The organism is Flavobacterium sp. FlaQc-47 (assembly GCF_044006475.1).
Lineage (GTDB): Bacteria > Bacteroidota > Bacteroidia > Flavobacteriales > Flavobacteriaceae > Flavobacterium.
Genome location: NZ_JBIPCQ010000002.1, coordinates 115,343 through 173,013 on the forward strand (window position 1 = coordinate 115,343; position 57,671 = coordinate 173,013).

The following is a 57,671-nucleotide window of genomic DNA, read 5'->3' on the forward strand; positions in this document are numbered from 1 at the left end:
CTCTTCTTTTTCATTGAATAAAAAAACCGGATGAATTGTACAATGTTCACTATAGTAAGAAGGCAAACCACGAAGTGCTCCGCTGGCAAAACTCGAATGAACGTGTTTTTTATCACCAATCATTACGGTATGTGCCGCTTGCTGTCCTCCTGAAAACCGAATAACTATAGATTCAGGATTTTGCTTCGCCAGAAAATCTGTTGTAATTCCTTTTCCTTCATCACCAAATCCTAAACCTATAACTATTTGAGCTGTTTTCATTTTAATATTATTTTAAACACATAGAAACATAGCTTTGCACAACCTAAAAAGTCGGTTCACTTGTAATAAATCTCATAGTACTATGTGAAATGCGGTTTCAAAAATTTTTTAATTTTTAATTAAATCTACATTTCTATGAGTTAAACATTTAAAGCATTTCAATATTATCTAATCCGTCAAGCGAAATTGTTCCTAAACCTGATCCAGAACTTTTATGTTTATCACAAATGATTTTCTTGATTACATTCGGGATTTCTTTGTGATCTTCAATAGACAAACAATTTTGTCCCAGTAATTCTTTCCACGCTACATTTGCTCTTACCGCCTGATCTGAATGTAATACGCTGATATGATACACTTCGTAACGCTTTTGTGCTTCTTTTAATAATTCAAGAGACGTATACGTTTGCTGTCCTGAACCCATAATTTCTTTTATGGCAGATGCCGGAAGTGTATCTAAGTTAGGTTCATCGCCCACGGTAAACAATAATCCTTTTTGACCTCTTTTTTCAAAAGCATCAGTTTTGGTATGAAAAGCAGCAAAGTACCACGCCAGAAGATAACTTTCACCTGCATTTCCTCCACCTCCGCCTTCAATATAAGTTCTGGTCAGCCACATGTCTAATTCTGCATCACCAGATTCAAATTGTCCGACCTGCAACGGATATCTGTCGCATTCATGATCTCCAATTCCTAAAAACAATAGTGCAGGATCAGGAACTCCACCCTGAATAATTCCGCCCATTAATTTAGGAAGTCCGTCTTTTATCAATTCATGCGGAATGTGTCCCATACTTCCTGTAACGTCAAGTGCCAAAATAATTGGAACTGAGTTGGGATGAACCTCTGAATCTCTTGCTTCACGAAATGTAATTCCGTTTGGGTTCATAGATTCATGCGCCATATGTAAAGAATTTTGCGTAAAAATCTCACTTGCTGATTTTTTTCCGTAACCAGCTGCTTCTGCTCTGCTCAAACGAGCGCCTAAGTCATATCTTGTACCTCCCATAATTAAAATGTTTTACCAAATAAATATTCAAATCTCTTTTTTGATACTTCAAACTGAATGTTTAAATTTCTAATTATCAGTGACAATTCCATATCTCTCTGCACAAAGGCTTCGGGCTGAAAATCAGCAAAAGTCAAACTGTTTTTATCCAGCGGACTAATATCTATCAATCCCTCCTGCTCTCTTTCTAATCTTTTTATTTTAAGTTCAATATCTTCAACTCGTCGTCTGTAAATCAACTCCGAATCCTCGCCAATTGTTTTGGCTCTGTCTTCTCTAATCTGATCATTGTTTCTTTTTAAAGATTCAATAAATCTTGGTTTTAAATCGTCGCTCATAATTTCTAGTTGTTTGGTTATAGTTTTTTGTTTCAGGTTTCAAGTTTCAGGTTACCGTATAGAACGTGAAACCTGAAACTTGAAACTTTAAACTAATTTATCTAAGCTGATAACTTCTACGCTTTCACCTTCAAAATCTTTAAAAGAGTTCGTTGTGAATATTTTGTCGAAACAATTTAAAACTTCAAAACCTTTATTGAAAATTCCGTGGCTTACGGCTAAGTATAATTTTCCGGCATTTTTCTTTTTTAATTCTTCGGCTAAGCCAACAAAAGTTCCGCCACCGTCACAAATATCATCAACGATTAAACAATCTATTCCGTTTAAATCGTCTTCGTACACTTTAAATCCAGACAATCTTCCGGTTTTTACGTCACGGCTTTTGCTGCATTCTACAACATCAATTCCGCCTAAAAATTCAGAAACTTTGTAGATTTTTTTTAAAGCGCCACCGTCTGGAGAAATTAATTTTACGTTTTCGCCAATAACTTTTAGGACTGCTGCGATAAAAGTATGATTAGGAATCACCTCGCAATTGTTTACCAATGCCGGAGTAACCTCAGAATGTGCATCAAAAACAAAAACTTTATTCAGTTGAAGTCCGTTGATAATATCAGCATATACTTTTACAGAAAGGGATTCTCCTTTTATCATAACACGATCTTGTCTTGCAGCCGGAAAATACGGAATAAACAAATCGATTACTTTAACATCCATTCTGCGCAAAGCATCAACTGTAATACACAATAAACCTAAATCATTGAATGAATTCAAACGGTGTGTGATGGTTATTTTTTGAGTGTTATCAAAATTAGAATCGATTTTAATGTGTGGTTCTCCGCCAGAAAATGTAAAACTTTGAAATTTGATTTCTTCCTGATTAAGAAACGGAGCGAATTTTGGGTCTAAATTAAGTATCATAGTTTTTAAGTTTGCGTTAGTTATACGCAAATATAGATTTAATTATTTAATAAACAATTTATTTTGTGTAAAATTTACGCAAACTTTATTTCGAAGTGAAAGCCATTTTCAATTAATTCATTATATTTCAATTGATTAAACTTAAAAAGTTTTGCCGGTCTTCCGCTTTTTATGGGTGAAAAATGTTCTGTTTGTTCTAAAAAGCCATAACTCAGAATTTTTTTTCTGAAATTACGTCGGTCAATTTCTTTTTCTAAAATGGTACAATACAAGTTTTCCAGATCTGAAAACAAGAATTCTTCCGGAAGTAAATCAAAACCTATTGGCTCATAAGTGAGTTTAGATTTTAATCTGTTAATCGCTGTCTTTAGTATTAAATTGTGGTCAAATGCCAAAGCAGGAATTTCATCTATGCTAAACCATTGTACTTTTTCAGCATCTGTATCTGCTTTTATTTCTAAATTAGAAGCATCGACCAAAGCATAATAAGCAACCGAAATTACACGGTTTCGGGAATCTCTGTGAATATCATCGCCAAAAGTGTACAACTGTTCCATAAAATTCAACTGGACATTTGTTTCTTCATGCAATTCACGAATTACAGCATCGTTTAAGGATTCGTCCTGTTTTACCAAACCACCGGGCAAAGCCCAATATTTATCGGCAGAACCAAATTGCTGCTCTATTAAAAGTACATAAAGACTATTATTTTTATATCCAAAGACAATTGCATCAACGGCAATTCTAATATTTTGAAAACTTTCCATAATTAAAAAAGGTTTGCCACGAATTTATAAAAGATGTAATTCGTGGCGAAAAAAATAAATTTCCAGCGAAAAACTACATTCTGTTTCCCAAAAATAATTTTAGCTCTTTTGCAATGCTTTCAAAAAAAGAGCTTGATGTATTATTTTTAGCAGTTAATAAATATACATATTCCTCAGGAACGTGAAAACTATTCCAGAGTAATTGCAATTTGTTTTCTTTAATATATTTTCTCGCATTGCAATTCCAGGTTATGGCAACTCCGGAATTTTTTGAGAGCATTTCCAGCATTTCAGATTCTGATGGAATAATATAATTAGGAACCATTGATGGTCGCTTTTTATTGAAAGCATGTAGCCAAAATATTTTTATATGTGAAATTCTCGCATCATTACAATACCATTTTTGATTGTTGAGCCATTGTTCTGTTTCAATATAATTGTCTGCTTTTAATTTGAGTCGAAAATCTGCCGCATCTAAACTTATTGGAGCGACCATTATCAATTTTATTTTCCCAACGATTTCATAAATCGTATCAAACGTATCAAATCTTTTTGTGGTAATCGCAAAATCAAGTTTTTTAGCATCGACAAGTGCAAAAAGTGCATCATCTTCTGCAAAAGTAAAATCGATAAAATCAAATTTGGAAATTAATACACTTCCGCAGCTATTGAAAAGGTCTTTCGAGATTCCAACAGAAATTAATCGAATAGAATCCTCGGCTTTAGCCCTAAATCCGCTCTCTACATTTTCGAGTCGGTCAAGCGCGTCAATAATTAAATTATTGAGTAACTTAGCGTATTCCGTTGGTTCAACACCTTTAGATTTTCGATTGAATAATTTATAACCAACATGCGCCTCTAACATAGATATTTATTGACTCACAGCAGGTTGACTCATAAACAACTCTTTTGCAGCTACTGAAAAATTACCGTTTTTGTAAACTGACTTAAATGTTCTGTACCATTCCAGATTTACCATGATATAAATATTTTAATAACAAACATAGTTTATTTTATTTTTACTAATATCACAATAAGCGTAAATTTGATGAAAATTTAAACTTATGAAAAGAATAGCATTATTCGCGATTATAGCATTCACAGCTTCTAACATTTCTGTTATGGCGCAAAAATCAAATAAAAAAAATATGAAAAAAGTATTATTTGTTGTAACCAGTAATGATAAACTGGGCAATACAGGAGAAAAAACAGGATTTTGGTCAGAAGAATTAGCTGCACCTTATTATGAATTATTAGATCAGGGTGTTGAAATTACGATTGCAACTCCGCTTGGAGGTCAGCCGCCAATTGATCCAAAAAGTGCTGATCCATCAGCGGCAACAGAAGACACAAAACGTTTTGATTCAGACAAAGTATTACAGGAAAAATTAAAACACACGCATAAACTTTCGACTATTGATCAAAAAGATTATGATGCTGTTTTTTATCCTGGAGGTCACGGACCACTTTGGGATTTAGTCGAGGATAAAAACTCAATTGCCTTAATTGAATCTTTTTACAATCATAAAAAACCAGTTGCTTTTGTTTGTCATGCTCCGGCAGTTTTGAAAAACGTAAAAGTAAATGGTGAGTTTTTAGTGAAAGATAAAAAAGTAACCGGTTTTACAAATGAAGAGGAAGAAGCTGTAGGTTTAACTAAAGTTGTTCCTTTTTTATTAGAAGATGCCTTAACTCAAAACGGAGGTAAATTTTCTAAAGGACCAAACTGGGCTCCATATGCAGTTGAAGACGGACTTTTAATTACAGGACAAAATCCGGCATCATCAAAATTAGTAGCTGGGAAATTATTACAAAAATTGAATAAATAAGATGCTAAGTCACTAAGATTCTAAGTTGCTAACTTTTTATACTAATTAGCAGCTTAGGATTTTAGTGTATCAAAAATATTAACAAAAAAGATCTACGTTCCTAAGATTAAAAAAAACTTAGAATCTTAGCAACTTAGCATCTCAGAAACTTAAAAAAAATGCTAAACTTTGAATTATATAATCCTACGAATTTAATATTCGGAAAAGGACAAATTGAAAAACTTTCGACTTTAGTACCAAAAGATGCTAAAATCTTATTGGCTTACGGCGGCGGAAGTATTTTTAAAAACGGAATTCACGAACAAGTAATCCATAACTTAAAAGGATTTGATATCGTTGAATTTGGCGGAATTGAGCCAAATCCACATTTTGAAACTTTGATGAAAGCAGTTGAAGTTATTAAAGCGGAGAACATAGATTTTATTCTGGCTGTTGGTGGCGGATCTGTAATTGATGGCGTGAAATTTATTTCGGCAGCCGTTCATTTTGACGGAAACCCAATTGATATTTTACAAAAACGTTTGTTGATTAAGGAAAATGCTGTGCCTTTTGGAACTGTTTTGACTTTACCTGCAACAGGAAGCGAAATGAATTCCGGCTCAGTGGTTACGATTAAGGCTACCCAGGAAAAACTGGCGTTTGGCGGAAGCGCATTGTTTCCTAAATTCTCTATTTGTGACCCAACGGTAATTACTTCTTTACCAAAAAGACAATTACAAAATGGTGTTGTAGATGCTTACACACACGTAATGGAACAATATTTAACGTATCCGCACGAAGGTTATTTACAAGACAGAATTGCTGAGGGAATTTTACAAACTTTAATCGAAGTTGGTCCAAAAGTAGTAGAAGATCCAGCTGATTATGCGTTAGCTTCTAACTTTATGTGGAGCTGTACTATGGCGTTAAACGGATTGATTCAAAAAGGTGTTCCGTCAGACTGGGCAACTCACATGATTGGTCACGAATTGACAGCACTTTACGGAATCGATCATGCACGTACTTTGGCGATTATAGGGCCAAGTCTGTACAACGTAATGTTTGATACTAAAAAAGAAAAATTAGCACAATACGGAAGAAGAATTTTCGGTTTATCCGGTTCTGATGAAGAAGTGGCAAAAGAAGCGATCAACAAAACAGTTGAATTTTTTCACACTATGGGAATGGATACTAAACTTTCACAATACGTGGAAGATTACAGCAAAACAGCCGATTTTATTGTGAATCGTTTTGACGAAAGAGGCTGGAAAGGTTTAGGAGAAAAACAATTGATTACTTTAGATAAAGTGAAGTCAATTGTTGAGATGAGTTACTAGTCACAGTCACAGTATTCAGTCACACTTTAAAATAAAAAAAAGTCTCAGTCGCAGTATTCAGAGACTAAACTGAAAACTGTGACGGTAAACTGGAAACTAAAAAAGGCGTTCTTGAATTTTTCAGGAACGCCTTTTTACAATACTAAAACAAAACTAACTAACTCAATTTTTGCTAAACTCATTAAATTCTAATTTACAAGTAGTTACAACGTAAAGTTTTTATTTTTATTGTATAAGGCTTTAAAATATTTTTATTTTTTTGAAAATTGCTCAAAACCATTGAATTTACAGATACTGTTTAAATTTCTTAAATCAGATTTTGTGTTAGTACTACATAATTAAGTACTTTTGTTTTAAATTATTAAAATAATGAGCGAAAATTTAAAATTTGCAGTAATTGGAGGAGGAAGCTGGGCTACGGCAATTGCAAAGATGTTATGTGTGAATCTTTCAGAAATTGCCTGGTACATGCGTAATGATGCTGCGATTGAGCACATTCAGAAATACAAACACAATCCAAACTATTTAAGTTCAGTTGAATTCGACACAAACAAACTTAGATTAACCAATAATATAAACGAAGCAATTGAATATGCAGATTATGTAATCTTTGCTATTCCATCAGCTTTTCTTGATTCCGAATTAAAAAACATGACGGTTTCATTGGCTGATAAAATTATTTTCTCCGCCATTAAAGGTATCGTTCCTGAAACAAGTTTAATTGTTGGAGAACATTTTCACATTCAATATGATATTCCATATTATAATATTGGTGTTATCACAGGTCCATGTCATGCTGAAGAAGTTGCTTTAGAAAGACTTTCGTACTTAACAATTGCGTGTGGTGATCCTGACAAAGCGCGTATTGTTGCTAAAACCCTATCAGGGAATTACATCAAAGCAAAAATTTCTGATGATATTATTGGTACAGAATATGCCGCAATGCTTAAAAACATTTATGCAATTGCAGCCGGAATTGCACACGGTTTAGGTTACGGAGATAACTTTCAATCGGTTATGATGAGTAATGGAATTCGTGAAATGAAAAAATTCATCAAAAAAGTTCACAAAATGAAACGTAACATTAATGATTCGGCTTATTTAGGCGATTTATTGGTTACAGGATATTCTGTATTCTCCAGAAACAGAATGTTTGGGAACATGATTGGAAAAGGATACACCGTAAAAAGTGCTATGATGGAAATGAGCATGGTTGCCGAAGGGTATTACGCTACCAAAAGTGCCTATAAACTAAATCAGGGTTACGGTGCAAAAACACCAATTATAGACGCTGTTTATGCTGTTTTATATGAAGGAAAAGATGCTAAATCTGTATTTAAGAAACTGACTGAGTCGCTTGATTAAAGTTTTTTTTTAGAAAATAGAACCAAGAGTAAAGAAAATAGACTTCTATACTGTGATAATATAAAAAGAGCCAAGACTAATTATTTAGATCTTGGCTCTTTCTTCTTTATTCCTTTATTCTATAATCTATTTTCTTTATTCTATTCTCTTTCTTCTTTCTTCTTTCTTCTTTCTTCTTTCTTCTTTCTTCTTTCTTCTTTCTTCTTTCTTCTTTCTTCTTTCTTCTTTCTTCTAAAAAAAACTACTTCACCATAACTCCTTCAACAAATAAAATAGGCACTTCTTCCGTATTATTTTCGCTGATCAGGTTTGATTTGAAGATGAATTTCTTGTCGTAGAGTTTATTGTCAATGAAGAAAGTCACCATGAATTCGTTGTTTAGAACCAAAAGGCTTTTTTCGACCATTTCAATTTTTACTACAGAAACAGCAGGAACTTCAACAAAAGCATGACGAAGAACTGATGTTTTTTTCATTTCGCCGTCTATAGTTCCAAACGCTTTTGAAACTACCATTACGCCATCTAAATTAAAGTCGCTGTCGTTTACCAGATAAGCGTACCACACTTTCTCCATAAAATCATCGCTCCATTCCTGAACAGCGGCCAGAAATACGTTTTCTACTTCGGGGATTGTTATGTCTTTTTTCATTTTTTTATGAACTGTAAAATGTAAAAAGTGATTAGGAAGCAGAACTTCTAACTAATCACTTTTCACGTATAACTTTTTTTTTTAAATATTCGCTTTGAATTGCTCTAGGAAACGAACGTCGTTTTCGTAGAACATACGAATATCACCAATTTGATACAACAACATTGCAATACGCTCTACTCCCATTCCGAAAGCAAAACCATTGAATTCTTCAGGATTAATGTCGCAATTTTTAAGAACGTTTGGATCAACCATTCCGCAACCTCCAATTTCCAGCCAGCCAGTTCCTTTTGTGATACGGTAATCGGTTTCGGTTTTTAAACCCCAATAAATATCAATTTCAGCGCTTGGTTCTGTAAACGGAAAGTATGACGGACGCAAACGAATTTTTGATTTCCCGAACATTTCTTTTGTAAAATAAAGTAATGTTTGTTTCAAATCTGCAAACGAAACGTCTTTATCAATGTACAATCCTTCTACCTGATGAAAAATACAGTGCGAACGTGACGAAACTGCCTCGTTACGAAATACACGTCCCGGCGAAATAGTACGAATAGGCGGTTTGTTATTTTCCATATAACGCACCTGAACAGATGATGTATGCGTACGCAACAATACGTCAGGATTTGTCTGAATAAAAAAGGTATCCTGCATATCACGCGCCGGATGGTATTCCGGTAAGTTCAATGCGGTAAAGTTATGCCAATCGTCTTCGATTTCCGGACCTTCGGAAACATTGAAACCAATATTGGCAAAAATATCTATAATTTGATTTTTAACAATCGAAATCGGGTGACGGGAACCAATAATTACCGGTTCTGCAGCACGAGTTAGATCGCCAAACATTCCTTTTACTTCTTCTTTACTTTCAAGTTCTTCCTGAATAGCTTTTACCTTTTCTTCTGCGGCAGTTTTTAAAGTATTCATTACTAATCCAAAATCTTTTTTCTGGTCGTTTGGAATATTTCTAAACTCGTTAAAGAGTTCTTTTACTAACCCTTTACTGCCTAAATATTTAATACGGAATTGCTCTAAGGATTCTTTATTTTTATCATTAAAGGCTTTAGCTTCCTCTATATGTTGTTTTATCTTGTCTATCATTTTCCTTCAATAATTGAAGGAACAAATTTAAGGAAAAAAGTGAGACGTTAGATGTGAGATATAAGAAGTATTTCTAAACTTCTTATATATTTTTGTTTCAATCTAAAATCACCACTCTAAAATCTAAAATTTATTCAATAAGTTCTCTTTCTAAAAAATAATTCACAATGGCTTCTTTCATCAAAACCGATTGTTCACCTGCTCTCAGTGCGGGTAATTCTTCTTTTACTTTGTAATGCGGCCATCCGTCAGCATCAAAAAAATCGAATTCATAATACCCGTAGGGCTCTAATAATCGGCAAATCGCGATGTGCATCAGGTTTAATTTTTCGTCTTTTTTGAATTCACGGTGTACTTTTCCGAGTTCCTGAACTCCAATTAGGTAAATTATGGCATCTAAATCTAAGTCTTCTCCTTGCGAAAATTGATTAGATAGTATATCGACGAGCTTTTCCCATCGCTCTTTTAGTTGTGTATCTCTGGACATTAATGTGATTTTAGATTGTTGATTTTAGATTTTAGATTGCTGATTTGTGATACATTAAATCTAAAATCTGCAATCTGAACTCTAAAATTGTATTTGCAAAGATAGGAAGTTCAAATCCAAAGACCTAAAATTAACGGTTTGCCTTGTTGTATTGAGTAAATCGCCTACGGATTTAACAGGTTTTACTGGCTTACACAGGTTCGTTTTTTTTATACTGCAATTAATAATTTATGTAAAACCTTTAGCCTTTAATGAGCCAACTTATTTAATCTGTGTCAATCCGTTTAATCCGTATAATCTGTGGGCTATAAGAAAACCCCATAACCTTTGCATCTCTGAACCTTTGAACCTAAAAAAAGATATATATTTGCGCCTCAATACAACCACAGAAAATATGAGTTTTTTTGACATGATTTTTGGAGCGCTTTTGGCTTTCAGTTTATATAAAGGAATTAAAAACGGACTTTTTGTAGAAATTGCCTCTTTTATTTCTTTGCTTTTGGGAATTTATATTGCGATTAAATTCTCGTATTTCATGAAAGAACTGATTATGAAGCACGTTTCATGGAATCCAAACACAATCCAGATTACGGCTTTTATCCTGACTTTTATTGGGGTTGTTATTGGCGTTTATTTCTTAGCCAAAATCCTTACGGGAATTGCTGATTTTGCTTTTTTAGGATGGCTGAATAAATTAGGCGGAGGTTTTTTCAGGGTTTTAAAAACAATCCTGATTATAAGTGTTTTTATTGCGCTGTTTGAGAAAATAAACTTCAATGAAATGTTTGCCAAAAAAGAAACTCTGGATAAGTCTATCTTTTATAATCCGGTCAAAAAAGTAGCCGCTTTTGTTTATCCTTCTATCGAAAAATGGTATGAGGAATTTAAAGAAAGCCAAGCAGATAAACCTAAAGAGGAAACTAAAATTTAATCTCGCAAAACCGCAAAGCTTAAACACAATATTGTCATTTCGACGAAGGAGAAATCCTCGCGAGAAGCTCGACAAAGATTGGATTTTCGTTGCGGAGTTACTTACGAGGATTTCTCCTTCGTCGAAATGACAAAATCTTTGCTCCCGAAGCGTCGGGAGCTCAGGGTGACATTAGTTTTCAAAAATTACCAGTTTATTTCTAAACTTTCTCCTTTTTTCAAGGTTACATTTTGCTTTTTATCTCCATTTATCAAAGTTGTTTTTCCTCCAATTTTAGAGAAAACAACAACTTTCTTTAAAGTTTTATTTTCCCAGTTCATTTCGATTTCAAATCCACCGCGGGCGCAAATTCCTTTTATGGAACCTGTTTCCCAAGCGTCCGGTAAAGCGGGTAATAATCTGATCTCATTTTCGTCTGATTGAACCAGCATTTCAGCAACTGCTGCGGCTCCGCCAAAATTTCCGTCGATTTGAAATGGTGGATGTGCGTCGAATAAATTCGGATATGTTCCTCCGCCTCTTCTTGGTTTTTCGGTTTTCTTTCCGTCCGGATCTACATATTTTAATAATTCGCGGAACATTTTATAAGCGCGATTTCCATCCCAAAGTCTTGCCCAGAGGTTGATTCTCCAACCTTTTGACCAACCTGTGGTTTCATCACCTTTAATTTCTAATGTCTTTTTTGAAGCTTCAGCTAAATCAGGTGTTTTCTCGGGCGTGATATGATTACCGGGAAAAAGTCCGAATAATTGCGATTGATGACGGTGTTTTGGATCTTCGTCATTCCAATCGAAATACCATTCCTGAAGATTTCCCTTTTTTCCTATTTGATACGGATAAAATTTTGCAAGTGCCGCTTCCACTTTTGCCCTGAAATCAGCATCGGTATTTAAAACTTTTGAGGCTTTGATCGTTTTTTCAAAACATTCTCTAATCATTGCCAAATCTGCTGTTCCGCCATACATGGTTGCTCCAATAAAACCGTCTGGTGCGATATATTTATTTTCCGGAGAAGTAGATGGCGACGTAATTAAATTTCCATTTTTATCGGTAATCATCCAGCCTAAAAAGAATTGTGCTGCGCCTTTCATAATTGGATAACCTTCTTTTTTGAGATATTCTTTATCTTGTGTAAAAACATAATGTTCCCAAATATGTGTACTTAACCAAGCGCCCGAAATTGGCCAGCAAGCCCAACTTGGATCTTCTTTTCCAAATTGACCCACCGGATTTGTCATTGCCCAAATATCAGAATTATGTGCAGCGGCCCAGCCTTCGTTCACGCCATAAAAAGTTTTAGCCGTAACTTTTCCGGTTACCGAAAGATTTTTGATAAAACTTAAAAGCGGTAAATGCATTTCTGAAAGATTGGTGTTTTCGGCAAGCCAGTAGTTTTCTTCCAGATTGATATTCATCGTATAATTACTGCTCCAGGGCGCATTTAAATGCGGATTCCAAATTCCTTGTAAATTCGCCGGAACGCCCAAAGTTCTGGAACTGCTAATTAATAAATAACGTCCAAAATTAAAATAGAGGATTTCAAGGTTTTTATCTTCTTTTCCGTCGGCATAACGCAGCAAACGTTCGTCTGTTGGTACATCCGGAGCGGTTGTTTTGCCTAAATCTAAAGTAACACGATTATAGAATTTCTGATAATCTTTTAAGTGAGCTTCTTTTAATTGATCGAATGGTTTTGCAAATGCTTTGTTCAGGTTTTGTACTGCAATTGATACATCGTCTAAACCTTCTGACGCAGGATTTTTATCGAAACCATTAAAGCTCGTCGCAACAGAAACATAAATAATGGCTTCTGTAGCATCTTTTAAGGTTAAAGTTTCTCTGGAACTTGTGACTTTCCCGTCTGTTTTTTTGATTTGGATTAAAGTAGTAAATTTTGTTCCTCTTTCTTTTATGTCAAGATATTTTGGTAAAACTGTATATCCGGCATTTTCATGAATTGGTGCAGAACCGGTCATCACCAGAATATTGTTTCTTACTTCGACATTTGATTTTAGTAAACTCTTTAAATTGATGTCAAAATTTAAAGATCCTTTATGATCTGCTGTCAATTTGATTACCATGATTTGGTCCGGTGCCGAAACAAGATATTCACGTGTAAATTTAACCCCGTTCATTTCATAACTTACTTTTGAAATTGCGTTCGAAATATCCAGTTCGCGATGGTAATTGACCGCTTTCCCTTTTTCGGAATTATTGATTTCTACTGTTCCTAAAGGCGAATAGGATTCGGAGTTTTTGCCTTCAATTTTTTTGTTTAGTTCGTCGGCTAGTTTGTAGTTTTCGTTTTTAAGTGCTTCTCGAATTGCCGGAATGTTTTTGTATGCTTCGGGATTCATGTTGGCATTTACGGGTTCTCCTGACCAAAGTGTGGCATCATTCAGATAAATTTTATCTGAATTTGTTCCGCCAAAAACTGTTGCGCCCATTTTTCCGTTTCCTAAAACCAGACTTTCTTCAAAAAAATCGGCTGGTTGATGGTACCATAAGACATGAGTGGATTGTGCCGAAATGTTCGTGCAGAAAGATGTAATTAGTAAAATGAAAAATGTTTTTGTGAGATTTGATTTCATTTATTCTTTTTTGATTTTCAATTTCGTTTAAATATATGCCGTTCCTACGGAACTCTCATTACGTTCTAAAAATTTAATCAACGAATTAACATCCGTTGCTACAAACATGTCGTTCCGCTGGAACTTTTTAAAAGGGCCTTCAATTCTCCTTATTTACGGATTCTGACAGGTTTTAAAACCTGACAGGTATTTGGATTTAACGTGTTGTGCAAATTATACCTAACAGGTTAAAAAAACCTGTTATGATATCGAAACCAATATGCGCGCGCGAGGGATAGAAGCTTGCTACCGAAGTAGCGCGGATAGCCCGACCGTATTTACAAAAGGCGCACATAAGCGGTTTGCTAATAGCGCCTTTTGTAAATACGGTCACGCCCTGAAACTTTTCACCACTCACATTTTTACTTTTCACAATTAAGACTACTTAGTAACCTTATAAACTTCATTTGCCGTAATCATTTCCCAATTATCGGTTCTGAAAGGTGATGCTGGAAATTTTTCTTTGTTGAAAAGATTGATTTCGGTATCGTCATCTGCCCAACCGTAATGAACGGCTACGGGATTTTTTACGTTTTCGCTTGAAACAATGACTTTGTTATTTTTAATTATTGCTTTCGCGGAATGAAAAACTTTGTCGGCACCGGCGATTTCGAATCCTTTTACGTTTTCAGAATTATCCGGAGCAGTTAATCCTGAACCAATATTATCGAAAGTTAAGATAATTTCGTTTCCTTTTATTTCCTGAGATTTGTAAGTTGGTCCGCTATAAACTTGTTTTTTCCCGTAAACATTATTTAAAGCAATTGCTGCTAAACGTAATCCTACGTCTTGTTTGTTGGTTGGATGGATGTCTTTTGCATTACCAATATCTGTGGTAACCACCATTCCGGTATTTTTTAACTTTAAAGTTTCTAATTGTGCTTCGCGAAGTTCTGCCCAACGGCTTCCTACTTTGCTGTTTCCGTTAAACTCGTTGAAAGTCGATAACTGTACAAAATAAAAAGGAAAATCGCCCTGATTCCATTTTGTACGCCAGTCTGTAATCATTAGCGGAAATGACTTTTTGTACTCTTTTGCTCTCCAGACATTGGCTTCTCCCTGATACCATAAAACGCCCTGAAAAGCGTACGGAACCAAAGGATTTACCATTGCATTGTATAATAACGACGGATAACTGTTTGGTGAAACGGCAATTTTTACCTGAACAACATTGAATTTCCAAAGTCCATCGAGTGGTAAATTGGTGTTTTTAAACTGAATTCTAAGATCAGCCGGATCTCCGTAAATTCCGCCACCGCCGGAATAATCAGCGATTCTGACTGAGATTACGTTTTTGCCTTCTTTTAAAGTTCCCGCTGGAATTTTATAAACTCTTAGTGCTTCCCAAATTTTATTGGTTCCAACTTCAACTCCATTTACATACGTAATATCTTCGTCGTCTACTTTTGAAAGATGTAAAACGGCTTCGGATTTCGCTTGTGCAGCGGTCAAAATAACGGTTTTTCGCATCCAGACTACGCCATCGATATTGCCTATTTGCTGGTTTTCCCATAAAGATGGTACTTTTATTTCCGGCCAGTTTTTATCATCAAAATTGAAATCTTTATACTGGTTTTCATTTTCCATAGAAACATCAAAACCCTGAACTTTTTTTATATTATCTAAAACTGATTTTTTGTACACTTCAAAAACGGCATCCATATCAACTTGCGGAACATCAGCAATCATTGCTTTGAATTCATTGCTTTTTTCGAAAGCTTCACGGCTTGTCCAGGTTTCTACGTTGGTTCCGCCCCAGGAAGTGTTGATGATTCCGATTGGTATTTTTAATTCCGAGTATAATTTCTTAGCAAAAAAGAATCCTGCGGCTGTAAAATCGCGAATATTTTCTTTGTTGGCGACCAACCATTTTCCTGCTTTAAGATCTTCTTTTGGAGTTCCGCTTAAATCCTGCGCTACACCAAAATGACGAATCATAGGATAATCAGCATCTGCCATTTCTTTTTCGGAATTCATGACTTTATACATTTGGAATTCCATATTTGATTGTCCGCTGCAAATCCAGACTTCGCCAACCAAAACATCTTTGATGACAATTTTGTTTTTTCCTGTAATGGATAATTCAAATGGTCCTCCGGCTTTTTCGGCAGCCAGTTTAATCATCCATTTTCCCTCTTTATCGGCCTGAATGGTTTTGGTTTGCTTGTTAAAACGAACCTCAACTTTTTCGTTGGCATCAGCCCAACCCCAAACTGGTATTTCTTTATTACGCTGCAACACCATTCCGTCAGAAAACATTAAAGGCATTCTTACATTAGCGTTAGCCATTGTATTGCATATCAAAAATATAACGATTATATATTTTTTCATTTTGTGTGTTTTAAACCATATAAGTGATATAAGAAATTATAAGTTATGCCGTATAGAAAACTTAATTTTACTTATATCACTTATAGGGTGAATTTAATTTTTTTACTGTAATCCTTCTTTCAAAGCAGTTAATGCCTGAGTATCAAAAACAGTATTGTTAGATCGATTAATGATTCCGAAACCGTTGTTTCCCAGACTTCCTTCATCCCAATAAAATGGCAATAAACCATTTGCTTTTGCTGTTTTAACCACTGTTTTTAAATAATAAGCTCTGGAATTTAAATGCAATGTCAATGAGTTTCCGGTTAAAGTAGTTCGGCGAATTGCTCCAAATTCTCCCAGTAAAACAGGAATTCCCTTGTCTACAAATTGGGTTTTCATTAATTTGAAATTTTTTGTCAGATCAGCTTCTTCTCCATAACTTGCATTTCGGTCTAATTCTGTTGTCGAATGAAAACCTGATCCCCAATAGTAGAACATTTTCCCCCAGGATTCATCTTTGGTTAAACCACCAAAATTCCAAGGTGCATAATAATGTACTTCGACCATCAAACGGCTTGGCGTTTTATCTGTTGGCAAAGTAGTCATTAATTTATTTGTTTTTTCGATGTCTGTAGTTGGTCCCTGAATCACTAAAGTACGATAGGTGTTTTTGCCTCCTGTAGAACGAACAGCATCGATGAAAGTTTGATGGTAGGAGGTTAAAACTGCCATTTGTGCTGCATCTTCTACCGCTGGTTCATTGGCACTTGCAAAAAGCAAATGTTCGTCGAATCCGCGTAAATGTGTTGCGATTTGCTCCCAGAACGCTTTTTGTTTGGCGTTATTTTCTACTTTTTTAGCTTCGGTAATATTATTTTCCAGCCATCCGCCATCCCAGTGAATGTTCACAACAACGTACATATTATTATCAACGCAGTATTGAACTACTTCTTTGACTCTGTTAAGCCATTCGGTTTTGATTTTGGCTGTAGGCGAATTTTCTAAATTCTGGTTCCATGAACAGGGAATTCTGATTGCATTGAAACCATTTGCTTTTACGGCATCGATTAATGCTTTTGTCACTTTTGGATTTCCCCACGCAGTTTCTCCGCCGGTTGCTTCTAAAGTATTCCCAATATTCCAGCCCAATTTGATTTTTGCTGCTAATTGTACAGCTGTACTTGCCATTCCTGACGCATCAGCCGGAAGCGGATTGGTGTTGTAACCCGGGTATAATCCCGCAGCAGTAACTTTTTGTGTTTGTGATTCCACTTTTGCTTCTGCATCTTTATCAGAACTGCATGCCAAAATACTTAAAAAAGAAAAACATAAAATGGCACTAAACAGGTAACTCTTAATAGTATTTTTCATTTGGTTTGGTTTAAATAGTTAATTATCAGTTTAATTCACGCAATTTCATTTTATTTATTAAAATAATCTTTGGGGTATAATGCTTAAAAATTTAATTAAAACACATAGAAACATAGATCTTATGATTTTGAAAAAAGGAAATCAAAAAGAAACTCGTTTCTCACACATAGTCCTGATAACTATCCTGCCATCTGGACCTTAGCATAAAAATAAACACGAATTGCGTGAATTTGCACTAATTTTTGTTCGTAAAATAATTTCACAAACTAAGCTAACTATTAAAATTTGTGCAAATTCGTGCAATTTGTTACTCTCTCACATTTTATTTAATTGTTACAATAACTTCTTTTTTAATATCTCTTGAAGAGTTTCCTAATTTCAAAGTATATTTTCCTGGCTCAACGGTCCATTTTTTAGCGGCCACATCGTAATACGCCAATTCTTTTACAGGAACTTTAATTGTTACTGTATTTGAACTTGCTGATTTTACCAATACTTTCTGGAAACCTTTTAATTCCTGTGCTGCACGTGTAATTTTTGAATCTGATTTTGAAGTGTATAACTGAACAACTTCTTTTCCATCTACTTTTCCTGTGTTTTTCACGTCAACAGAAACCGTGATTGTTTCGTTTTGTGCGTATGAAGCCTTGTCTGTTTTTGCATTATCAAAAGCAAAAGTCGTGTATGATAATCCGTATCCGAAAGGAAATAAGGGTGCAATATTTTTGGTATCAAACCAACGGTATCCTACCAAAATTCCTTCGGCATAATTTACTGTTTTTCCTCCAGGGAAACTGTTTGTTGCATGTGCAGGAGAATCCATGATTTTTTTCGGCATTGTCCAGGGTAATTTTCCAGACGGATTTACTTTTCCTAAGATCACATCTGCTAAAGCATTTCCTCCTTCAGAACCATTAAACCAACTCCAAACTATAGCTGAAGATTTTTTGCTTACAGCATCAATATCAAAAGGTGCTCCGGCAATAAAAACTACAATCGTTCTTGGGTTTGCAGCGATTACTTTCTGAATTAATTCTTCTTGTCCAAATGGTAATTTTAAGTTTCTACGGTCAGAAGCTTCTGTTTCGTAATCACGGTTTGAACCCGCAAAAATGATCGCAACATCAGATTTTTTAGCTGCTTCAACAGCCTCCTGAACTTTTGCAGGATCTAACTGATCGATTGTTACAGGACCGTTTGAAGTAATGTTTCCTAAATTTCCTTTGTTTTTCTCGTCGTAACGCTCTAAATATCCTTCAGCATAATTGATTTTTATAGATGATGGCAATCTGTTTTTTAAGCCTTCAAGTGGTGTAACTTCTCTTTTGGTTTTAACTCCTGCACCAAATCCGCCTAAAGCGTTTTTCTTTGTTGCATTATTTCCAATCACAGCGATCGATTTTACTCCGTCTAATTTTAATGGTAGTGCATTGTTTTCGTTTTTCAATAAAACGATTGCTTCTGCCGCAATTTTATAAGCGTCCTGATAATGTGTTTCGGTTGCGATGCTTCCTTTGGCACGCTCTTTTCCGCCCATTGCTTTTACCTGAAATAAAGTGCGCAGGATTCTTTTTACGTGAATATCCAATTCAGCTTCTGAAATTTCTTTGCTTTTTGCAGCAGCTATTAATTTATCGGCAAGAAAAAATTCATTGAATGGTTTTGGAGTTCCCATTTCAATATCCAATCCGCTTTTTAAAGATTTTACTGTAGAGTGAACCGCAGCCCAATCTGAAACGACAACACCTTTAAATCCCCATTCGTCACGAAGGATTTTATTCAGCATATAATCGTTCTCACATAAATATTCTCCTCTAAATTTATTATAAGCACCCATTACACTATACGCATGAGCCTCTTTTATTGAAGCTTCAAAAGCCGGCAAATAAATTTCACGAAGTGTACGCTCGTCAATTTGTACGTCGACAAAATCACGATTGGTTTCCTGATTATTTGCTGCAAAGTGTTTTACGCAAGCCATTACATCATTATCCTGTAAACCAACAATTAACGGTACGGCAATTTTTTTGTTCAAAAACGGATCTTCAGACATATATTCATATGTTCTTCCTCCAAGCGGTGTTCTCACAATATTAATTGCCGGTGAAAGCAACATATCTTTGTCTCTTGCACGCATTTCCTGTCCAAGACTGTTCCCGAATGTATACGCCATATCAGCGTTCCAGGTTGCAGCAAGTCCGCCGCCTGCAGGATAATAAGTTGCAAAGTCATTAGTTAAACCTGCCGGAGCCCAATTGTCACGCGAAATTTCTTCACGAACTCCTAATGGTCCATCAGCCATTTTAAGTTCAGGAATTCCTAAACGTTTTACACCTCCGGAAGTAAACATGCTGTTTCCATGCAACATTCCTATTTTTTCCTCCAATGTCATTTGAGCAACTAACTTGTCGATTTCGGCATCAAATTCTGATCCTATTTCTTTTCCTTTGTACTCTTTTGCCTCACCAGAATCAGAACTTGATTCACTTTTTACATCATTTTTACAAGAGGTAAATACTGCAAAAGCCAATGCCGCTGATAGGTATATGATTTTGTTTTTCATGCTTAATAAATTTATTTTAGTTTTTTGGAATTCGTTATTTTAGGAAATTACTGTTTTACAAAATTGAACAAAACCACGTCGTTCTCATTTATTTTATAAGTTGTATTATAATTTCCTTTTGCAGTAACCGTCACTTTTTCACTGGCGATCAAAGCGCCATTATTTTTTTCTTTTATCTTTTTGACTTGTTCACGATTTAACTGACTTGGTTTTCCCATTGCCAGATAATCGGCATAAGCGTCATTGACTTTATATCCTACTTTGTAAATTTCTAAAATATAATTGCCTTTTTTCAAACCTTCAACTTCAATTTTTACGCTTCCTTTTGGTTTAGATGGTAAATCCTGAATGTAATAGGTCTGATTATTAACTGAATCTCCGGGATGTGTATTGGTAAAATCCCAAAATAACAACTGAACATCTCCTTTTGAATTTTTAGTGGTCCATGAAGAGGTGTCTTTGTTTTGAAGTTCGGTTTCTCCTAATTTATTTAGAAATGAATAGGAGAAATAAGCCGGTTTTTTAATTCCCTGCGTATTCAACAATCCGAAACCTCCGTGGAAAGGGGTGAATCTTGGTCCGGCTTCTTCAAAAATATCCGTAAAAACCCAATATGACATGGAGTTTGCCGCATTGCCAACTTGTTTTAGCTTTTGCAAAATATAAGCTGCGGAATGATAACTGTCGTGAATAGGATCTGCGGGAGTATAGGAAGAACTCCATTCTGTATAATGCAATTCTAATTTTGGCATAGCCGAATTTGAAATTTGATTGCGAGAATGGATAACATCACCACTTATACTTGATTCGTCTTTATTAAGAACGGTTCCAGAAGTTCCGAATTCATCTAAATATCCTTGTTTTACGCCGTAAGTATGTGTTGAAATAAAATCTAACGGAACATTATTTTTAACACAAAAATCTATTGTTTCAGGAACCCAGCCTGCGCCCGCCGTTGCCGGACCTCCTACTTTGTAGGCAGGATTTACGGTTTTTATGCCGCGTGCTGCATATTCATATAATTTAAAATATTCTGCCTGTGTTCCTGTCCAGAAACCCGGTGATAAATTAGGTTCATTCCAAACTTCAAAACACCATGTTTTTACTTCTTCGGCTCCATAACGTTCTGTGAAATGCTGGGTTAGGTTCCGAATTAAATCTTCCCATTTTTTATAGTCTTTTGGAGGCGTAACATTTCCTTTCCACCAGAAAATAGTCTGATTTCCGCTTGCTAATGCTGATGGCATGAAACCTAATTCTACAAAAGGCTTCATTTTAATGCTCAATAAAAAATCATATAAAGCATCAATATATTGGTAATTGTATTCCGGATTTCCTTTTGAATCTTCTTTGTAAACCGCCATATCATCAGACAATAAACCATGCATTCTGATGTATTTAAAATCGCATTCCTGTTTTGTCATTGCCAATTGCTGTTGCCAGTCAGCGCGTAACCCTTCGTTTGCTCTTCCGGCACCAATGCATTCTTTAAACATGGTGTTTAATGGACCTGCGGTTTTATTGTAATCGATTTTTATGGTTCTGTTTTCAGATCTTACCTCATTCGAATTTTGTCCAAACAAATTGATATTGATTAGAGTAATGAAAATCAGGAATGTTATTGTTGTTGTTTTCATTTAATTCTATTTGGGTTGAATTACGTTGTGTAATTAAACCCGACAGGTTTTAAAACCTGTCGGGTTTGACATCTAACGTCTAACATTTAACTTCTATCTCAAATTACAACTTTTTAAATCTAATTGCTGTTCCTCCTGCTCCGCCTAAATGTAATTTTAGTGAATCTGAAGCTTTTACAGTTTTCTTAGAAATGGCTATTGCAGATGGATTATGCGTTTCATCTGTTCCTTCTGCGTCAGCATAAATCTGAGCTTCGTAAGTTGCATTTGGATCTAAAAATGATAGCGAAACGTTTACATCTCTTGCTTTTTCGTTTGTGATTGTTCCTAAATACCAATCGGCACTGCTTCTGTCTTTACGAACGGTTGTAATATATTCGCCAATTTTTCCTTCTAGTACTTTTGTGTCATCCCAATCTGTTGGAACATCTTTTAAGAATTGTAATGCTGGTTTTCCTTCATAATTTTCAGGAAGATCGGCCATCATCTGGATTGGTGCATAAATCGTTACGTATAATGCTAATTGCTGTGCTGCCGTTCCGTGAACTCTTTTTCCAGGGAAACCTTGTTTTACCTCAACATCAAAAATTCCAGGTGTAAAGTCCATTGGTCCTGAAAGCAATCTTGTAAACGGAAGAATCGTTAAGTGATTTGGCGGATTTCCTTCGCTCCAAGCATTGTATTCCTGTCCGCGTGCTGCTTCTCTCGAAACCATGTTCGGGAAAGTTCTTCTTTCTCCGGTATCTTTTATAGATTCATGGTATAAAACGGCTAAATCATACTGCGCTGCTTTTTCTAAAATGTATCTGAAATAATTCACCCCAAATTGTCCGAAGTGATTTTCTTTCATATTTAATTTGGAACCGACGTGTCCAATTTTAACCGAATGCATTCCTAGTTTTTTATACAAAGCAAATCCTTCGTCCACTTCTTTTAAGTAATTAATTAAGTTAGATCCTGTTTCATGGTAACCAATTAATGCTACGCCTTTTTTGTTTCCGTACTCTACTACTTTTTCTAAGTCAAAATTGTCTGCACTTTTTGTAAAACTAAACATGTGCATGTGGTTTTCGTACCAAGCCGGTGTCCAGCCTTTATTCCAACCTTCGATCAATAAATGATGAAATCCTTCTTTTGCCGTGAAGTCAATATATTCCTCGGCATGTTTGGTTGTTGCGCCTTGTTTGTCGCTTTCCCAAAAAGTATATTTCCCAATGTGCATTCCCCACCAAATTCCGAAGTATTTGTATGGTTTGAAATAACTGGTAGCGTTTTTTAATTTGTTTGGATCATTTAGATTTAAAATCAAATATGACGTGATTAAATCTGCCGGAGTTTCTCCAATCTGAAGCGTTCTCCAAGAAGAAGTAAACGTATCTTTTACACGAACTTTCACGCCATCTGCCCACGGCACTAAATCAGATTTAAGCTGAGTTCCGGTTGTGTTTACCAATGTCATACTGGCAAAATCTACCAGATTTGCTTCGTGAAAACTCAAGGCTAATCCGCTTTTGCTTTCTATCGTTAACGGAGTCAAAACGGTATCAAGTGTACTTACGGGAGCATCTTTAAAAAGATATTCGTCACGGTTTTCTCTGTTTGCCGGAATCCACCATGCTTTTCCATCTTCTTTTAGGTTAAAAGTCGTTTTTTCATCCATAATGAAAATACTGTCTTTTACACTTTGTTTTGGATATACGTATCGAAAAGCGATTCCGTCATCAAATGCACGAAACTGAATTTCTAATTTACGTTTGTTTCCGCTTTTTTGTTGTAATTGAACAGAAAGCTGATTGTAATGGTTTCTGATGTTTTTCTTTTCTCCCCAAACTTGTTCCCAGGTTTCATCAAAAGAAGTATTTTTTACGCTTTTGATATCAAAATCAGAACTTAAATTTTCATTTCCTTTTAGTAAAAACCCCATGTCTGATGGTGTAATCACTTCGGTTTTTCCGTGTGAAACAGCATATTTTGGAGCGTTTTTCACTAACTCAAATTTGATTTTGTTTTGCCCGTTTGGTGAAGCCAATTCGTAAGCATTTTTATTTTTCTGACTGTATCCAATCGTAATGGATAGTAATACGGCTGAAAGTACTAGGTTTTTTTTCATGATATTTTTTCTTGAATTCTCAAATAAATCGGATGATGCGCTCAAAACTTCATCCGATTTAAAACTAAACTAAAACTTATTTTTTATCCTGTTGGGATGTTTTTTTTTGCCACGAATTGCACAAATTTTCTCGAATTATTTTTTCACGCAGATTGAGCAGATTTTATTCTTTTGTAACTCTTTAATCTGTGCCTTAATTTTTTTTAACACATAGAATCATAGCTCATTGGAAACTTCAAAAAAGGCGTTTCACTAGTTTAAACAAACATAGTACTATGTGTGAGAAACTAGTTTCTTTTTATTTTCTTTTATTCACAATCAAAAATCTATGTTTCTATGTGTTTATTTTTTCACGCAGATTCTGCAGATTGAGCAGATTTTTTAATTTGTAATTCTTTTAATCTTTGGCTTTTGTCTTGCCACGAATTACACTAATTTACACTAATTATTTTTTCACGCAGATTCTGCAGATATAAGCAGATTTTTTAATTTGTAATTCTTTTAATCTTTGGCTTTTGTCTTGCCACGAATTACACTAATTTACACTAATTATTTTTTCACGCAGATTCTGCAGATTTAAGCAGATTTTTTAATTTGTAATTCTTTTAATCTTTTGCTTTTGTCTTACCACGAATTACACTAATTTAATTCGTGATAATTCGTGCAATTCGTGGCAAACCTTTTTTATTTTATCCACTCTGTTTTTAGAGTCGTTTTTCCTTGAAGTGGGTTTGTAGTTACGTCAAAATTGTTTCCGTTTTTGGTTACTTTTATTTCTTGCACTGTATCTCCATCCGGTAAAAATACTTTGGCTGTCGCCGAAGTTGTTTTATCACTTGCATATACTTTCAACGTTAATTTACTCCAATCCATGTCTTTTGTAGATTGTGCCAAAGCGATGTGGGGCAAAGCTGTTCCGTCTTTTACTAAAACTACGATTGGTACTTCTCCGGCTTTGATTTTATGCCAGCCGGATTGGTAAACTTTTTTGGTTTGGTAATCAATCCAGGTTCCTTCCGGAAGATAAACATCTCTTTCTGTCACTTCTTCAAAAAGCGGTGCAACTAAGATACTTGAACCAAATAAATACTCGTTATCGACTAACCACGCTCCGGGATCATTTGGATATTCTAAAAATAAAGCACGCATCATTGGCAATCCTTTTTGAGAACTTTCTTTTGCCTGAGCGTAGATATATGGCATTAATTCGTAACGCATATTATCTGCTTTTCTAAATCCTTCTAAGAATTCTTTGCTGTACAACCAAGGTTCGCGCGGAGGTTCGCCGTGGCTTCTTACGTGTGATGTAAACATTCCGAAAGGTGCCCATCTTCTGTATAAATTTTCCGGTGATTTTGTTGCAAATCCTCCCACATCATGACTCCAGAAACTGAATCCGCTTAATCCTAATGAAAGTCCGCCACGTAACTCTGCTGACATTGCACCATTTGTGGTTTCAGAATCTCCTCCCCAATGTAACGGGTAACGCTGTGATCCTGCCCAGGTACTTCTTGCCCAGATTAAAGTATAACCTTTTTCTTTTTGAGTAATTTCGGCTACAGCCTTATTATATCTTAATGGGTATAAATTGTGTTCGTAGAAACCTGTTCTTCCTGAATGGTAAATTCCGTCTGGCGGTGCTGCTTCTCCAAAATCAACTTTAAAAACGGCAACGCCCTGATCGAATAGATGCTTCAGTTTTGCCTGATACCATGTTACGGTTTCAGGATTTGAGAAATCGAGAACTGCATCTTCATACGGAAGATTTCCTTTACGATCTCTTACGGCTAAATTTTTATCCATGATTTCATTAAACAACGTATTCTTTGGTGAAAAATACGGCAATTGCCATAAACAAACCTGAAAACCATCGTCTTTTAAATCCGACATCATTTTTTGAGCATCCGGAAAACGGTCTTTTGAGAACTCATAATTGTTTCTCCAGTCTACATCAAACCAACCTGTATCAAAGTGAATTACATCTGTTGGAATTTTATATTTACGTAAATCTTTGGCTACCTGACGTCCTTCTTTTTCAGAAAAATACGTGATTCGGCTCATCCAGAAACCAAACGACCAAAGTGGTGGCATTGCTGCTTTTCCTGTCAAATCTGTGTATTGGTCTAAAATATCTTTTGGTTCTCCAATGAAGAAAAATAAATCAGCTTCATCATCTCCAATATACATTTCGTTTGCACTTGAAAAATATTTCCCAAAGTCAACTGTAATTGGTGTTGAATGGTGCATGAAAACGCCATAACCACGGCTGCTCATGTAAAACGGAATCGGTTTGTACATCGTTTCATTCTGGATTCCGTTCGCGTCATCCGTCCATAAAACTACTTTTTGTCCGCGTTTGTTGAATTGCGTGAAGGATTCTCCACAACCAAAGATTTTTTCGTCCGGTTCTAAGCTAAAAGCTGCGCCCATACTTCTTGAATAATCGCTGTTTCTGCGCACATACGAGAACGGAAGTGTTGGTGTATAGGTGTTTTTGAAATCAGAATCATGAAGTGTACTTGTCAATAATTTTCCAGTTTCATCGTAAATTTTTACGTGCCAGGGTTTTGTCAAAATTTCTACTCTTCCATGTTTACTGGTATAACTATGACCACCTTCAATTTTAGAATATTTCCATAATTCAGGATGATTGGGTGCAACACCATTAATCAACATTAAAGATTCTTTTTCAGGATGAAATTGTGGTCCTGAAGTGGTTTTGATTCTGATAGTTCTATCGGATACAAACTGAATCTGGAACGGCAATTCAGGAGATTCCTGATATTCTGTCGTTGGAAATTCGTTTGCAGGAACTACATCCGGTTTCATCATCATATTGTTGAAAGCCTGACGGGTTTTATAGTTGTATCTCAGATATTTTATGGTTCCTTTTCCTGTTGCAGGATCAAAACCTGTAAGTTCATCGGCAAAATAAAAGGTGTTCAGATAATTCTGAAAATCCTTGCTGATATCTATCGGAGCATTAAGCACATCGGCGTTCTGAATTTGTGCAGACGCTTTTGGCGAAAGCAACAATCCAAAACCCATGAATAGAGATAATGAGGCTATCTGTATTTTTTTCATTGTGTCTTTTTTAGTTTGTTTATAGTGGTTATTCTGCTGTAATTACAATTGTCGAAGGTTTTAATCCATTCGCTTTAGCGGTTAATTCTAATCTTCCGGTTTTAGTGTCAGACTGAATAATTACCAAACATTTTCCGTTTAACGCGGTATGTTTTGAACCTTTGTACGATTCATGACTTACGGGATCTCCGCTGCAAACTCCTACGATTTTTCCGTTTCCTTTTAGGGAGAAATTGATTTCGTTGTTTGCGTTTGGAGCCAAAGTTCCTTTTTCGTCTAAAATATCAACGGTTACAAACGAAAGATCATTTCCATCGGCTTTGATGGTGTTTCTGTCTGCTGTTAGTTTTAAATTTGATGGATTTCCTGCTGTTTTGATTTCGGTTTCCAGAACTGTTTTTCCGTCTTTACGGGAAATCGCTTTTAGGGTTCCGGCTTGAAAAGGAATTCTCCACATGACGTGTAAATCATCTCCTTTTTTACTTCGAACTCCAACTGATTTTCCGTTAAGGAAAAGCTCCACCTCATCGGCTTTATTGTAATAGGCCCAAACGTCTACGGTTTGCCCTGATTTCCAGTTCCAATGCGGAAAAATGTGCAGAACTGTTTTGTCTGTCCATTCGCTTTGGTACATATAATAGACATCTTTTGGGAAACCGGCTAAATCCACAATTCCGAAATACGAACTGATTGACGGCCATTCGTACGGAGTTGGTTCTCCAATATAATCGAAACCTGTCCAGATATACATTCCGGAAAGGAAATCATGTTTTTTAATCACTTTCCAGGTTGCTTCATGCGTTGATCCCCAAGGTGTTTGTACCTGATCGTAAGCTGAAACTGTATTGTTTCGATTTCCTTCGGTAAATTTAAGATCCCATCTTACCGGCCATTTTTTAATAGTATCTGAAACTGCATCGTAATACCCGCGGGTTTGTAAACCTGAAGTGGTTTCGGTTGCAATGAATGGCGTATTTGGAAAATTCTTTTTATGATGTTCATACGTTTGATGCGCATAATTGTAACCAATTAAATCTAAAACTCCAGATGCGGCAAGTGGATTAATTTGAACATTATTCTTTTCAAATTGTAACGTTACAGCATCAATATTCATGTTTACCGGCGGATTCATCGCTGCAGTTAACGGACGTGTTTTGTCGTACTGACGCGTAATTGCCGCTAATTCTTTTGCGATTTTTACGCCATCTTCATTCCATTGTTCCGGAATTTCATTACCAATACTCCAAACAAAAATACTTGGATGATTACGGTCGCGCAGCAATTGATCTGTTAAATCTTTTTTGTGCCATTTGTCCCAATCGTTTCCGTAATCGTATTTGGTTTTGGTTTGTTTCCACATGTCAAATGCTTCATCCATGACAATGAAACCCATTTTATCGCAAAGGTCTAAAAGTTCCGGAGCAGGCGGATTATGAGAAGTTCTGATTCCGTTTACGCCCATTTCTTTCATGATTTCCAATTGTCGTTCGATGGCGCGCGTATTAATTGCGGAACCCAGCGGACCTAAATCGTGATGTAAACAAACTCCTTTTATTTTTACTTGTTTTCCGTTAAGGATAAAACCTTTATCAAGATCAAACTTAAAATCTCTGATTCCTAAACTGGTTTTGTATTGATCTACAATTTTATCATCTACTGAAATCTCTGTTACTACTGTGTACAGTTCAGGTTTTTCTACAGACCATAAAATGGGGTTTTCGACTTGAGTTTCTTGCTTGATGATTTGATTGGCATTTGCACCAATCGTTATATTTTGAGTAACCGATGTTACTTTAGTATCTTCTTTAAAAATAGTTGTAGTTACGATTGCTTTTTTTGATGTTTTGTTTTGATTCTGAATAGTTGTTTCAAAACTTACCGAAGCTTTTTGAGCCGTAACTTTTGGTGTTGTCACATAAGTTCCCCATTGTGCAACGTGTAATTTATTAGTGGTTTCGATCCAGACATTTCTAAAAATTCCTGATCCTGAATACCAGCGTGAGTTGGGTTGTTTTGAATTGTCAACCTTTACAATAATTTCATTGTTTTTGTCTCCGTAATTTAAATACGGCGACATATCATATTGAAAACCAATATATCCGTTTGGACGTTTTCCTAAATAATGTCCGTTTACCCATACTTCGCTGTCTTTGTAAACACCGTCGAAAATAATCGAAGTTACTTTTGTGCTGTCTTCCTCAGCCACTTTAAATGTTTTTTTGTACCATCCTAAACCTCCGTTAAGTGCTCCGCCTCCATATCCTGCAGGACTTTTTTCGTCAAACTTTCCTTCAACGCTCCAATCATGAGGAACATTCAAAGTTCTCCATTTGGTGGAAGTTCCAATAGTATCATTGTCTGTTATGCTGTCGTTTAAGTGAAAACTCCAGTCTGAATTGAAAGAAACTTTTCGGTTGTCGAAAGCGTCTTCTTTTTTGCTGCATGAACCCAACAAGATAATTCCGATTAGCATTAATAGTGGTAATCCACTATTTAAGTATTTTCTGTTATTCTTCATTTCGAGAGGATTTTATTATTTAAAAAACGAATATAAACATACCGATAAGTGATTTTACCAATCCCTTACCGGCAGTTTTATATCTTTAAGTAATTACGGTTTTGGCTTGTAATGAAAAACGATCAAAGCAACTCCTTCACCAGTTCTGCTTTTATCTCTAATTACTGCTAATCTTAATGATGTTGCAGTAAGTTCTACAACTTTTACACTATTCCAGGTTGTAACATCTCCGTGATAATCTCCTCCGTAAAGCAATTCTACTCCACCATTAAAGGCTAATTTATTATTGGTAATATCAAATGAATATGTTCCTGTTTTTGAAGTTTGTGCATCTGTAGCCAGAGCGGTTTGTTTTACAGTTGTGTTATAACCTCCGTTTAGGTCGAAATGCATTTCTCCCCAGTTTTTATTTGGCATAACCCATGAATTACTTGCATAATCCGGAAACCAGTTCCAGTAATCTTTCCCTTTTGGATTTTCAGGAAAATCCAATCCAGCCCATCCTACAGGATCAATAAAATCTAAAACCCATGTTTTACCTGCAACTCCGTTAGTTAACATTGTCCATTTTGGGTCTCTAAAATAGGTTTCATCATTTTTAGAAACATTAATTACAACCGGAGCGGCATCTACAGAACCACCTCTTGCATAAGCAGTGTAATAAACGGTGTATTTACCTGCGAAAGGGAAAACAACCTGATCCTCACTTTTGTTCGAATGTCCTAATTCGTTACCATTTGCGTCAACGTATCTCCAATATGCAATAACACTTGGATCTTCATTTTTTAAAATTACTTCGTTTTCATTTGCCGTACTTTGTTTTACCGAAAACTTAATTGTTTCAGGTGTTAAACTTAGAGCCGGCAAGCTGTCACGATCTTCTGCAGGCTCGCATGAAAATAATCCTGAGCCTATGGTTATTGCAGCTATTGCTATATATAATATTCGTTTCATAATCAATTGTTTTGAGTTAATTACCAACCTGGATTTTGTTGAATAGTTCCATTAGAAAGTACAATTTGAGATTGTGGTAATGGTAACCAACCCAAAGTTTCTGTTCTAAAAGTTACATTAAACTGCGCATCAGCTGCTGAATTGTCTATTGCAGCTTTTGCTACATCAACACCTTGTCTGATTAGATCAAAATAACGTTGTCCTTCAAGTGCTAATTCTAAACGACGCTCATTCATAATAACTGTTTTTGAAACTGTTACTCTGTGTGCTGTATTTTTAAAAGCACGGTCACGAACTTTATCTAAATCGGCTTGAGCCAATGCATTATTTGTACCTAAATTCAATTCGGCAGCCATTAATAAAACATCTGCATAACGAATAATAGCGTAATCCTGATAGTTGTCAATTTGAAAATTTCCTCCGTTAGTTTCTACAATTGCTGTTCCTGCTGCATCTGTAATCGGGCAATATTTTTTCCATGAATATCCGGTATATTGACGTTGTTCTCTGGCTTCGGCATTAAAGTTTAAACCTTCTCCGGCAAAATCTATAATTGTTGCATCTCTACGTGTATCTCCGGTTTCGTATGCATTGTACAATTTTGGGTTTACTGTTGCTCCACCCCAACCTGTTGCATATTTACCAATTGATCCTCCACGAGGTGCAATATTTACCTGAAAACGGTTTCCTTCATTTAAAGCCCAGTTTCCTTTTCCTGATCCGTTAAAGCGTACTGCCCAAACCATTTCGGTATTGTCTTCTCCAACAAAATTTTCAAAAGAAGCGGCTAACCAAAGATTAGCAAAATCAGCTACTAAACCGTGTCCGCTATTACTCACCACATCATTAATATAAGCTGTAGCTTGTGCTTTTGTTACTACTCCGGCTAAGTCAGCTTTTTTGTAATAATCAGTGTAGAATAAAAATGTTCTTGCTAAATAGGCTTCGGCAGCCCATTTTGTGATACGACCGTAATTTGCATTTCCTTTTTGTGAGTAATTGTCATTGTTCAAATTATCTGAAGCAAATTTTAAATCATTAGCAATTAAAGCATAAGTTACCTCAGCGGCTTGTCTTGGCAATTGAAATTCACCAGATGTAATAATGTGATCTAAAGGAACGATATCTCCAAACATTTTTGCTGCCTGAAAATGGAAGTGTGCTCTTAAAAAACGAGCTTCTGCTTCGTATCTTGTTTTTAATGCAGGATCAGCGCCCCAATTGATTTTATCCAGGTTTGCCAATAAAATGTTTGCTCTGTAAATTCCTAAATAAGAGTTTTTCCAAACATCAGTATTCATGTCTTTATTGGTCACGAATAAAAAACGATCCCATTCAACATCTGCCTGTGCATCTGCAACTCCGTATCCTCCAAAACAGTCATCAGATGCCTGCTCGCTAATCAATAATGGTCCGCCGTAAGCTTCACGCTGCAATACATCATAAATGGCAACTAATCCCTGATAAGCATCATTGGGAGTTTTATAAAAATTCTCTTCTACCTTAATTGTAGAAGGTTCTGTGTCTAAAAAATCAGTGGAACAAGCTCCTAAAACGAACAAGCTTGAAACAGCAAATAATTTTATATATGTTTTCATCGTTTTCATAATTTAAAAGTTAACATTAAGACCCATCATGTAGGTTCTTGGCTGTGGATAATAACCTACGTCAATTCCTTTTGCCCATGGCTGAGTTAAGTTACCGCTGCTATCTCTGTTTGTGTTTCCAAATCCAATTTCAGGATCCATTCCCTGATATTTTGTAAACGTGAACAGGTTATTTGCTGCTACATACAATCTGAATTTGCTAAAGAAGGCTAACTTGTTTGTTAATTTTGTTAAGTCACATCCAATAGTGGCACTTTTAATTCTGTAGAAATCTGCATTTTGAACATATAAATCAGAGAATTTTGTGTAGTTCCCATTTGTATCTGCTCCGTAAGTAACTCTTGGTACTTTGTTTGAACTTCCTTCTGTAGTCCATCTGTTTAAAACATCTGTGGTGTTATTGGTGTAGGCACGAGTTGGGTCGTGAATACCAAAAACGTTTTGACTTCCTGCTACTCCATAGGTATAAATAGACAAGTCGAATGCTTTGTATGAAAGGTCGAAATTTAAACCATATGTAAAATCAGGATTTGGATTTCCGATTTTAGTTTTATCATCTGCATCAATTTTTCCGTCGCCGTTTAAATCTACAAAACGAACATCTCCGGGAACTGCATTAGGTTGTACACCCGCAGCAACTTCACCAGCATTCTGGAAAATCCCGGCAGTTTTTAATCCGTAGAAATAACCTATTGGCTGTCCTACTTCAACACGGTTCATTTCATCTGTTCCCTGAAACAATAAGTTGGTTTCTCCGTGAATAATTCCTTCACTGTTGGCAACTCTTAAAACTTCATTTTCGTTATGAGAAATGTTTCCGTTTACAGAGAAACTCCAGTCTTTCCCGAAATTTGTTCGGTAAGCAAGTGCAAGCTCAACACCTTTATTGCTAATATCTCCACCATTAATATAAGGAGCAGTTGCACCAGCATATGTTGGGATTGAAGCAAGAACCAACCAGTCTTTTGTTTTTTTATCGTAATAATCAAACGTTAAAGTAAAATTAGTGAACAATGTAGCATCAAAACCAAAATCTAATTGTTCTGATGTTTCCCATTTTAAGTTACGGTTTGAAAGTTGATCCGGGCTTGAACCTGTTTGCAATGTTTCATCGCCTGTACCAAAATGATAGTTTTTGTTGTAAGAACTAATTGTTGACATATAAGAGAATGCCGGAATCTGGTCGTTACCATTTTGTCCCCAGCTTGCTCTTAATTTAAGATTGCTTACTACTTTATTTTCCGGGAAGAAGCTTTCCTTGTCTACGTTCCAACCTGCAGAAACTGATGGGAAATTTCCGTATCTGTTTGAATCTGCAAAGTTTGATGAACCGTCTCTTCTAATGGTTGCCGTAAATAAATATTTGTTATTGTAATCGTATAACAAACGTCCAAAGTACGATTGAATCGCATAATCTGCACGGTTTCCTTTAACTGTATTTGAGGTTTGATCTGTAGCATTGCTTAAATAAGCGTGTGCAAAATCATCAAAAGTTAAGTTTCTTCCTGTTGCTTCCATAAAGTCAGACGTATTTTTTTTAGCAGAAGTTCCTACTAATACATCAAAGTTATGTGCTCCGGCAACTGTGGTTTTATACTGAATTGTGTTTTCAAAAATCCATCCTAATGATTTAGTTGAGTTTTGTGTCACACTTGAAACTGTATTATTGTCATTTGAAGAAAGAGAATAAACCGGTCTGAATGAACGGTAGTTACTGTCGGTCATATCAACACCAAAACTTGTTCTGTAGGTAAAGTCTTTTAAGAATTTTAATTCTGCAAAAATGTTCCCTACGTAACGGTTCGATTTAGTTTCGTTGAAGTTATTGTAGTAAAGTGATCCTAATGGATTACTGATATCCGCAGAAATAACCGAATGAGCGAAATCTCCGTTTGCATCATAAGCAGCATCAATTGGTGCAGCGTTTAAGAAACTTCTGATTCCGTTACTGTAAATTCCCTGATCTGCAACTCCTGAACTTTTAATGTTTGCAAAGGAGAAGTTTTCCCCAATTTTCAAATGATTTTCAATTACTTCTGAAGTTGAGTTTACATTGAAAGTAACACGGTTATAATCTGACTGATTGGTTACTCCGCCAATTAAACCTTCTTGTCCGTAATACGATAAACCTGTAGAAATTGTCGATTTTTTATCACCACCACTAATTGTAAGAGAGTGATTTTGTTTCATTGCGCCATTATTGAATAAATCTTTCTGCCAGTCGTGATTTGGGAAAGCCGCAATTTGAGCTTGTGTGTACAAAGGTGTTAAACCAGAGTTTACACGAGCTTCGTTCATAATAGTGGTATATTCCTGAGTGTTTAATAAATCCAGTTTTTTAGCTACTTGCTGAAAACCTGTGTACGTATTAAAAGCTACATTAATTTTACCTTCTTTTCCTTTTTTGGTTGTAACCAAAATTACTCCGTTTGCTGCTCTTGCACCATAAATAGATCCTGCAGAAGCATCTTTAAGAACGTCAATTCTTTCAATCGCCGATGGGTCAAGATATCCAATTCCGTTATCTACCACAACACCATCTACTACATAAAGCGGTGTGCTGTTTCCTGCGGTACCCACTCCACGAATATTTACTGCCATTCCTGCTCCCGGTTGTCCTGAAGTCGAAGTAACATTTACTCCTGAAGCCTGACCCTGCAATGCATTTACTACATCAAGACTGGCAACATTTTGAATGTCTTTTCCTGATACTAATGAAGTTGCAGCTGTATTTACCTTTTTCTTTTGTGTACCGTAACCGATCACTACAATTTCTTTAAGTTCAGATGTTTCTTCTTTTAGTGAAATATTGATTGTTTTTTGAGTTCCAACCGTTACTTTTTGAGTTTTGTATCCAATAAAGCTGATTAATAATACATCTCCTGCTTTTGCTTCGATTTTATAATTTCCGTCAAAATCAGTTACTGTAGCTGATTTTGTTCCTTCGACAGCAACACTTGCGCCGGGAACACCCATTCCATCGGTTGCTGATGTTACATTTCCGCTTACAGTAGATTGCGCCTGTGCAAAACCGAACTGCATCATGAATACACTAAGCAACAGCGCCATACAAAACGAAAGCGGCGTTGTTTTAATACAATATTTGCTTTTCATAATAGTTAAAAATTGGTTTAAAATTTAGTTAGTTACCTTACCTGATTAATATGCATTCGAAATAATTTGTTCAAATAATTCCTGTCTTCCACTAAGTGGTTGTGGTTCTCCACTTGCACGGGCAATTTTGCTCAGATCTTCAAGAGATAATTCTCCGTTTTCGAACTTCGCTCCGTTTCCACCGTCAAATGAACTGTAACGCTGCGTACGCAATTTTTTGTAATCTGTATTTTGTAGTATGTGATCTGCACAGATTAATCCTCTCGCAAAAACATCCATTCCTGAAATATGAGCAATAAATTTATCTTCTAAATCGATTGAATTTCTTCTCACTTTTGCATCAAAGTTTACTCCTCCGCCCTGAATTCCACCACCTTCAAGAATAACTAACATAGCTTGTGTAACTTCCTGAATATTAATTGGGAATTGGTCTGTATCCCAGCCATTTTGGTAATCTCCGCGGTTTGCATCAATGCTTCCTAACATTCCTGCATCAACGGCAACTTGTAATTCATGTTCAAATGAATGTCCTGCAAGCGTTGCGTGGTTTACTTCAAGATTTAATTTGAAATCATTTTGAAGTCCGTATTTATTAATAAATCCTAATGAAGTTGCTGCATCATAATCATATTGATGTTTTGTAGGTTCCATAGGTTTTGGTTCGATAAGGAAGTTTCCTTTAAAACCTTCTTTACGGGCATAATCTTTACAAGTATTTAAGAATCTTCCTAAATGGTCGAGTTCTCTTTTCATGTCTGTATTTAACAAACTCATATATCCTTCACGACCTCCCCAGAAAACATAATTCTCACCACCTAATGCAATAGTAGCATCGATTGCGATTTTTGCCTGAGCTCCGGCATACGCCAAAACATCAAAATTTGGGTTAGTTGCCGCACCATTCATATAACGGGGATTACTGAATAAGTTAGAGGTTCCCCACAACAATTTAATGCCTGACTCTTGTTGTTTTTGTTTTGCATATTCAACCATTGTCTGAATACGCGTTTCAAATTCTGCTAATGTTGGCGCATCATCCACCACATCAACATCGTGAAAACAGTAATATGGCAAACCTAACTTTGTCATGAATTCAAAAGCCGCATCCATTTTGTCTTTGGCTCTCAAAATTGCATTTTCATTTTTATCCCAGGAAAAAGTTTCAGTCGAAGCCCCAAACGGATCTCCTCCCGTATTACACAGCGTATGCCAGTAAGCCATTGAAAAGCGCAAATGCTCTTTTAATGTTTTTCCCGCAATAACACGATTTTCATCGTACCATTTAAACGCTAACGGATTATCACTTTCTCTGCCTTCGAACTTAATTGTGTCGATGTTTTTAAAATATTGATTAGTTGTGCTCATTATTACTATTATTATTGTTCTATTTTAATTTGATTTTTCCATTCCTGATATAAATCCTGATATTGACTTGTCAGAATTTTGCTGGGTTCTATTCGGTCTAAACATTGCAGTCCTGCGAAAGCTTCGTCAAGCGAATTATAAAACCCTAAACCGTAAGCAGCACCTCTTGCAGCACCTTCGGCCCCTGAAGTATTGTATAATTCTAAAGTTGTTTGGGTTGTATTAGTAAAAATTTCCCTGAAAACCGGACTCAAAAACAAGTTCGAATTTCCTGCGCGAACTACAGTTCCGGAAACTCCAACTTCTTTCATTACATCAAAACCATAATTCATGGCAAACACAATTCCTTCACAGGCAGCACGCACTAAATGAGATGGCTGATGAATGTTGAAATTTAAATTCTGGATTCCCGATGTTGCATTTTTGTTATTAAAAATACGTTCAACACCATTTCCGAAAGGGTAAAAACGAAGTCCGTTACTTCCTGCTGCTACTTTTGCAGCTTCGGCATTTAATTTTTCGTACGCAATTAATTCAGTTCTGTCAACCGACATGATTTTTCGCAACCATTGGTATAAAATCCCAGAACCGTTAATGCACAGCATTACGCCATTTCGTTTTTCGCCTTCCGTATTATTGACGTGTAAAAAAGTATTGATTCTGTTTTGTTTGTCGTAAGCATCCTGATCGCTCACGGCGTAAACTACCGCTGAAGTTCCGGCTGTTGTAGCAATTTCGCCCGGTTTCAAAACATTCAATGACAATGCATTGTTAGGCTGATCTCCCGCTCTGTATGTTATTTTTGCATCAGGATTTAATCCTAATTCTTGTGCAATGTCTGAGTGAATAGTCGCCTGAATCCCAAAATTTGAAACAATTTCAGGAACAATATCTGATGATAATCCCATCTGGGAAAGGATTTCTGTCGCCAGTTTTCCTTCGGAGAAGTTCCAAAGTGCGGCTTCTGATAATCCTGAAGTGCTTATTTGTGCGACTTTCGATAATTTGGCAGCAATAAAATCTCCCGGAAGCATCATGTATTTTGCTTTTGCGAAAACTTCCGGCTGATTGTCTTTTACCCATTTTAGTTTTGAAGCGGTAAAATTTCCCGGACTTCCCAAAATTTGTTTTTGACAATTTTCAGCACCAATCTGATCATAAATTTCATCTCCGATAATCGCTGCACGACTGTCACACCAAATAATCGAAGAACGAACGGGATTCAAATTTTCATCGGTTAAAACCAAACCGTGCATTTGATACGCAATCCCAATTCCTGCAATTTTTTTTAAATCAATATTAGATTTTGAACCTAATTGTTTGATTCCGTCTTTTACAAATTGCCACCATGATTCAGGATCTTGTTCTGCCCAGCCAAATTCCTGAGCAATAATTGGCATTTCAAAATCAGGAACGCTAACGGCTCCAATAGTTGTTCCTTTTTCAGGATCAAACACTGATAATTTTATCGAAGAGCTTCCTAAATCTATTCCTAAAAAAAACATTTGTGGTACTTTTTATTTAGTTATAACTTTGTCCCTTTTCAACTTATAGTCAAATTGAACTTATCTTATGGTTATTTTGACTACAAGTGTAAAACATTTTTTCTATATTAACAAAATATTAGGGTTATTTTTTTTCGATTCTGATTATTGGAATGTGATTTTTATGAATACAATAATATATTGGTTTAAACAGCCAAAAAAAATATCAAAAAAATAACGAATTAGCAATTTGACAATCAGTGGTTTAAGAATTATTATTTTAGAACAGCTTTTTCAAGCAAATCACAAACAATTGATTGTCAGAAAATTATTCCGTTAAAAAAAATATAAAGCTTTTATAAAGGCTACTATTCATTTTATTTATTTAATTTGTCAAAATTTAAATAGCATATGGTTAAAAATGTAGAGGACGATTCGGCTTTAAAAAATGAGCCAACCGCAATGAACGCGATCACGATTGACTGTGTGATATTTGGTTTTGATAAAGGAAGTTTAGAGGTACTTTTGGTACAGCACGGAGAAGGAATCAGTAAAGGAAAATGGGGACTTCCGGGAGGTTGGATCTATAAAAAAGAAAGTACTGATGATGCCGCCCATCGTTTATTGAACGAACTTACGGGTCTTGATAATATTTATCTGGAGCAGTTAAAAGCTTTTGGAGATCCGGACCGTTTCCCGCTTCGACGCGTTATTACGATTGGTTATTATGCGCTTGTAAAACGAGAAGATTATAATATTAAAGCCGGTTTTACTGCTGCTGATGCAAAATGGTACAAAATAAATAGCATTCCGGATTTGATTTACGATCATAACGAAATTTTATCTTATAGTTTACAGCATCTTCGTAATAGAGTTCGTCAGGCTCCGATAGGTTTTAATCTTTTGCCTGAAAAATTTACTTTACTACAATTGATGCATTTATATGAGGAAGTTTTAGGAATTGAAATGGACAAATCTAATTTCCGCCGAAAAATTCTGCACATGAAGTTATTAGTTGCGCTTGATGAAAAACAGCAAGATGTTTCACACAGAGCAGCAAAATTGTACCAGTTTGATTCGGCTATTTATAAAAAACTTACTGAAAAAGGATTCAATTTTGAATTTTAATAATCGCTTATAAAAGCAAAATGGAACCTTCATCTTCAAAAAGTACGCTCAAATCTGATCCTGATATAACGGTTGAAAAAAAACAGGTTATAGACGGCATTTCAATAGATTGTGTTATTTTTTCTTTCGATAAAAAAAACCTCGAAGTACTGTTAGTCCAACATGCCGAAGGAGCAAGTATTGGAAAATGGGGGCTTTTGGGAGGAAATTTATATCTGGATGAAAGTGTTGACAATGCTGCATTACGAATATTATATGAACTTACCAGTCTTGATACTATTTATCTGGAACAGCTAAAAGCATTTACTGACCCGGATCGTGTAAAAAGCACGAGAGTGATAACGGTTGGATATTATACTTTGGTCAACCGGGAAGATTATAATATTCAGGCCGGCAATTCTGTAATTGAAGCAAAATGGCACAAGATTAAAGATGTACCAAAGCTGATTTTTGATCATAACGAAATACTCGAATTTAGTTTGATGCAATTGCGCAATCAGGTTCGTCAGGCTCCAATTGGATTCAATCTGTTACCGGAAAAATTTACCTTATTGCAATTGATGCATTTGTATGAAGAAATATTAGGGATTGAGCTTGATAAGTCAAATTTCCGCCGAAAAATTCTGCACATGAAATTACTGGTTGCGCTTGACGAAAAGCAACAGGATGTTTCGCACAGAGCCGCAAAATTGTACAAATTTGATCCTGATATTTATAAAAAACTGACTGAAAAAGGGTTTAATTTCGAGTTTTAAAGGTGGTTTTAAAATTCAGATTCCAACTATATAAGAACAGCATTCCAGAATCCAAAACTTTGCGCTATCTTTGCGCCTTAATAACACGCTCAACAGCAATTGTTACAGCGTAAATTATACCCTGAAAATTACTTAAAAACTCGTTTAGAGAATTGATATATTAAAATGAAGAAGATACGTAACTTTTGCATTATTGCACACATTGACCACGGTAAAAGTACATTGGCTGACCGATTATTAGGCGCTACACAAACCGTTACAGCTCGTGAAGAAAAAGCTCAATTGCTTGACAACATGGACCTGGAACGTGAACGTGGAATCACTATTAAGAGTCACGCCATTCAAATGGAATATACTTATAAAGGAGAGGAATATATTTTAAATTTAATTGACACTCCCGGTCACGTTGACTTTTCATACGAAGTTTCACGATCTATTGCTGCCTGCGAAGGGGCACTTTTGATTGTTGATGCGGCACAAAGTATTCAGGCACAAACGATTTCTAATTTATATTTAGCTTTAGAAAACGACCTGGAAATTATTCCGGTTTTGAATAAAGTTGATTTACCTAGTGCGAATCCTGAAGAAGTTAGTGATGATATTATTGATTTATTAGGATGTAAATTAGAAGATATTATTCATGCTTCTGGAAAAACAGGTTTTGGTGTTGAAAATATTTTGGCTGCCATTATCGAAAAAATTCCACCTCCGTCAGGAAATGTTGATGAGCCGTTACAAGCTTTGATTTTCGATTCACATTACAATCCGTTTCGTGGAATTGAAGTTATTTTCCGTGTGAAAAACGGACAGATTAAAAAAGGGCAAAAAATTAAATTCATGGCTACCGGCAATGAATATTTTGCGGACGAAATTGGAACTTTAAAATTAAATCAGGTTCCTAAAAATGTAATTTCCGCAGGTGATGTTGGTTATTTGATTTCTGGAATTAAAGAAGCCAAAGATGTAAAAGTTGGGGATACGCTGACTGATGCTAAAACACCTACTACCAATATGATTACGGGTTTTGAGGATGTAAAACCAATGGTATTTGCCGGAATTTATCCAGTTGATACTGAAGATTATGAAGATTTGCGTTCTTCTATGGAGAAATTGCAACTGAATGATGCTTCGTTAGTTTTTACACCGGAAAGTTCTGCAGCGTTAGGGTTTGGTTTCCGTTGCGGATTCTTAGGAATGCTTCACATGGAAATTATCCAGGAACGTTTAGAGCGTGAGTTCGATATGACTGTAATTACTACGGTTCCTAACGTTTCGTATTTGGCTTATACCAAAAAAGATCCTGAAACTCCATTTGTAGTAAACAATCCTTCTGACTTACCTGAACCTTCACGTTTAGACCGAGTTGAAGAACCTTATATCAAAGCAACAATCATTACAAAAGCTGACTTTGTTGGAAACGTAATGAGTTTATGTATCGAGAAACGTGGTGTAATTACTAATCAAACGTATTTGACAACAGAACGTGTTGAATTGAATTTTGATATGCCATTGGCCGAAATTGTATTCGATTTTTATGATCGTCTTAAAACAGTTTCTAAAGGTTATGCTTCTTTTGATTATTCTCCGATAGGAATGAGAACTTCGAAATTAGTAAAACTGGACGTTCTTTTGAATGCTCAAACAGTTGATGCACTTTCTGCTTTAATTCACGAAGACAACGCTTATAACATCGGTAAAAAAATGACCGAGAAATTACGCGAATTAATCCCAAGACAACAATTTGATATTCCGATTCAGGCTGCAATTGGTGCTAAAATTATTGCTCGTGAAACCATTAAAGCACTTCGTAAAGACGTTACCGCAAAATGTTACGGTGGAGATATTTCACGTAAGCGTAAACTTCTTGAAAAACAGAAGAAAGGTAAAAAACGTATGAGACAAGTAGGAAACGTTGAAATTCCGCAAGAAGCGTTTATGGCTGTTTTGAAATTGAATGATTAGGTTTTTATTTTTTTAGAAGAAAGAATAAATAACAAAGAATATAGATTTAACCCGATGACGAAAGTTGTTGGGTTTTTTGTTGAAATGGAATCCATATTTTAATCAGTAAATGACCTGCCAACTCAACAAAACCAACGTTTTTGACCTTAAAACCATATAAGTAAATACTTATTAAAGGGGCGATTTTTAACTCAATAACTTTCATTTTTAACGCAGATGACTACATTTTAAGAAAAATTAAAATTTTAAAATATAACTTTAATCTTACAAACATTAAAAGTTATAATTATGAAAACTAAATTTTTTATTATTTTATCAATGCTTACTTTTTCATTTGCAAATGCGCAACAAACAGAAGCGGAAGCAGAAACAGAAATGAACTCTGCAAAAGGAATTACTTTTGAAAAAGGAGATATGTTCCTTGAAGGTTCTATTAAAATTAGTACTGGCGGCGAATCAGACTATTATGGTTTTAGTCCAAAATTTGGGTATTTACTAAACGACAAATTTGCTGTTGGAGCAAAACTAAATTACTCCAGTGAAAAAGAAGAAGCAGCTCCACAAGCAAAAACCAACGTATTCGGAGTTGGTGCTTTTGCGAGATACTACTTTTTAGAGTTAGACAAAAAACGTTTTAAAGCTTTTGCCGAAGCTGGTTTAGGTTTTGGAAGCAATAAGACTAAAATTACAGGAATTGAAGATGATACAGACAACAGTATTACGGCGGATATCACTGTTGGTTTAAACTATTTTGTGACCAAAAACATTGCGGTAACTTTTACATTGGCTAATGTGTTAGCGTATAATAGTGTTTCTCCTGAAAATGGACCATCATCAGATACATTTAATTTAAACATTAATTTATTTGAAAACATTTTCGATCAGCCACAATTTGGATTGTTGTACAGATTCTAGATTTATATCGCTTAAACCTTCAAAAAAAGCTGTCTCAATTTGGGACAGCTTTTTTTATTTATAGTAGATGTAACACATAATTTACTTTTCAGTTTTTTGTTTTGGACAATACTTGTCCTAATTTGGAACAAGTTTATTATTTCTTTAAACTCTGAACCTTTGTATCTTTGAACCTCTGAACCTTTTAAATCTCCAAAAAAAAAATGGACGAAACCCCAAAACGATTTGACCGCATTGTCGCTATTCTGATTCAATTACAATCTAAAAAAATTGTAAAAGCACAGGAACTAGCCCATCGTTTTGATGTTAGTTTAAGAACTATTTATCGCGATATCCGAACTCTTGAAGCTTCGGGAGTTCCTATTTATAGTGAAGCCGGAGTTGGTTATGCTTTAATGGATGGTTACAGATTACCTCCGGTTATGTTTACGCGTGAAGAAGTAAGCAGTTTTATCGCTGCCGAAAAACTGATGCAAAAATTTACTGATCCTTCATTGGGATCGCATTATGCATCGGCGATGTATAAGTTGAAATCGGTTTTGAGAGGTACGGATAAAGACTGGCTTTCAAATGTTGAATCGAGAATTTTAATGCAGGCTGCAGAGCCTTTATTTCATGACAGTTCGCCAAATACTCTGGCACTTTTGTTTGAAAGTATAGCGGAGAAAAAACAAATCATTTTATGTTATAAAACTTTAGAAGCCGAAGAACCCACTAAACGAAATATTGAACCCGTTGGCGTTTTTCATGATCATAATAATTGGTATTTTCTGGGTTATTGTCATTTACGAAAAGATTACCGACAGTTTAGAACTGACAGAATTCAAGGCATTAAAAAAACCGAATTTGATTTTACAATCGAACATGATTCTTTAGAAACGTATTTAGTTAAAAACGAAACAATACCAACTACAAAAGTTCGGATTTTAGTAGAGAAAAAAGTGCTTAATTATCTTCGTTACGAACAAAAATATCACGGTTTTGTTTCGGAAAAAGAAATAGGAAACCAAATCGAAATGACATTCATGTCACGTGATATACAGGAAGGTTTTCCGAGATGGATATTGATGTTTGGAGATTATGCCAGAATCCTTGAACCAGAAACACTCAGAACCAGAGTACTGGAACTTATTGAAACATATAAAAAAAGACATTCATAAAAAAACTCCTAAGACGAATTGAAATTCATCCCAGGAGTTTTTTTTATTAGTAATCTGTAAAAGAATTTATCTTTCCCAGAAAAAAGGAGGTTCAATTCCTAAAGCTCTTAGGTACACATATCCTTGTCCGCGGTGATGTACTTCGTTCTCAATAAAATACAAGATATTCTGAATCACCGGAAATTCATATTGACCAAAAAGATTAAAGGTTTCATTGAAATCTTCAATAGATAATTTTTCCCAATACTGATTGATTTCGGCTGTTGCTTCATCCCATTTTTCAAGATATTGTGCTTTAAATATCAATTTTTCTGATTCTTCGGCAAAAGCTTTTTCTTCTTTGTTTACAATTCCTTTAAGTCCCGGAACTGCAATTGCCAAAAGTTCATCTGTCAGTTTAGAGAAAGATCTCATTCCTCCTATTGAGAATTCGAAAAAATCTTTTTCAGGAAACAACTCAATTACGCGACGTGTAAGGGCACGATGACCTTGCCAGTGTTTCAATAAATCTTCGGGAGTAATTACTTGGGCAGCTAATGTTTGCATGGTTTTAAAGTTTTAATTATTTTAATACTCCAAAATTATTGAGGGTTGGTGACAACGGTTTGTCAACAGGAAATAAAAAAAACAGAAAATTTCTGTTATTTTATTTCAGTAGAGACGCACATCAGTGCATCTAACACAACGTAACACCATTTTATTTCCGCTACAGCAAACCCGACAGGTTTTAAAACCTTTCGGGTTTAGGACAAAACCCATAACTCATAACCCATAACTCATAACTCATAACCCATAACTTAAATTACTTATTCTTCAGCCATTCAAACAAACGATGGGCATCTTCATATTTGAATAATTGTGTTCCTTCATTCATTGTTGCAGCAGATCCGCAGGCAACTCCCCAGCGAATTACTTCTTTCAGGCTTTTGTTTTGTGAAATTGCCCAAACCATTCCGCCAACCATACTATCTCCTGCACCAACGGTACTTTTTTTGGCAACATTTGGTGCAGGAACATATTCATAATCCTCTTTTGTGACCAAAACTGCACCTTGAGGTCCAAGTGAAACTACTACAATTTCGGCTCCGTCTTTTGCAATTATTTTTTTGGCAGCTTCATTGACTTCTTCCATTTCCAGGCGTTCAACTCCCACTAATTTTGCTAATTCGCCTACATTTGGTTTTATCAGATATGCTCCGGTTTCTAAAACTTTCTGTAAAGCTTCTCCGGAAGTATCTACAATTAATTTTGAACTTGACTTCTTAGCAATTTCAGCTACTTTTTGATAAAAATCAGATGATAACCCTTCGTTTAGACTTCCGCTTGCTACAATAAATTTAGGTTTTAGATTTGAAATCGTTTCTAAGATTTTTTTAATTTCCGAATCTGATAAAACATCTCCGGTAAATCCGAAACGATATTGGGAATTTGTATTATCATCAACTGCAATAAAATTTTCTCTAGTTGCAGTTTCTGTTTCAATGGCTTCAAAATCTACTGTTTCTTTTTTCACTAAGTCTTTCAGCATTTCGCCCACCGGACCGCCGGAAGTAAAGATTGCTAATGAACTTCCGCGTAGGCGGGAAATAGCTTTAGAAACATTAATTCCGCCACCGCCAGCATCAAATTGCGGCTCTTTGCATCTTATTTTTTGTTCAGCAATTAAACCTGAAAAATGGGTGCTTTTGTCTACCGAAGGATTTACGGTCAAGGTAACTATATCAAATGTTTTCATAATTTGCTTTTTTATATCTCTTAAAGATCGGAAAAAAATGTTGTTTCTAAAAAGAAATTCAAATAGACAAAGCCGAGACGCACTGCTTTGCGTCTCTGCATACAAAATTTAAAAACTAAAACCTTCTTCAATCGCTAAGTGTAAATTAATTTGACACTATATAAAAAAGCTTACAGCAGCCTTTCTTTACACATAAATAAAGCCTTCAATGATAACTTCCCATTAATTCGATAAAACCTTTGTACCTTTGCGCCTTACAAACTTTGGAACTTAAAAAGAAATGATCGAAGATAAAAATCCGCAACGTACAAGTTTAGCGCAATTAGGTGAATTTGGCCTGATTGAACATTTAACCAAAAATTTTGATGTGACTCAGGAATCTACTTTAAAAAGTATAGGCGATGATGCTGCTGTTCTTGATTTTAAAGATAAAAAAGTAGTGGTTTCTACCGATTTATTGATTGAAGGTGTGCATTTTGATTTGGCTTATATGCCATTAAAACATTTAGGATACAAATCAGTCGTTGTAAATATATCTGACATTTGTGCCATGAATGCCAGACCAACGCAAATAACGGTTTCTGTGGCGGTTTCTAACCGTTTTCCACTTGAAGCTCTGGAAGAATTGTTTGAAGGAATTACACACGCTGCAAAAGAATATAAAGTTGATGTTATTGGCGGAGATACAACCTCATCGCAAAAAGGATTAATTATTAGTATTACCGCAATTGGTGAAGCTGATGCAGAGGAAATCGTTTATAGAAACGGTGCCAAACAAACGGATTTACTGGTTGTAACAGGTGATATTGGTGCTGCATATATGGGATTACAGGTTTTAGAACGTGAAAAACAGGTTTTTCAGGTGAATCCAAACAGTCAGCCTGATCTTGATATGTACAGTTATTTGATCGAACGCCAGTTAAAACCGGAAGCCCGCAAAGATGTTCGTACTTTATTACATGCACTTGAAATTAAACCAACTTCGATGATTGATATTTCGGATGGATTATCATCTGAGATTATTCATTTGTGCAAACAATCAAAAGTGGGTTGTAATTTATACGAAGACAAACTTCCGTTAGATCCGCAATTTATTTCGACTTGCGAAGAGTTCAATATTGACAGTACAACGGTTGCAATTAATGGCGGTGAAGATTATGAATTGCTGTTTACAATCGACATTAATGATTTTGACAAGATAAAAGGAAATCCTAATTTCTCTGTTATTGGTCATATGGCTGACGAAAGCGAAGGAATAAATCTCGTGACACGTGCCAATACTCAGATTCCTTTAAAAGCCCGTGGTTGGGATGCTTTGTCTGAATAAATTCTTAAAATTCAAATAAAAAAATTCCAAATTCCAATACTAATCATGTCATTGGAATTTGGATTTTTTTATTTGGAATTTCTTAAAAAAGCCCTTTACTCCTGGCCTCTTTCACTAATTCTTCATCTGAACCTTTTACTTTGAGTAATTCTTTCAGGCTTACTTTACGTTTTTGGATTGCATTTAATGAAATCGGAATATAATGTGGCATATCTTCGACACTTGTTCCTTTTGATAAATGAAACAAGATCTGTTTATCAAACTCATCAATTTCAATTGAATTATGAGGCGACTGATCAAGTATTTTCTGAACTGACTGGCTGTAATATTTATCGTTTTTCATCACTTTATCAAAAGCATAAAGCAATTCATCAAAGGTAAGATCGTTTTTAATAACCAAGCCATTGGGTTTTATGGTTCTGATAATCGTTTTGATTTTCAGTAATTCTGTATACATTGTTAATAAAATAACTTTGCAACGTGGCATTTTATCTAAGATTAGCTTTGCCAGATCTTCGCCTGAAAAAATATCTTTTTCCTCATAAGCCGGCATACTAATGTCTAAAAATGCTACATCAAATTCTGGAGTTTTCTCATCCTGAATTAAATCATAACCTGATTTACAATCATGAGCCTGCAGGATTAAAAATTCATATTGTTCCGGATTGTAACGCGTTATCGCATTTTTATATCCTTCGATAATAAAGGGATGATCATCAACAATTAAAATATTTTTTTTTATTAATTGAGAATCTGTGGCATTTGAGTCAACTATCATGTATTGTGTAGGTTAATTTTCTGATCTATTGGGATTTTGATTACAAGAAAGGTTCCTTCTCCTTTTGCTGATTTTAAGGCAACTGTACCTTTACATTCTGCTGCTCTGTATTGAATATTATGCAATCCTATGCCTTTTTTTGTTTTTTGGGGATTAAAGCCAACTCCATCATCAAAAATTGAAACAACTAAATGATCTACTTCGCTTTTAAATTCAATTGTAATGGTATTTGCATCTGCATATTTATTACAGTTCTGAAGCGCTTCCTGAACAATTCTGTACAAATTAATTTTAACGGCATTGCTTACCAAATCCCATTTTATATTAGAATCAAAAGTGGTAATTAAATTTGAATCGTAGGTGTTTTGTTGATCTTCGAATAATTTGTTTAAAATCGCAATAAAATTATTAATTAATTCGGATTTCTCTCTATTTAAATCGTGGGAAATTTCACGGATATCCTGTTCGATATTTTTTAGTTCTGTTAAATATTTTTTTCTTTTTGGTGCTGCATCTGCCTCATCCACTTTATCCAGACTGTCTAAACTAATTCTGACTCCAAACATTCTTCCTAAAACGCCATCATGTAAATCCTGCGCTACTTTTTTCTTTTCCTTAATACGAGTGAGTTCAATATCGTTTTGCTGGGAAATCATCAAATTATAAATGTCCTCGTTTGCAATTTGCTGTTGTTGTTTAAAAAGTAACTCCCTGTTTTTTGCTTGTTGTGTTTTGTAAACATAAAAAAACAAACCTATTAAAGTACAAATACTAAAAATGTAAATTAAAGTTTTATTTTTCTCCTGCAGATTCGAATTCTGATCTTTTATTTCGCTGGTTTCATATTCGATACGGGAGAATTTTTCCCCCATTTTTCTTTCCGCTTTTACTAATTTTTCATTAATTTCTATATATTCTTTTGAATATTTCGGAGCATTCTTTGGATCAACAATGGCAATCTGTTTAAGAGCATCTAATGTATTACTTAATTTATTTGAACTTCGGGATAAATTTAAAGCTTGTTTAGAAAATTGAAACGCTCTTAGTGTATCTTTTTTATATTCATAATATTCAGATAAATGTATTTTATTTAAGATAATTCCTGATGTAAGATTTAAACTATCCCTAATTCTCAAAGCATCATAAAATTGCCCGGGAAGTCCATTAGATTCTTTTGATTTAAACTTAGAATAGGCTAAATTATCTAAAAGCATAGCATATAATGTGACACTATCTTCGTATAAATCCTTTTGTTCCAAACCTTTTTGAAAATACATTTTTGCCTTTTGATAATTAGCCATACTTAAATAAACAAATCCTATATTATTTAATGAAGTTGCCTTCAATTGTAATTCTAATGGAATTGATTTATCATCTAAAGTAGATAATGCTTTATTATGAAACTCCAGGGCTTTATTATACTCTTCACGTTCATTGTATAATACTCCCAAAAGATTATAACAATCATAAAGTTGATTATTAACATTTTTTTGCTTTTTCAAAATTTTAAGAGCCTTAAAAACAGTTATCTCACTTTCAAAATAATCTGCTTCGGAAAACTGTAAATCTGCTTTAAGTAAAAAAGTTTTAGCAAGATTAAATTCATCCTTTACTCTCAAATATATTTTTTCTGCTCTAAAGTAATTTAAGAAAGCACTATCTGAAATAGTTTGCGATCTATAATAATCTCCTAAATAAGTATAAGCCTTAGCCATACCAGACGAATCTTTACTTTTTATGGATTTTTCGAGAATTACTTTTGATGTTTTTTGATATGATTTCCAATCGCTCATATTATAATAACGATTAGCAACTTTAAACAAATTTACTCTATTAATAGAATCATCACTTTGCCTCATAATTACATCAAATGCTTTCTGATTATATTTTTGTTTGTATTTATAAGGCAAATTAATATCGCCCGCCAGTGACAGATATATAGGCAGACTATCTTTTGAAGAATTTACATTTTCATTTTGCGCACTTTTATGGGTACAACCAAATAGTACAAGAAGTAAAAACAATAATATCTGAGAATGTTTTTTCAATGTATCTCTTTGATTTTTATCAAAAATACTAAAACTATGGACATAAAAAAAGGTTGCCAAAAATTGACAACCTTTATTATATTATTTTATTAGTATTAGTCTAATTTTATCATAGATCTCGTTGATTGACTGTCATAATTAAAACTATTTGACTGCTTAGAAGATGATTTAAAATCTGAAGTGCCGTAAACGTCAAGCTTTTTACCCATTGGTGTTGTTTTTTGACCGCCACCACCATCGATACTAACTATATTATCTGAATGCAAAATTGATTTTTTTTCTGGAGTTTCAAATGAAGTTGCTACTAATACTGTAGAAATTAATGCGAATGTTAAAGCTGCTTTTTTCATGATTTGGGGGTATTAAATTTTTGATTTTTGTTTTGGAGAATCATCGCTTTGTGCGAATCATGGTGTAAAACTAGTTCCAAATTCAAAGAAAATTTATACAAAAAAACAGGTTTATGGTAGATCATGCCCAATTGATAGTCAATGGACAGTAAATTAATGTAAATGCTTAATTATTAGACTTCTAAGTAATTTCCTATAGAAAAATCAGCGATAATTAAATCGACATTTGATTTGTAGGTTTTAGAAAAAGGAATCTTTTTTGAAGAGTTTTTTATGTAACAAACTGAGTTTCCGTTATGAATTCTCGAAATGTAATTTTTATTGATAATATAACTGTTGTGAATTCTTACAAATGGATGTGATAATATAGCTTCAAAATGCTTTAATGTTTTAAATGCTGTGATCATATCGCCGGAATTCAGGAAAATGTCTGTTGAATTATTATCTGCCTGAAAATAACAAATATCATTAGAATTAATATACCGGTAATCGCCATATGATTTAATGCATATAATAAGCGGTTGCTCTGCAACTTGTGAGGTTTGTATTAACGGAAGAACAGAAGTACTATTTTCGTTTCTTATTTCGACTGAATTAGTTTCTGACACATTTTTTTTGACCTTTAAAATGGTCTTTATAAAATCTATTGGCTGGACCGGTTTTAAAAAATAATCAAAAACCCCATATTGAATGGACTCATAAGCGAGTTCCTTTTTTTTTGTTGTAATAATTATTTTGGGTAAAATAGATAAAAACCTGTGAAGTTCGTTTATAAGCTCAAGCGATAGTTTACTTGATACATCTTCAGGTTCAATTTCTAAAAAAACAATAGCCGGTTTGTATTCTAAAACCAAATCCAAACCTGATTGATAATTCGTAGCCGACGCCAAAAAAGTCAATTCTGAAAAACCATTAGCAATTGTTTTGGTTTCCAAAATACTTTCAGCATCATCGTCAATAATAATATACGAATACTTTTTCAATATTGGTTTTTATTAATTTTTCATGAACCGTTGACCACTATTGATTTAAGCTGGATCAATACTCTTGAAAAAAAATTATTTTTTTGCGTTTTTATCCCTATTAAAATTACGAATTTCAATTGCTCAAACATTTCATTGTTAACACATTATAAACAAATGTTAAAATATAAAGATGAAATGCAAATATCATCGACAAAATACACATTTATAATTAAAAAAAAACCCAAATTCCGATATGGAATTTGGGTTTTATATAAAATAGTTTAAAAATTTACATTTTCATCAACCAGTTTTTCATTGAAACTTCACTTTCGATGATATCTTTTAATTCAGAAATCTTAACACGATCTTGTTTCATAGAATCTCTATGACGAATTGTTACTGTTTCGTCTTCGATTGTCTGGTGATCTACTGTAATACAAAATGGCGTTCCAAGAGCATCTTGTCTTCTGTAACGACGTCCTACAGCATCTTTTTCATCATATGCCACACTAAAATCCCATTTTAAATCGTCGATGATTTTTTTCGCGATATCCGGCAATCCGTCTTTTTTAACTAATGGTAAAATAGCGGCTTTTGTTGGTGCTAAAACTGATGGTAATTTTAAAACCGTTCTTGTTGAACCATCTTCAAGAGTTTCTTCTTTTAATGAAGTTGCAAAAACAGCTAAAAACATACGATCTAATCCTACTGAAGTTTCAACTACATATGGCACGTAATTTTCATTCAGTTCCGGATCAAAATATTGTAGTTTTCTACCTGAGAATTTTTCGTGCGCTTTTAAGTCAAAATCGGTACGCGAGTGAATTCCTTCTAATTCCTTGAATCCAAATGGGAAATTGAACTCGATATCAGCGGCAGCATTTGCGTAGTGTGCTAATTTTTCGTGATCGTGAAAACGATAATTCTCTTTTCCTAATCCTAGAGACAAATGCCATTTTAAACGAGTTTCTTTCCAGTATTCATAAGATTGCATTTCTTCGCCCGGACGAACGAAAAATTGCATTTCCATTTGTTCAAATTCACGCATACGGAAAATAAATTGTCTTGCAACAATTTCATTTCTAAATGCTTTACCCGTTTGAGCAATTCCAAAAGGAATTTTCATACGACCTGATTTTTGTACGTTCAGGAAATTCACAAAAATACCCTGAGCCGTTTCCGGACGCAAATATAAATCCATTGCAGTATCTGCAGAAGCGCCTAATTTTGTCCCGAACATTAAATTGAACTGACGCACTTCTGTCCAGTTTCTTGAACCGGTTTCAGGATCAGCAATTTCTAATTCTTCGATTAAAGCTTTTACATCCTCTAAATCTCCATTTCCTAAAGAACGTCCTAAACGCTCTCTAATTTCTGTTTCTTTAGCTAAATATTCAATAACTCGGGCATTTGTCGTAACAAATTCCTCTTCGTTGAATGCATCTCCAAAACGAGCTTTTGCTTTTTCGATTTCTTTTTTAGCTTTTAGATTTAACTTTTCAGCATAATCTTCTACTAAAACATCAGCTCTATATCTTTTCTTTGAATCTTTATTATCAATTAACGGATCATTGAAAGCATCAACGTGTCCTGAAGCTTTCCAAGTCGTTGGGTGCATTAATATTGCAGCATCAAGTCCTACAATATTCTCGTTCATCTGAACCATTGATTTCCACCAATATTCACGGATATTCTTTTTTAATTCGACACCATTTTGTGCGTAATCATATACTGCACTCAATCCATCGTATACTTCGCTTGACGGAAAAATATATCCGTACTCTTTTGCGTGCGAAACCACATTCTTTAATAAATCTTCTTGTTTTGCCATAGTGATGCAAAAATATAAAAAGTCCGATTAAAAAAAAGAAAAATAACAAAGATTGAAGGATTGATTTCGTTATTTTTGTAACTAAATTCTTTCTATTTGTGTTTAATTATATTATTAACCTGTTTTTCCCTAAAGTTTGTGCGGGCTGTCATACTATTTTGATTCCCGCCGAAACTGTTTTATGTACTAATTGCCGACATGAAATACCGCTGACACAATATCATTTAGACCCAAAAAACGAAGCTGTCAAAAAATTTTATGGCAAAATTGCTATTGAACATGCGTCGGCACTTTTATATTTTACCAAAAAAGGCATCGTTCAGGAACTAATCCACAACCTCAAATACAAGGGTCACGAAGAAATTGGTACCGTTTTAGGAAATTGGTATGTTGAGGATTTAAAGGAATTGGTTTTAGAAACTCCTTTTGATGTTGTAATTCCTGTGCCTTTACATCCTAAAAAGTTCAGGGAACGCGGCTACAATCAGGTTACGACTTTTGGTGTGGCTGTCGCCGAAGGTTTGGATATTAGTTATAATACAGGCATTTTGTATCGAAAGAAATATTCTAAAACACAATCAAAAAAGAATCTGGCAGGAAGATCTGATAATATCGAAGATATATTTGATGTCACTTTTACAGAAGAAAATCAAAACAAACACTTTTTAATTGTCGATGATGTTTTAACAACCGGCGCAACTCTTGAAGCTTGTTCACGGGCTTTATTAAAAATTCCCGGAGCCAGAATCAGCATTGTTTGCATGGCAATGGCTAATTCTTAAATTTATTTTTTGCCCACGGGTTTTACGGATTAAACGGGTGTACGCTGGTTTTTTTTTGCCACGAATTTCACGAATTAGCACGAATTTGTTTTTACAATTCATGGCTAAAATCAATCTGTGAGAATCAGTTTAAATCTGTATAACCCGTGGGCAGAATCACAAGTGTTTTCTTTACTAGTAGCCACGGGTTTTACGGATCAAACGGATTTACGCTGGTTTTTTTTTATTGGTTCGCTTAGATTTTCATAAAACGAAATGCTAAAAAAAAACCACAAATTTCCCAAATTAATTCGTATTAATTCGTGAAATTCGTGGCTGATATATTTGATCGTATCGCGATTAAACAATATAAAATCGTGACAATCTGTTTAATCCGTAAAACCCGTGGGGAACAAATTAATTAATTACTATTTTCTTCACAGTTCTTCTGTCTCCATCAATAATGGTAACAAAATACATTCCTGATGAAACATCTGAAAGCTGAATGTTTTGATTAAAATAAGAGGTGATATTATAAGAATTAGAATAGATCTGTTTTCCTAAAATATCATGTACATAAACCTGAACTCTGTTGATAGAGTCGCTTGAAAATTGGATTGTAAAGTTTCCTTTATTTGGATTAGGATACAGGACTAATTCTACATTGCTTAAATCCGGCGTTCCTAATGTAAAAGTCTGGTTGCAAATATTTACCGATGCCGAGTTTATTGTTCCTCCATTACCGGAAACCGCATCACGAACTCTAAACGTCCAGGTTCCCTGAGGATTTTCGCCATTAAAAACGCTTAATGCTTCAAGTGGAACAACAATTTGACTTGTGGTCTTTGAACAATCTAATGGAACTCCAGAATCATCAAACTGAAGTGCAAGTGTAGATTTTATGTTTCCGCAACTTCTATTGTAAACGTTCACAATTGTTCCTTTTGGACTTACCATTTGAATTTCAAGATCCGAAAGTCTGTCGTGTGTTACATTTACTAAAACATCAACATCAGAAACTGATCCGGTTGAAGCTGGAACATTTACCGTTCTGGTTGAAAAAGTTGGCTGAAAAGGTATTGCAAAACTGTTTCCGAAACTATACGAATCACAAGTTGTTGTGGCGGTATACCCTACTGCAAAAGGTTTGCTGTTTATGGCGTAATAAACATTTGCTGTTGGCGCTACCATAAGTCTGCAATTTGTTGATGCTTGTATACTTGTAGGAATCTGAACTGTTTCAGAACCATCATTTGCGGTATTTGAAACTAATGTTATAGGAAATGTTAAACCTCCGTCAGTTGATAATTTGATATTTACATTTGATGAACCTTGCAAAGTATTGGTGTTATTTACATTCCAGGTAATGGTTTGACTTGATCCCAGTTGCCAGCTAACATCGTTTCCGTTTTGAGAAGTTACTGTAAATGGTCCCGCAGTTGCCGCCACATTTACAATCATAGCATCTGTACTGGTTTGAGCTGTTCCTTGTGCGGCATTATCTCTTCCTGTTAAAGTAAAATGCAACGTTCTTGCAATAGACGAAACAGATTCCCAGGTTGTGGTTAATTTATTTTCAAGAACAGTGCTTAAAGTTGGCATATAACGAACCGGAGAGCTTGTTGGAATCAAAGATCTAAACAACGGACCATCAGGTTTTGTAGGATATGCAATACTGTTAGAAGTCGAAGTTGTTGTTGCACTATCATTTTGTTCCCAAGTGTAAGTAACAGTTCCGCCTTCAGGATCTGAACCTGTTCCGGTTAAAATAAATGGTGTACTTATTGGGATTGTATAATCTGATCCGGCATTAATAGTTGGCGGATTATTAGTAATAGCTGTACTAACGGGACAGGTTTTTGAAGCAAGATTATTTTGAATTTGAAAAATGCTGGCAAAAGCAAAATAGTCATCAGAATTCTCCTGAACATCATAATCTGTGATTCCTGCATATCCCATAACCGTTGAACCACTTCCGGGTTCAACATTTGTTCCTGTTCCTTCAATACCATACGAAAAAGTATGAGTTGCGCCTAACTGATGCCCTATTTCATGCGCTACAAAATCAATGTCAAAAGTGTCTCCTTGCGGTTTCCCGTCTGATGGTGACGTATAAGCGCTTCCTTTTGCAGTAATATTTGACGATGTTGGACTATCGCAGATACATCCTATACAACCGGCATTACCTCCGCCTCCGGAACCTCCAAATAAATGTCCGAGATCATAATTTGCCTCGCCAATTACACTTGTTATATTATTTTGCGCTTCTACATTCCAAACCTGAATATCATCACGATTTGGATAATTTTTTATTCCGTCCGCGGCGTTAGAATACGGATCTGTTGCTGCATTGGTGTAAATAATAGCATCATTTGTAGCAATCAACAATAATTGTACGGCAAGATCACGATTAAAAACTCCGTTAACCCTGGTCAGAGTTGCGTTCATTCCCGCTAAAGCACCCGCTTTTGTTCCGCCAAAAAAAGCAGTATATTCTCCGGTAGAAGAAAGTGCTAATCTCAACGTTTTAAAAACTTTATTGCTCGCGGTCGTTTTTGATGTTGATGGTTTATTTTTATTCGAAAGTACACCTGTAGTTTTACAAGTTAAACTTCTTGAAGTTGCATCATTTTTAGCAAATACCATATATTGCGCTTTATCATCCGGATTTTGCTCTATATATTCAGATGGTTTATCAGCACGCAATACCATTGTCTGGAATCCAATTGGCGCTATGCTAAAGTGAATTTTAGCCGTTTTATCATCGATTCCGTTTCCTTCGTAAGCTCTTATTTCCGGATATTTTGCCTGTAATTCCGGTTCAAAATTAGAGGATTCCCAAACTGTAAATCGTTCTAAAACACCATTAGAATTTGGAATAGTAATTTCCGTACTGCTTTTTGCGGTTTTAGTCGCAGCTGAAAGTTTATTTTTTAAAAAGTCGATATTAAGCTTATAATAAAGTCTTTCCGGGTCTGATGAATTTGCTCTTTTGGTTACAGAATTTGAACTGACTTTTTGCCACAAATCATCATTTTGTGCATGAATCGTTGCACAACAAAAAATAAAAAACAAAAAAAGTAGATTTTTTTTCATACTTGAAGGCTATTAAAGATTCAAAATTAAGTGAATTAAATTAAATTCTTACATATATACGACAATTAATGCTTTTTTGTCGACGAGTTGCTTCATTTTCACAAAAAGAAACCAATTCGCATCAAAATTCAATTGGGCTTAGTATTAAATTCAAATTAGATAGTATAAATTTGCACCATCTTAAATTATTTGTTTTGAAGCTTTTTCATTCTATAAACGATTTTCAGTCAACCAAGAAAACGATTTTAACTCTTGGTACCTTTGACGGCGTACATATTGGTCACAAAAAAATTCTTGAACGAATTACTCAAAATACTGAAAACGGAAAATATGAGAGTTTAGTACTTACTTTTTTTCCACATCCAAGAATGGTTTTACAGGAAAAATCAGAAATTAAACTTTTGAATACCATTTCTGAAAAAACTAAACTTCTGGAAGCAACCGGAATTGAAAATCTTGTAATTCATCCGTTTAACGAAAGTTTCTCCCGATTAACTGCGGAAGAATTTGTGCATTCTATTTTAGTGGATCAATTTCATATTCAGAAAATAATTATTGGACACGATCATCGTTTCGGAAGAAACAGAACGGCTAATATTGACAATTTAATTGCTTTTGGAGCAGAATATGGTTTTGAAGTAGAACAGATTTCGGCTGAGGAAATTCAGGATGTTTCAGTAAGTTCGACGAAGATCAGAAAAGCTTTAAACGAAGGAAATATGGCTCTTGCCAATGAATATCTGGGGTATTCTTATTTTTTATCAGGCGAAGTTGTAAAAGGAAAACAATTAGGAAGAACTATTGGTTTCCCAACTGCGAATATTAAAATTGATGAAGAATATAAGCTGATTCCAAAAATTGGTGTTTATGCCGTTAAAGCGTTAATTGGTGAAAAGGAAGTTTTCGGGATGATGAATATTGGATATAATCCTACTGTAAATGGACAAAACCAAACTATCGAAGTGAATTTATTTGACTTTGATGAAGATATTTACGGTCAAAAAATTGAAGTTTCATTATTACAATATCTTCGCGAAGAGCAAAAATTTGGCTCTCTTGATTTGCTTAAGGCCCAATTAAATCAGGATGAAAAGGATGCGTTGGCATTTATTAGGGCATTGTAGACATGTAGTCCC

The 57,671-nt window shown here is 35.0% G+C and carries 44 protein-coding genes (1 of these 44 cut by a window edge); 12 read left to right on the forward strand and 32 right to left on the reverse strand.

Going from position 1 to position 57,671, the window contains the following annotated elements; translation table 11 throughout:
* From ACHRVX_RS06590 to ACHRVX_RS06620, 7 genes are all read right to left on the reverse strand, one after another.
* Positions 1-261 carry the 5' portion of an adenylosuccinate synthetase gene (locus tag ACHRVX_RS06590; RefSeq protein ID WP_395330481.1) on the reverse strand. Its footprint begins 822 nt before the window's first position, so the window shows 261 of its 1,083 coding nt (coding positions 1-261); its start codon is at positions 259-261; its stop codon lies off the left edge, out of view.
* A gap of 148 nt (positions 262-409) precedes the next feature.
* Entirely contained in the window at positions 410-1,270 is an 861-nt protein-coding gene (locus ACHRVX_RS06595; RefSeq protein WP_395330483.1) for a hypothetical protein, read from the reverse strand.
* Positions 1,271-1,272: 2 nt separating this feature from the next.
* Positions 1,273-1,608, reverse strand: coding sequence for a hypothetical protein (locus tag ACHRVX_RS06600; protein ID WP_395330485.1), 336 nt, complete (start codon positions 1,606-1,608; stop codon positions 1,273-1,275).
* A gap of 87 nt (positions 1,609-1,695) precedes the next feature.
* Entirely contained in the window at positions 1,696-2,529 is an 834-nt protein-coding gene (gene prs, locus ACHRVX_RS06605; RefSeq protein ID WP_395330487.1) for a ribose-phosphate diphosphokinase, read from the reverse strand.
* A gap of 74 nt (positions 2,530-2,603) precedes the next feature.
* A complete protein-coding gene (locus ACHRVX_RS06610) occupies positions 2,604-3,296 on the reverse strand; it encodes an NUDIX hydrolase (RefSeq protein ID WP_395330489.1) in 693 nt (230 codons plus the stop codon).
* Between the two features lie 73 nt (positions 3,297-3,369).
* Positions 3,370-4,161: a LysR family transcriptional regulator gene (locus ACHRVX_RS06615; protein WP_395330491.1), complete on the reverse strand. Its 792-nt coding sequence runs from the start codon at positions 4,159-4,161 to the stop codon at positions 3,370-3,372.
* Positions 4,162-4,167: 6 nt separating this feature from the next.
* Positions 4,168-4,275: a LysR family transcriptional regulator gene (locus ACHRVX_RS06620; protein ID WP_395330493.1), complete on the reverse strand. Its 108-nt coding sequence runs from the start codon at positions 4,273-4,275 to the stop codon at positions 4,168-4,170.
* Between the two features lie 85 nt (positions 4,276-4,360).
* On the opposite strand from ACHRVX_RS06620, the gene ACHRVX_RS06625 reads away from it, so the two are divergent.
* The 3 genes from ACHRVX_RS06625 to ACHRVX_RS06635 all read left to right on the forward strand — a co-directional run bounded on the left by ACHRVX_RS06625 (position 4,361) and on the right by ACHRVX_RS06635 (position 7,806).
* Positions 4,361-5,125, forward strand: coding sequence for a type 1 glutamine amidotransferase domain-containing protein (locus ACHRVX_RS06625; RefSeq protein WP_395330495.1), 765 nt, complete (start codon positions 4,361-4,363; stop codon positions 5,123-5,125).
* Between the two features lie 158 nt (positions 5,126-5,283).
* Positions 5,284-6,441, forward strand: a complete 1,158-nt coding sequence (locus ACHRVX_RS06630; protein WP_395330497.1) for an iron-containing alcohol dehydrogenase — start codon at positions 5,284-5,286, stop codon at positions 6,439-6,441.
* 369 nt (positions 6,442-6,810) lie between these two features.
* Positions 6,811-7,806 (forward strand): NAD(P)H-dependent glycerol-3-phosphate dehydrogenase, encoded by a 996-nt coding sequence (locus ACHRVX_RS06635; protein ID WP_395330499.1) that lies wholly within the window; start codon positions 6,811-6,813, stop codon positions 7,804-7,806.
* 241 nt (positions 7,807-8,047) lie between these two features.
* Here the strand turns inward: ACHRVX_RS06635 and ACHRVX_RS06640 are convergent, their stop codons facing one another.
* From ACHRVX_RS06640 to ACHRVX_RS06650, 3 genes are all read right to left on the reverse strand, one after another.
* Complete coding sequence (locus ACHRVX_RS06640; protein WP_395330501.1) at positions 8,048-8,455, reverse strand: hypothetical protein; 408 nt, start codon at positions 8,453-8,455, stop codon at positions 8,048-8,050.
* Between the two features lie 81 nt (positions 8,456-8,536).
* On the reverse strand, positions 8,537-9,556 hold the full coding sequence (gene pheS / locus ACHRVX_RS06645) for a phenylalanine--tRNA ligase subunit alpha (protein WP_395330503.1): 1,020 nt from the start codon (positions 9,554-9,556) through the stop codon (positions 8,537-8,539).
* Between the two features lie 130 nt (positions 9,557-9,686).
* Positions 9,687-10,043, reverse strand: coding sequence for a hypothetical protein (locus ACHRVX_RS06650; protein WP_395330505.1), 357 nt, complete (start codon positions 10,041-10,043; stop codon positions 9,687-9,689).
* A gap of 394 nt (positions 10,044-10,437) precedes the next feature.
* Here ACHRVX_RS06650 and ACHRVX_RS06655 point away from each other — a divergent pair, with 394 nt between their 5' ends.
* A complete protein-coding gene (locus ACHRVX_RS06655) occupies positions 10,438-10,974 on the forward strand; it encodes a CvpA family protein (protein WP_395330507.1) in 537 nt (178 codons plus the stop codon).
* Positions 10,975-11,159: 185 nt separating this feature from the next.
* Here the strand turns inward: ACHRVX_RS06655 and ACHRVX_RS06660 are convergent, their stop codons facing one another.
* From ACHRVX_RS06660 to ACHRVX_RS06720, 13 genes are all read right to left on the reverse strand, one after another.
* Positions 11,160-13,565 carry a glycosyl hydrolase family 95 catalytic domain-containing protein gene (locus tag ACHRVX_RS06660; protein ID WP_395330509.1) on the reverse strand — a complete coding sequence of 802 codons (2,406 nt, stop codon included), beginning with the start codon at positions 13,563-13,565 and terminating at the stop codon, positions 11,160-11,162.
* 420 nt (positions 13,566-13,985) lie between these two features.
* Positions 13,986-15,935 (reverse strand): sialate O-acetylesterase, encoded by a 1,950-nt coding sequence (locus tag ACHRVX_RS06665; protein WP_395330511.1) that lies wholly within the window; start codon positions 15,933-15,935, stop codon positions 13,986-13,988.
* 102 nt (positions 15,936-16,037) lie between these two features.
* Positions 16,038-17,288 carry a glycoside hydrolase family 5 protein gene (locus ACHRVX_RS06670; protein ID WP_395330513.1) on the reverse strand — a complete coding sequence of 417 codons (1,251 nt, stop codon included), beginning with the start codon at positions 17,286-17,288 and terminating at the stop codon, positions 16,038-16,040.
* A gap of 322 nt (positions 17,289-17,610) precedes the next feature.
* Positions 17,611-19,851, reverse strand: a complete 2,241-nt coding sequence (locus tag ACHRVX_RS06675; protein WP_395330515.1) for a glycoside hydrolase family 3 C-terminal domain-containing protein — start codon at positions 19,849-19,851, stop codon at positions 17,611-17,613.
* A gap of 47 nt (positions 19,852-19,898) precedes the next feature.
* Positions 19,899-21,488 carry a glycoside hydrolase gene (locus ACHRVX_RS06680; protein WP_395330517.1) on the reverse strand — a complete coding sequence of 530 codons (1,590 nt, stop codon included), beginning with the start codon at positions 21,486-21,488 and terminating at the stop codon, positions 19,899-19,901.
* Between the two features lie 103 nt (positions 21,489-21,591).
* Positions 21,592-23,598, reverse strand: coding sequence for a glycoside hydrolase family 97 protein (locus ACHRVX_RS06685; RefSeq protein ID WP_395330519.1), 2,007 nt, complete (start codon positions 23,596-23,598; stop codon positions 21,592-21,594).
* A gap of 684 nt (positions 23,599-24,282) precedes the next feature.
* Complete coding sequence (locus ACHRVX_RS06690; RefSeq protein ID WP_395330521.1) at positions 24,283-26,682, reverse strand: alpha-xylosidase; 2,400 nt, start codon at positions 26,680-26,682, stop codon at positions 24,283-24,285.
* Between the two features lie 28 nt (positions 26,683-26,710).
* Positions 26,711-29,200 carry a glycoside hydrolase family 2 TIM barrel-domain containing protein gene (locus tag ACHRVX_RS06695; RefSeq protein ID WP_395330523.1) on the reverse strand — a complete coding sequence of 830 codons (2,490 nt, stop codon included), beginning with the start codon at positions 29,198-29,200 and terminating at the stop codon, positions 26,711-26,713.
* A 93-nt stretch (positions 29,201-29,293) separates the two neighbouring features.
* Complete coding sequence (locus tag ACHRVX_RS06700) at positions 29,294-30,154, reverse strand: hypothetical protein (RefSeq protein WP_395330525.1); 861 nt, start codon at positions 30,152-30,154, stop codon at positions 29,294-29,296.
* A 20-nt stretch (positions 30,155-30,174) separates the two neighbouring features.
* Positions 30,175-31,752, reverse strand: a complete 1,578-nt coding sequence (locus tag ACHRVX_RS06705; RefSeq protein ID WP_395330527.1) for a RagB/SusD family nutrient uptake outer membrane protein — start codon at positions 31,750-31,752, stop codon at positions 30,175-30,177.
* Positions 31,753-31,764: 12 nt separating this feature from the next.
* Entirely contained in the window at positions 31,765-34,875 is a 3,111-nt protein-coding gene (locus ACHRVX_RS06710) for a SusC/RagA family TonB-linked outer membrane protein (protein ID WP_395330529.1), read from the reverse strand.
* 45 nt (positions 34,876-34,920) lie between these two features.
* Positions 34,921-36,240: a xylose isomerase gene (xylA, locus tag ACHRVX_RS06715; protein ID WP_395330531.1), complete on the reverse strand. Its 1,320-nt coding sequence runs from the start codon at positions 36,238-36,240 to the stop codon at positions 34,921-34,923.
* An 11-nt stretch (positions 36,241-36,251) separates the two neighbouring features.
* Positions 36,252-37,745: a xylulokinase gene (locus tag ACHRVX_RS06720; RefSeq protein ID WP_395330534.1), complete on the reverse strand. Its 1,494-nt coding sequence runs from the start codon at positions 37,743-37,745 to the stop codon at positions 36,252-36,254.
* 390 nt (positions 37,746-38,135) lie between these two features.
* On the opposite strand from ACHRVX_RS06720, the gene ACHRVX_RS06725 reads away from it, so the two are divergent.
* The 3 genes from ACHRVX_RS06725 to lepA all read left to right on the forward strand — a co-directional run bounded on the left by ACHRVX_RS06725 (position 38,136) and on the right by lepA (position 41,569).
* On the forward strand, positions 38,136-38,852 hold the full coding sequence (locus ACHRVX_RS06725; protein WP_395330536.1) for an NUDIX hydrolase: 717 nt from the start codon (positions 38,136-38,138) through the stop codon (positions 38,850-38,852).
* Positions 38,853-38,872: 20 nt separating this feature from the next.
* Entirely contained in the window at positions 38,873-39,607 is a 735-nt protein-coding gene (locus tag ACHRVX_RS06730; RefSeq protein ID WP_395330538.1) for an NrtR DNA-binding winged helix domain-containing protein, read from the forward strand.
* 165 nt (positions 39,608-39,772) lie between these two features.
* Entirely contained in the window at positions 39,773-41,569 is a 1,797-nt protein-coding gene (lepA, locus tag ACHRVX_RS06735) for a translation elongation factor 4 (protein WP_395330540.1), read from the forward strand.
* A 46-nt stretch (positions 41,570-41,615) separates the two neighbouring features.
* On the opposite strand, the gene ACHRVX_RS06740 is transcribed toward lepA, so the two are convergent.
* Complete coding sequence (locus ACHRVX_RS06740) at positions 41,616-41,774, reverse strand: hypothetical protein (protein ID WP_395330542.1); 159 nt, start codon at positions 41,772-41,774, stop codon at positions 41,616-41,618.
* A gap of 83 nt (positions 41,775-41,857) precedes the next feature.
* On the opposite strand from ACHRVX_RS06740, the gene ACHRVX_RS06745 reads away from it, so the two are divergent.
* Together ACHRVX_RS06745 and ACHRVX_RS06750 are read left to right on the forward strand one after the other, a co-directional pair.
* A complete protein-coding gene (locus ACHRVX_RS06745) occupies positions 41,858-42,484 on the forward strand; it encodes an outer membrane beta-barrel protein (protein WP_395330544.1) in 627 nt (208 codons plus the stop codon).
* Positions 42,485-42,687: 203 nt separating this feature from the next.
* Complete coding sequence (locus ACHRVX_RS06750) at positions 42,688-43,644, forward strand: helix-turn-helix transcriptional regulator (RefSeq protein WP_395330546.1); 957 nt, start codon at positions 42,688-42,690, stop codon at positions 43,642-43,644.
* Positions 43,645-43,710: 66 nt separating this feature from the next.
* Here the strand turns inward: ACHRVX_RS06750 and ACHRVX_RS06755 are convergent, their stop codons facing one another.
* Positions 43,711-44,190, reverse strand: coding sequence for a DinB family protein (locus ACHRVX_RS06755; protein ID WP_395330548.1), 480 nt, complete (start codon positions 44,188-44,190; stop codon positions 43,711-43,713).
* A 256-nt stretch (positions 44,191-44,446) separates the two neighbouring features.
* Positions 44,447-45,379: a 1-phosphofructokinase family hexose kinase gene (locus ACHRVX_RS06760; protein ID WP_395330550.1), complete on the reverse strand. Its 933-nt coding sequence runs from the start codon at positions 45,377-45,379 to the stop codon at positions 44,447-44,449.
* Positions 45,380-45,659: 280 nt separating this feature from the next.
* Here ACHRVX_RS06760 and thiL point away from each other — a divergent pair, with 280 nt between their 5' ends.
* Positions 45,660-46,706: a thiamine-phosphate kinase gene (gene thiL / locus ACHRVX_RS06765; RefSeq protein WP_395330552.1), complete on the forward strand. Its 1,047-nt coding sequence runs from the start codon at positions 45,660-45,662 to the stop codon at positions 46,704-46,706.
* Positions 46,707-46,788: 82 nt separating this feature from the next.
* On the opposite strand, the gene ACHRVX_RS06770 is transcribed toward thiL, so the two are convergent.
* From ACHRVX_RS06770 to ACHRVX_RS06790, 5 genes are all read right to left on the reverse strand, one after another.
* Positions 46,789-47,484, reverse strand: a complete 696-nt coding sequence (locus ACHRVX_RS06770) for a response regulator (protein ID WP_395330554.1) — start codon at positions 47,482-47,484, stop codon at positions 46,789-46,791.
* Positions 47,481-49,532, reverse strand: coding sequence for an ATP-binding protein (locus tag ACHRVX_RS06775; protein WP_395330556.1), 2,052 nt, complete (start codon positions 49,530-49,532; stop codon positions 47,481-47,483). Before ACHRVX_RS06775 ends, ACHRVX_RS06770 begins: the two co-directional genes overlap by 4 nt.
* Positions 49,533-49,627: 95 nt before the next feature.
* Entirely contained in the window at positions 49,628-49,882 is a 255-nt protein-coding gene (locus tag ACHRVX_RS06780; RefSeq protein WP_395330558.1) for a hypothetical protein, read from the reverse strand.
* Between the two features lie 173 nt (positions 49,883-50,055).
* On the reverse strand, positions 50,056-50,865 hold the full coding sequence (locus ACHRVX_RS06785; RefSeq protein WP_395330560.1) for a LytR/AlgR family response regulator transcription factor: 810 nt from the start codon (positions 50,863-50,865) through the stop codon (positions 50,056-50,058).
* 271 nt (positions 50,866-51,136) lie between these two features.
* Entirely contained in the window at positions 51,137-52,678 is a 1,542-nt protein-coding gene (locus ACHRVX_RS06790) for a glycine--tRNA ligase (protein ID WP_395330562.1), read from the reverse strand.
* A gap of 98 nt (positions 52,679-52,776) precedes the next feature.
* On the opposite strand from ACHRVX_RS06790, the gene ACHRVX_RS06795 reads away from it, so the two are divergent.
* Positions 52,777-53,460, forward strand: coding sequence for a ComF family protein (locus ACHRVX_RS06795; protein ID WP_395330564.1), 684 nt, complete (start codon positions 52,777-52,779; stop codon positions 53,458-53,460).
* A 396-nt stretch (positions 53,461-53,856) separates the two neighbouring features.
* Here ACHRVX_RS06795 and ACHRVX_RS06800 read toward each other — a convergent pair whose 3' ends face one another.
* Positions 53,857-56,535, reverse strand: a complete 2,679-nt coding sequence (locus ACHRVX_RS06800) for a reprolysin-like metallopeptidase (protein WP_395330567.1) — start codon at positions 56,533-56,535, stop codon at positions 53,857-53,859.
* 194 nt (positions 56,536-56,729) lie between these two features.
* Here ACHRVX_RS06800 and ACHRVX_RS06805 point away from each other — a divergent pair, with 194 nt between their 5' ends.
* Positions 56,730-57,659: a bifunctional riboflavin kinase/FAD synthetase gene (locus ACHRVX_RS06805; protein WP_395330569.1), complete on the forward strand. Its 930-nt coding sequence runs from the start codon at positions 56,730-56,732 to the stop codon at positions 57,657-57,659.
* Positions 57,660-57,671 lie beyond the last annotated feature (12 nt).

Excerpts from the sequence above, each read along its gene's own strand:
- ACHRVX_RS06750 (WP_395330546.1), top strand. The coding sequence starts at position 42,688 with ATGGACGAAACCCCAAAACGATTTGACCGCATTGTCGCTATTCTGATT.
- ACHRVX_RS06630 (WP_395330497.1), top strand. The coding sequence starts at position 5,284 with ATGCTAAACTTTGAATTATATAATCCTACGAATTTAATATTCGGAAAA.
- ACHRVX_RS06720 (WP_395330534.1), bottom strand. The coding sequence starts at position 37,745 with ATGTTTTTTTTAGGAATAGATTTAGGAAGCTCTTCGATAAAATTATCA.
- thiL (WP_395330552.1), top strand. The coding sequence starts at position 45,660 with ATGATCGAAGATAAAAATCCGCAACGTACAAGTTTAGCGCAATTAGGT.
- ACHRVX_RS06650 (WP_395330505.1), bottom strand. The coding sequence starts at position 10,043 with ATGTCCAGAGATACACAACTAAAAGAGCGATGGGAAAAGCTCGTCGAT.
- ACHRVX_RS06610 (WP_395330489.1), bottom strand. The coding sequence starts at position 3,296 with ATGGAAAGTTTTCAAAATATTAGAATTGCCGTTGATGCAATTGTCTTT.
- ACHRVX_RS06615 (WP_395330491.1), bottom strand. The coding sequence starts at position 4,161 with ATGTTAGAGGCGCATGTTGGTTATAAATTATTCAATCGAAAATCTAAA.
- ACHRVX_RS06660 (WP_395330509.1), bottom strand. The coding sequence starts at position 13,565 with ATGAAATCAAATCTCACAAAAACATTTTTCATTTTACTAATTACATCT.
- ACHRVX_RS06655 (WP_395330507.1), top strand. The coding sequence starts at position 10,438 with ATGAGTTTTTTTGACATGATTTTTGGAGCGCTTTTGGCTTTCAGTTTA.
- ACHRVX_RS06640 (WP_395330501.1), bottom strand. The coding sequence starts at position 8,455 with ATGAAAAAAGACATAACAATCCCCGAAGTAGAAAACGTATTTCTGGCC.
- ACHRVX_RS06685 (WP_395330519.1), bottom strand. The coding sequence starts at position 23,598 with ATGAAAAAAAACCTAGTACTTTCAGCCGTATTACTATCCATTACGATT.
- ACHRVX_RS06770 (WP_395330554.1), bottom strand. The coding sequence starts at position 47,484 with ATGATAGTTGACTCAAATGCCACAGATTCTCAATTAATAAAAAAAAAT.
- ACHRVX_RS06725 (WP_395330536.1), top strand. The coding sequence starts at position 38,136 with ATGGTTAAAAATGTAGAGGACGATTCGGCTTTAAAAAATGAGCCAACC.
- ACHRVX_RS06710 (WP_395330529.1), bottom strand. The coding sequence starts at position 34,875 with ATGAAAAGCAAATATTGTATTAAAACAACGCCGCTTTCGTTTTGTATG.
- ACHRVX_RS06595 (WP_395330483.1), bottom strand. The coding sequence starts at position 1,270 with ATGGGAGGTACAAGATATGACTTAGGCGCTCGTTTGAGCAGAGCAGAA.
- ACHRVX_RS06695 (WP_395330523.1), bottom strand. The coding sequence starts at position 29,200 with ATGAAGAATAACAGAAAATACTTAAATAGTGGATTACCACTATTAATG.
- ACHRVX_RS06790 (WP_395330562.1), bottom strand. The coding sequence starts at position 52,678 with ATGGCAAAACAAGAAGATTTATTAAAGAATGTGGTTTCGCACGCAAAA.
- lepA (WP_395330540.1), top strand. The coding sequence starts at position 39,773 with ATGAAGAAGATACGTAACTTTTGCATTATTGCACACATTGACCACGGT.
- ACHRVX_RS06680 (WP_395330517.1), bottom strand. The coding sequence starts at position 21,488 with ATGAAAACAACAACAATAACATTCCTGATTTTCATTACTCTAATCAAT.
- ACHRVX_RS06745 (WP_395330544.1), top strand. The coding sequence starts at position 41,858 with ATGAAAACTAAATTTTTTATTATTTTATCAATGCTTACTTTTTCATTT.
- xylA (WP_395330531.1), bottom strand. The coding sequence starts at position 36,240 with ATGAGCACAACTAATCAATATTTTAAAAACATCGACACAATTAAGTTC.
- ACHRVX_RS06730 (WP_395330538.1), top strand. The coding sequence starts at position 38,873 with ATGGAACCTTCATCTTCAAAAAGTACGCTCAAATCTGATCCTGATATA.
- prs (WP_395330487.1), bottom strand. The coding sequence starts at position 2,529 with ATGATACTTAATTTAGACCCAAAATTCGCTCCGTTTCTTAATCAGGAA.
- ACHRVX_RS06625 (WP_395330495.1), top strand. The coding sequence starts at position 4,361 with ATGAAAAGAATAGCATTATTCGCGATTATAGCATTCACAGCTTCTAAC.
- ACHRVX_RS06670 (WP_395330513.1), bottom strand. The coding sequence starts at position 17,288 with ATGAAAAATACTATTAAGAGTTACCTGTTTAGTGCCATTTTATGTTTT.
- ACHRVX_RS06620 (WP_395330493.1), bottom strand. The coding sequence starts at position 4,275 with ATGGTAAATCTGGAATGGTACAGAACATTTAAGTCAGTTTACAAAAAC.
- ACHRVX_RS06705 (WP_395330527.1), bottom strand. The coding sequence starts at position 31,752 with ATGAAAACATATATAAAATTATTTGCTGTTTCAAGCTTGTTCGTTTTA.
- ACHRVX_RS06780 (WP_395330558.1), bottom strand. The coding sequence starts at position 49,882 with ATGAAAAAAGCAGCTTTAACATTCGCATTAATTTCTACAGTATTAGTA.
- ACHRVX_RS06800 (WP_395330567.1), bottom strand. The coding sequence starts at position 56,535 with ATGAAAAAAAATCTACTTTTTTTGTTTTTTATTTTTTGTTGTGCAACG.
- ACHRVX_RS06755 (WP_395330548.1), bottom strand. The coding sequence starts at position 44,190 with ATGCAAACATTAGCTGCCCAAGTAATTACTCCCGAAGATTTATTGAAA.
- ACHRVX_RS06690 (WP_395330521.1), bottom strand. The coding sequence starts at position 26,682 with ATGAAAAAAATACAGATAGCCTCATTATCTCTATTCATGGGTTTTGGA.
- ACHRVX_RS06760 (WP_395330550.1), bottom strand. The coding sequence starts at position 45,379 with ATGAAAACATTTGATATAGTTACCTTGACCGTAAATCCTTCGGTAGAC.
- ACHRVX_RS06675 (WP_395330515.1), bottom strand. The coding sequence starts at position 19,851 with ATGAAAAACAAAATCATATACCTATCAGCGGCATTGGCTTTTGCAGTA.
- ACHRVX_RS06600 (WP_395330485.1), bottom strand. The coding sequence starts at position 1,608 with ATGAGCGACGATTTAAAACCAAGATTTATTGAATCTTTAAAAAGAAAC.
- ACHRVX_RS06665 (WP_395330511.1), bottom strand. The coding sequence starts at position 15,935 with ATGAAAAAATATATAATCGTTATATTTTTGATATGCAATACAATGGCT.
- pheS (WP_395330503.1), bottom strand. The coding sequence starts at position 9,556 with ATGATAGACAAGATAAAACAACATATAGAGGAAGCTAAAGCCTTTAAT.
- ACHRVX_RS06700 (WP_395330525.1), bottom strand. The coding sequence starts at position 30,154 with ATGAAACGAATATTATATATAGCAATAGCTGCAATAACCATAGGCTCA.
- ACHRVX_RS06740 (WP_395330542.1), bottom strand. The coding sequence starts at position 41,774 with ATGAAAGTTATTGAGTTAAAAATCGCCCCTTTAATAAGTATTTACTTA.
- ACHRVX_RS06635 (WP_395330499.1), top strand. The coding sequence starts at position 6,811 with ATGAGCGAAAATTTAAAATTTGCAGTAATTGGAGGAGGAAGCTGGGCT.